Annotated in this window: 46 protein-coding genes and 1 pseudogene (1 of these 47 running past the window's edge); 26 read left to right on the forward strand and 21 right to left on the reverse strand. The window is 63.8% G+C overall.

Annotation, left to right across the window (positions count from 1 at the left end):
* Window positions 1-387 precede the first annotated feature (387 nt).
* The 7 genes from hutG to hutC all read right to left on the reverse strand — a co-directional run bounded on the left by hutG (window position 388) and on the right by hutC (window position 8,815).
* Window positions 388-1,188 carry an N-formylglutamate deformylase gene (gene hutG / locus L6D77_RS18415; protein ID WP_232882890.1) on the reverse strand — a complete coding sequence of 267 codons (801 nt, stop codon included), beginning with the start codon at window positions 1,186-1,188 and terminating at the stop codon, window positions 388-390.
* Between the two features lie 10 nt (window positions 1,189-1,198).
* Window positions 1,199-2,404 (reverse strand): imidazolonepropionase, encoded by a 1,206-nt coding sequence (gene hutI / locus L6D77_RS18420; RefSeq protein ID WP_232882891.1) that lies wholly within the window; start codon window positions 2,402-2,404, stop codon window positions 1,199-1,201.
* 15 nt (window positions 2,405-2,419) lie between these two features.
* Window positions 2,420-3,823 (reverse strand): amino acid permease, encoded by a 1,404-nt coding sequence (locus tag L6D77_RS18425; RefSeq protein ID WP_232882892.1) that lies wholly within the window; start codon window positions 3,821-3,823, stop codon window positions 2,420-2,422.
* 141 nt (window positions 3,824-3,964) lie between these two features.
* Complete coding sequence (gene hutH, locus L6D77_RS18430; protein ID WP_232882893.1) at window positions 3,965-5,497, reverse strand: histidine ammonia-lyase; 1,533 nt, start codon at window positions 5,495-5,497, stop codon at window positions 3,965-3,967.
* Window positions 5,498-5,605: 108 nt separating this feature from the next.
* On the reverse strand, window positions 5,606-7,279 hold the full coding sequence (gene hutU / locus L6D77_RS18435) for a urocanate hydratase (protein WP_153788951.1): 1,674 nt from the start codon (window positions 7,277-7,279) through the stop codon (window positions 5,606-5,608).
* A 256-nt stretch (window positions 7,280-7,535) separates the two neighbouring features.
* Window positions 7,536-8,108: a HutD/Ves family protein gene (locus tag L6D77_RS18440; RefSeq protein ID WP_232882894.1), complete on the reverse strand. Its 573-nt coding sequence runs from the start codon at window positions 8,106-8,108 to the stop codon at window positions 7,536-7,538.
* Window positions 8,105-8,815 carry a histidine utilization repressor gene (hutC, locus tag L6D77_RS18445; RefSeq protein ID WP_232883034.1) on the reverse strand — a complete coding sequence of 237 codons (711 nt, stop codon included), beginning with the start codon at window positions 8,813-8,815 and terminating at the stop codon, window positions 8,105-8,107. The genes L6D77_RS18440 and hutC overlap by 4 nt, the downstream gene beginning before the upstream one ends.
* 145 nt (window positions 8,816-8,960) lie before the next feature.
* Here hutC and L6D77_RS18450 point away from each other — a divergent pair, with 145 nt between their 5' ends.
* The gene (locus L6D77_RS18450; protein ID WP_232882895.1) at window positions 8,961-10,325 is read left to right on the forward strand and encodes a formimidoylglutamate deiminase; all 1,365 of its coding nucleotides are present in this window, start codon (window positions 8,961-8,963) and stop codon (window positions 10,323-10,325) included.
* 89 nt (window positions 10,326-10,414) lie between these two features.
* Here L6D77_RS18450 and L6D77_RS18455 read toward each other — a convergent pair whose 3' ends face one another.
* Both L6D77_RS18455 and bamE read right to left on the reverse strand, forming a co-directional pair.
* Window positions 10,415-10,987 carry a lipocalin family protein gene (locus L6D77_RS18455; RefSeq protein ID WP_232882896.1) on the reverse strand — a complete coding sequence of 191 codons (573 nt, stop codon included), beginning with the start codon at window positions 10,985-10,987 and terminating at the stop codon, window positions 10,415-10,417.
* Window positions 10,984-11,238 carry an outer membrane protein assembly factor BamE domain-containing protein gene (gene bamE, locus L6D77_RS18460; RefSeq protein WP_079230016.1) on the reverse strand — a complete coding sequence of 85 codons (255 nt, stop codon included), beginning with the start codon at window positions 11,236-11,238 and terminating at the stop codon, window positions 10,984-10,986. Before bamE ends, L6D77_RS18455 begins: the two co-directional genes overlap by 4 nt.
* Before the next feature lie 229 nt (window positions 11,239-11,467).
* On the opposite strand from bamE, the pseudogene L6D77_RS27525 reads away from it, so the two are divergent.
* Window positions 11,468-12,505 (forward strand): annotated as a pseudogene (locus tag L6D77_RS27525) (HAMP domain-containing protein); the annotation flags it as partial.
* 129 nt (window positions 12,506-12,634) lie between these two features.
* Window positions 12,635-13,360, forward strand: coding sequence for a methyl-accepting chemotaxis protein (locus L6D77_RS27530; RefSeq protein WP_371923757.1), 726 nt, complete (start codon window positions 12,635-12,637; stop codon window positions 13,358-13,360).
* Window positions 13,361-13,464: 104 nt separating this feature from the next.
* On the opposite strand, the gene L6D77_RS18470 is transcribed toward L6D77_RS27530, so the two are convergent.
* From L6D77_RS18470 to L6D77_RS18480, 3 genes are all read right to left on the reverse strand, one after another.
* Window positions 13,465-14,061, reverse strand: coding sequence for a DUF924 family protein (locus tag L6D77_RS18470; RefSeq protein WP_232882898.1), 597 nt, complete (start codon window positions 14,059-14,061; stop codon window positions 13,465-13,467).
* 3 nt (window positions 14,062-14,064) lie between these two features.
* Window positions 14,065-15,075, reverse strand: a complete 1,011-nt coding sequence (locus L6D77_RS18475; RefSeq protein WP_201203566.1) for a class 1 fructose-bisphosphatase — start codon at window positions 15,073-15,075, stop codon at window positions 14,065-14,067.
* 303 nt (window positions 15,076-15,378) lie between these two features.
* The gene (locus tag L6D77_RS18480) at window positions 15,379-17,844 is read right to left on the reverse strand and encodes a glycogen/starch/alpha-glucan phosphorylase (protein WP_232882899.1); all 2,466 of its coding nucleotides are present in this window, start codon (window positions 17,842-17,844) and stop codon (window positions 15,379-15,381) included.
* 185 nt (window positions 17,845-18,029) lie between these two features.
* On the opposite strand from L6D77_RS18480, the gene L6D77_RS18485 reads away from it, so the two are divergent.
* Window positions 18,030-18,434 (forward strand): YkgJ family cysteine cluster protein, encoded by a 405-nt coding sequence (locus L6D77_RS18485; RefSeq protein ID WP_016712459.1) that lies wholly within the window; start codon window positions 18,030-18,032, stop codon window positions 18,432-18,434.
* Between the two features lie 176 nt (window positions 18,435-18,610).
* Here the strand turns inward: L6D77_RS18485 and L6D77_RS18490 are convergent, their stop codons facing one another.
* The 3 genes from L6D77_RS18490 to thiI form a co-directional block, all read right to left on the reverse strand.
* On the reverse strand, window positions 18,611-19,210 hold the full coding sequence (locus L6D77_RS18490; RefSeq protein WP_232882900.1) for a hypothetical protein: 600 nt from the start codon (window positions 19,208-19,210) through the stop codon (window positions 18,611-18,613).
* Window positions 19,211-19,376: 166 nt separating this feature from the next.
* A complete protein-coding gene (typA, locus tag L6D77_RS18495; protein WP_236170105.1) occupies window positions 19,377-21,197 on the reverse strand; it encodes a translational GTPase TypA in 1,821 nt (606 codons plus the stop codon).
* 127 nt (window positions 21,198-21,324) lie between these two features.
* Window positions 21,325-22,779 carry a tRNA uracil 4-sulfurtransferase ThiI gene (gene thiI / locus L6D77_RS18500; protein ID WP_232882902.1) on the reverse strand — a complete coding sequence of 485 codons (1,455 nt, stop codon included), beginning with the start codon at window positions 22,777-22,779 and terminating at the stop codon, window positions 21,325-21,327.
* A 429-nt stretch (window positions 22,780-23,208) separates the two neighbouring features.
* Between thiI and glnA the strand changes: the two genes are divergently transcribed.
* The 4 genes from glnA (at window position 23,209) to ntrC (ending at window position 28,081) form a co-directional block, all read left to right on the forward strand.
* Window positions 23,209-24,615, forward strand: coding sequence for a type I glutamate--ammonia ligase (gene glnA, locus L6D77_RS18505; RefSeq protein WP_232882903.1), 1,407 nt, complete (start codon window positions 23,209-23,211; stop codon window positions 24,613-24,615).
* A 149-nt stretch (window positions 24,616-24,764) separates the two neighbouring features.
* Window positions 24,765-25,304 (forward strand): chorismate mutase, encoded by a 540-nt coding sequence (locus L6D77_RS18510; RefSeq protein WP_232882904.1) that lies wholly within the window; start codon window positions 24,765-24,767, stop codon window positions 25,302-25,304.
* Between the two features lie 258 nt (window positions 25,305-25,562).
* Window positions 25,563-26,648 carry a nitrogen regulation protein NR(II) gene (glnL, locus tag L6D77_RS18515; RefSeq protein WP_153788960.1) on the forward strand — a complete coding sequence of 362 codons (1,086 nt, stop codon included), beginning with the start codon at window positions 25,563-25,565 and terminating at the stop codon, window positions 26,646-26,648.
* The gene (ntrC, locus tag L6D77_RS18520) at window positions 26,645-28,081 is read left to right on the forward strand and encodes a nitrogen regulation protein NR(I) (protein ID WP_232882905.1); all 1,437 of its coding nucleotides are present in this window, start codon (window positions 26,645-26,647) and stop codon (window positions 28,079-28,081) included. Before glnL ends, ntrC begins: the two co-directional genes overlap by 4 nt.
* A gap of 385 nt (window positions 28,082-28,466) precedes the next feature.
* On the opposite strand, the gene L6D77_RS18525 is transcribed toward ntrC, so the two are convergent.
* Window positions 28,467-28,904, reverse strand: a complete 438-nt coding sequence (locus L6D77_RS18525) for a hypothetical protein (protein WP_232882906.1) — start codon at window positions 28,902-28,904, stop codon at window positions 28,467-28,469.
* Between L6D77_RS18525 and trmL the strand changes: the two genes are divergently transcribed.
* Complete coding sequence (gene trmL, locus L6D77_RS18530; RefSeq protein ID WP_232882907.1) at window positions 28,903-29,364, forward strand: tRNA (uridine(34)/cytosine(34)/5-carboxymethylaminomethyluridine(34)-2'-O)-methyltransferase TrmL; 462 nt, start codon at window positions 28,903-28,905, stop codon at window positions 29,362-29,364. The genes L6D77_RS18525 and trmL overlap by 2 nt on opposite strands.
* A 177-nt stretch (window positions 29,365-29,541) precedes the next feature.
* Here trmL and secB read toward each other — a convergent pair whose 3' ends face one another.
* Genes secB through L6D77_RS18545 form a run of 3 tightly spaced genes read right to left on the reverse strand, consistent with a single transcriptional unit; the run spans window position 29,542 to window position 30,734 of the window.
* Complete coding sequence (gene secB / locus L6D77_RS18535; RefSeq protein WP_232882908.1) at window positions 29,542-30,024, reverse strand: protein-export chaperone SecB; 483 nt, start codon at window positions 30,022-30,024, stop codon at window positions 29,542-29,544.
* Window positions 30,025-30,064: 40 nt separating this feature from the next.
* A complete protein-coding gene (grxC, locus tag L6D77_RS18540; RefSeq protein ID WP_110995319.1) occupies window positions 30,065-30,319 on the reverse strand; it encodes a glutaredoxin 3 in 255 nt (84 codons plus the stop codon).
* Window position 30,320: 1 nt separating this feature from the next.
* Window positions 30,321-30,734, reverse strand: a complete 414-nt coding sequence (locus L6D77_RS18545; protein WP_232882909.1) for a rhodanese-like domain-containing protein — start codon at window positions 30,732-30,734, stop codon at window positions 30,321-30,323.
* A 50-nt stretch (window positions 30,735-30,784) separates the two neighbouring features.
* On the opposite strand from L6D77_RS18545, the gene L6D77_RS18550 reads away from it, so the two are divergent.
* The 5 genes from L6D77_RS18550 (at window position 30,785) to L6D77_RS18570 (ending at window position 36,204) form a co-directional block, all read left to right on the forward strand.
* Window positions 30,785-30,931 (forward strand): hypothetical protein, encoded by a 147-nt coding sequence (locus L6D77_RS18550; protein WP_232882910.1) that lies wholly within the window; start codon window positions 30,785-30,787, stop codon window positions 30,929-30,931.
* A 9-nt stretch (window positions 30,932-30,940) separates the two neighbouring features.
* Window positions 30,941-32,476 (forward strand): 2,3-bisphosphoglycerate-independent phosphoglycerate mutase, encoded by a 1,536-nt coding sequence (gene gpmI, locus L6D77_RS18555; protein ID WP_232882911.1) that lies wholly within the window; start codon window positions 30,941-30,943, stop codon window positions 32,474-32,476.
* A gap of 226 nt (window positions 32,477-32,702) precedes the next feature.
* Window positions 32,703-34,007 (forward strand): murein hydrolase activator EnvC family protein, encoded by a 1,305-nt coding sequence (locus L6D77_RS18560; protein WP_232882912.1) that lies wholly within the window; start codon window positions 32,703-32,705, stop codon window positions 34,005-34,007.
* Window positions 34,008-34,095: 88 nt separating this feature from the next.
* A complete protein-coding gene (locus tag L6D77_RS18565) occupies window positions 34,096-35,430 on the forward strand; it encodes a S41 family peptidase (protein WP_110995323.1) in 1,335 nt (444 codons plus the stop codon).
* A 9-nt stretch (window positions 35,431-35,439) separates the two neighbouring features.
* On the forward strand, window positions 35,440-36,204 hold the full coding sequence (locus L6D77_RS18570) for a divergent polysaccharide deacetylase family protein (RefSeq protein ID WP_232882913.1): 765 nt from the start codon (window positions 35,440-35,442) through the stop codon (window positions 36,202-36,204).
* Window positions 36,205-36,342: 138 nt separating this feature from the next.
* Here the strand turns inward: L6D77_RS18570 and L6D77_RS18575 are convergent, their stop codons facing one another.
* Window positions 36,343-41,010, reverse strand: coding sequence for a dermonecrotic toxin domain-containing protein (locus tag L6D77_RS18575; protein WP_236170106.1), 4,668 nt, complete (start codon window positions 41,008-41,010; stop codon window positions 36,343-36,345).
* 172 nt (window positions 41,011-41,182) lie between these two features.
* Here L6D77_RS18575 and L6D77_RS18580 point away from each other — a divergent pair, with 172 nt between their 5' ends.
* Complete coding sequence (locus tag L6D77_RS18580; protein ID WP_232882915.1) at window positions 41,183-42,610, forward strand: trypsin-like serine peptidase; 1,428 nt, start codon at window positions 41,183-41,185, stop codon at window positions 42,608-42,610.
* Between the two features lie 55 nt (window positions 42,611-42,665).
* On the opposite strand, the gene L6D77_RS18585 is transcribed toward L6D77_RS18580, so the two are convergent.
* On the reverse strand, window positions 42,666-44,669 hold the full coding sequence (locus L6D77_RS18585; protein ID WP_269807472.1) for a BCCT family transporter: 2,004 nt from the start codon (window positions 44,667-44,669) through the stop codon (window positions 42,666-42,668).
* A 477-nt stretch (window positions 44,670-45,146) separates the two neighbouring features.
* On the opposite strand from L6D77_RS18585, the gene betI reads away from it, so the two are divergent.
* The 11 genes from betI to L6D77_RS18640 all read left to right on the forward strand — a co-directional run.
* Window positions 45,147-45,803, forward strand: coding sequence for a transcriptional regulator BetI (betI, locus tag L6D77_RS18590; protein WP_232882916.1), 657 nt, complete (start codon window positions 45,147-45,149; stop codon window positions 45,801-45,803).
* 38 nt (window positions 45,804-45,841) lie between these two features.
* Window positions 45,842-47,314: a betaine-aldehyde dehydrogenase gene (betB, locus tag L6D77_RS18595; protein WP_232882917.1), complete on the forward strand. Its 1,473-nt coding sequence runs from the start codon at window positions 45,842-45,844 to the stop codon at window positions 47,312-47,314.
* Window positions 47,315-47,392: 78 nt separating this feature from the next.
* Entirely contained in the window at window positions 47,393-49,090 is a 1,698-nt protein-coding gene (betA, locus tag L6D77_RS18600; protein ID WP_232882918.1) for a choline dehydrogenase, read from the forward strand.
* A gap of 414 nt (window positions 49,091-49,504) precedes the next feature.
* Entirely contained in the window at window positions 49,505-50,218 is a 714-nt protein-coding gene (locus tag L6D77_RS18605) for an autoinducer binding domain-containing protein (RefSeq protein WP_232882919.1), read from the forward strand.
* 125 nt (window positions 50,219-50,343) lie between these two features.
* A complete protein-coding gene (locus L6D77_RS18610; protein WP_232882920.1) occupies window positions 50,344-50,898 on the forward strand; it encodes an acyl-homoserine-lactone synthase in 555 nt (184 codons plus the stop codon).
* A gap of 50 nt (window positions 50,899-50,948) precedes the next feature.
* Window positions 50,949-51,887: a diiron oxygenase gene (locus L6D77_RS18615; protein ID WP_232882921.1), complete on the forward strand. Its 939-nt coding sequence runs from the start codon at window positions 50,949-50,951 to the stop codon at window positions 51,885-51,887.
* Window positions 51,888-51,903: 16 nt separating this feature from the next.
* The gene (locus L6D77_RS18620; RefSeq protein WP_232882922.1) at window positions 51,904-52,494 is read left to right on the forward strand and encodes an anthranilate synthase component II; all 591 of its coding nucleotides are present in this window, start codon (window positions 51,904-51,906) and stop codon (window positions 52,492-52,494) included.
* 31 nt (window positions 52,495-52,525) lie between these two features.
* A complete protein-coding gene (gene pabB / locus L6D77_RS18625; protein ID WP_232882923.1) occupies window positions 52,526-53,986 on the forward strand; it encodes an aminodeoxychorismate synthase component I in 1,461 nt (486 codons plus the stop codon).
* Window positions 53,983-55,236 (forward strand): chorismate mutase, encoded by a 1,254-nt coding sequence (locus tag L6D77_RS18630; protein WP_232882924.1) that lies wholly within the window; start codon window positions 53,983-53,985, stop codon window positions 55,234-55,236. Before pabB ends, L6D77_RS18630 begins: the two co-directional genes overlap by 4 nt.
* A gap of 2 nt (window positions 55,237-55,238) precedes the next feature.
* Window positions 55,239-56,561 carry a hypothetical protein gene (locus L6D77_RS18635; protein ID WP_232882925.1) on the forward strand — a complete coding sequence of 441 codons (1,323 nt, stop codon included), beginning with the start codon at window positions 55,239-55,241 and terminating at the stop codon, window positions 56,559-56,561.
* Window positions 56,558-57,671: the 5' portion of a thiamine pyrophosphate-dependent enzyme gene (locus L6D77_RS18640; RefSeq protein WP_232882926.1), read on the forward strand. It continues 593 nt past the right edge of the window; only the first 1,114 of its 1,707 coding nucleotides appear in the window; its start codon is at window positions 56,558-56,560; the stop codon falls past the right edge of the window. Before L6D77_RS18635 ends, L6D77_RS18640 begins: the two co-directional genes overlap by 4 nt.

Genomic DNA, 57,671 nt, shown 5'->3' on the forward strand with positions numbered 1-57,671 from the left:
GAAAGCTCAGCTTTCCCAGATCGATGGCGACGATGGCGACAGTGTTCATGGCGTTACACTCCGATAGGCACCCTGTGAAAGCTTAGAGGGCTGACACAGAGCGGGGCGGGGGTAGCCATTTCATTATTTGTTTCGGGCCAATTATGTCTGTGAGGGTAGCGCTGCACGCCTTGGCGCATGCCTCAAGACAAGCGAGGCGCCAGTGGCGCCTACATCAATACCGCGTCAAACCAACAGGGCGGACAGTGAAGACTTCGCAGGAGTAACTGGCCCGAAACAGATGTGGGAGCTGGCTTGCCAGCGATGCGCCGCGCGGGCGGCGCTCGATTTCACAGGCGCCGAAAGGGTCGTGGCAAGCACCTGCCAGCCGTGATGCGGTCGAACGCCCTACCGATAGCGCTCCTCCCCCCACGCCAGCACCGTTTCCAGCAAGCGCTTGAGCACCGCCTGCGTCGGCTTCGCCAAATCCTCGCGATAACCGAACGGCTCCACCTCATTCATATAAGTGCACTGCCCCAGCTCCAACTGCACCGCATGGATATGCTCGGCCGGATCCCCGTAATGGCGGGTGATATGCCCACCCTTGAAGCGCCCGTTAAGCACATGGCTGTAAGCCGGGAACTCGGCGCAAACACCCTGCAGCCGCTCAGCCAACACCGGATCGCAACTGGCGCCATTGAAAGTGCCGAGGTTGAAATCCGGCAACTTGCCGTCAAACAGATGCGGGATCACCGAACGAATCGAGTGCGCATCCCACAGCAACGCATAGCCAAATTCTTCGCGCATCCGCGCCAACTCGCGACGAATCGTGTCGTGGTACGGCCGCCAGATCTGCTCCAGGTACACGGCCCGCTGCTCAGGGCTGGGCGCCTTGCCCTCCTTGAACAACGGCTCCCCCTCGAACAGCGTCGCCGGATACAACCCGGTGGTAGCGCCGGCATACAGCGGCTTGTCGTCATCCGGCCGGTTCAGGTCGATGACGAACCGCGAGTACTCCGCCGCCACCACGCTGGCACCCAGCTCACGGGCAAAGTCGTACAGCTGCGGAATGTGCCAATCGGTGTCGGGCAGGCTGCGCGCCGCGTCGACCAGGCCATCACGCACGGCGTCGGTCAAGCCAAGCCCGGCATGGGGCATGCTGATCAACAGTGGCAGGCGGCCCTGGTGGAAACTCAATACCTTGTCCATGTCGCCTCGCTCAGTGGGTTATCTCGTGGCCCAGGCGCACCACGCGCTTGGGCAGGTCGCCGCCGAGCCAGTAGCTGAGGTCGGCGGGGCGTTCGATCTGCCAGGCGACGAAATCGGCCACCTTGCCGGCTTGCAGCGAGCCATGGCTGTCGCCCAGGCCCAGCGCCGTGGCGGCATGCACGGTGACGCCGGCCAGCGCCTCTTCCGGGGTCATGCGGAAACAGGTGCAGCCCATGTTGAGCATCAGGCGCAGCGACAGCCCTGGCGACGTGCCTGGGTTGAGGTCGCTGGCCAGGGCGATCTTCACCCCATGGCGGCGCAGGGCGTCCATGGGCGGCAACTGGGTTTCGCGCAGGAAGTAGAAGGCCCCCGGCAGCAGCACGGCAACGGTGCCGGCCTCGGCCATGGCGATGGCGTCTTCCTCGGTCATGAACTCCAGGTGGTCGGCCGACAGCGCCTGGTAACGCGCCGCCAGGCTCGAACCATGCAGCGACGACAACTGCTCGGCATGCAGCTTGACCGGCAACCCCAGCTCACGCGCCTTGATGAACAAGCGTTCGACCTGGGCCGGGGAGAACGCCAGGTGTTCGCAGAACGCATCCACCGCGTCCACCAGGCCCTCGGCCGCCAGCGCCGGGAGCATTTCGTCGCAGATGTGGGCGATGTAGTCGTCCGCCCTGCCCGCATACTCCGGCGGCAGCGCATGGGCCGCCAGGCAAGTGCTGCGCACGGTCAGTGGCAGCGCCTCGCCCAGGCGCCGGGCCACGCGCAGCATCTTGCGCTCGTTGGCCAGGTCCAGGCCGTAGCCGGACTTGATCTCCAGCGTGGTGACGCCATCGCGCATCAGCGCCAGCACCCGCTGCCGGGCGCTGGCGAACAGCTCGTCCTCGCTGGCCGCGCGGGTAGCCCGCACAGTGCTGGCGATACCGCCGCCCTGGGCGGCGATCTCGGCGTAGCTCACGCCCTGCAGGCGCTGTTCGAACTCACCGCTGCGGTTGCCACCGAACACCGCGTGGCTGTGGCAGTCGATCAAGCCGGGGGTAACCCAGGCGTTGCCCAGGTCCACCGTACGCTCGGCCGCAACCGGCGGCAGTTCACCCCGTGGGCCGATCCACTCGATCAGCCCGTCGTGGGTGACGATGGCCGCGTCCTCGATGATCGAGTAACGGCCCTCGGCCATGGTTGCTGCATGGCAGTGCTGCCAGAGGGTTCTCATTTGCAATCTCCTGAACTAGCGGTGCAGCTCGGCCGGTGCCTGGGCCGACCCGCCCTGCCCTGCGCGCGGCTTGCACCACAGCAGGTAGGACGCGACCAGGAACACCACCCAGATCACGCCGACGATCAAGGCCGCCTGGGTATCGGGGAAGTAACCGAGCACACCGAAGATGAACACCATGAAGGCGATGGCCAGGGCCGGGCCATAGGGCCAGAACGGTACCGGGAATTTCAGTTGTGCCACCTGCTCGCGGCTCATGCTGCGACGCATGGCCACCTGGGTGACCAGGATCATCAGCCAGACCCACACGGTGGCGAAGGTGGCGATGGAAGCGATCAGCAGGAACACGTTTTCCGGGATCAGGTAGTTGAGCAGCACACCGAGCAGCAGCGCGGCGCCCATGACTACCACGGTCATCCACGGCACGCCGTGCTTGGACAGCTTGCCAAAGCCACGTGGAGCCTGGCCGTGCTGGGACAGGCCGTACATCATGCGGCCAGCGCCGAAGATGTCGCTGTTGATCGCCGAAATGGCTGCCGAAATCACCACGACGTTGAGCACTGCCGCCGCCGAGCCGATCCCCAGGTTGCTGAAGATCTGCACGAACGGGCTGCCTTGGCTGCCGATCTGCGGCCAGGGGTACAGGCACATCAGCACGAACAGGGTCAGCACATAGAACAGCAGGATGCGCAGCGGCACGGCGTTGATCGCCTTGGGGATCACGCGTTGCGGGTCTTTCGCTTCACCGGCGGTAACGCCGATGATCTCGATGCCGCCGAAGGCGAACATCACCACGGCGAACGAGGCGATCAGGCCGCTGACGCCATTGGGCATGAAGCCGCCATGCTCGAACAGGTTGCTTACGCCCACAGCCTGGCCGCTGCCCACCTGGCTGAAACCGAAGGCCATGATGCCCAAGCCTGCGAGGATCATCGCAACGATGGCGCCGACCTTGAGCAGCGACAGCCAGAACTCCATCTCGCCGAACACCTTGACGTTGCACAGGTTCAGGCCGCCGATCAGGAACACGATGCCCAGCACCCAGATCCAGCGGGCGACTTCAGGGAACCAGAAGCCCATGTAGATACCGAAGGCGGTCACGTCGGCGATGGCGACGATGACCATCTCGAAGGCGTAGGTCCAACCGAGGATGAAGCCGGCCATGGGGCCGAGGTAGGTGGTGGCGTAGTGGCCGAAGGAGCCGGACACCGGGTTGTGCACGGCCATCTCGCCGAGGGCGCGCATCACCATGAATACAGCGGCGCCACCGATCAGGTAGGCCAGCAGCACGGCCGGGCCGGCCATCTGGATGGCCGAGGCGGAACCGTAGAAAAGCCCGGTACCGATTGCCGAACCGAGCGCCATGAAACGGATATGCCGGGCAGATAGCCCGCGGGTGAGGCCTTGAGCTTGTTGCATGTCACGTCCTTATTGTTGTTCTGGTCGTGATATCGGGATGGGGTCTGCTGCGCAGCCCAATCGCCGGCAAGCCGGCTCCCACACAAGCAGATGTGGGAGCCGGCTTGCCGGCGATGGGCCGCAAAGCGGCCCCCTGGGGCATTACAGGCTTGGCAGGACGCCAGCCGGCAGCAGGCCGGTCAGGGTGCCTTGGGCCAGCAGCGCGGCGGCGGCTTCGATATCCGGCGAGAAGAAGCGGTCGCGGTCATAGTGCGGCACTTCACGGCGCAGGGCATGACGCGCCTGCTCAAGCTTCGTGGAGGTCTTCAGCCCTTTGCGCAGGTCCAGGCCCTGGCAGGCGCCCAGCCATTCGATGGCCAGCACGCCACGGGTGTTCTCGGCCATTTCCCACAGACGCTTGCCGGCAGCCGGGGCCATCGACACGTGGTCTTCCTGGTTGGCCGAGGTCGGCAGGCTGTCGACGCTGTGCGGGTGCGACAGCGCCTTGTTCTCGCTGGCCAGCGCGGCGGCGGTGACCTGGGCGATCATGAAGCCGGAGTTGACCCCACCGTTCTCCACCAGGAACGGCGGCAGCTGGGACATGTGCTTGTCCATCATCAGCGAAATGCGACGCTCGCTCAGCGAGCCGATTTCGGCGATGGCCAGGGCCAGGTTGTCGGCGGCCATGGCCACGGGTTCTGCGTGGAAGTTGCCACCGGAAATCACGTCGCCTTCGGCGGCGAACACCAGCGGGTTGTCCGACACGGCGTTGGCTTCGATGCCCAGCACTTCGGCGGCCTGGCGGATCTGGGTCAGGCAGGCGCCCATGACCTGTGGCTGGCAACGCAGGGAGTACGGGTCCTGGACCTTGTCGCAGTTCTTGTGCGACAGCGACACTTCGCTGGAATCGCCCAGCAGGTCGCGGAAGCAGGCGGCGGTGTCGATCTGGCCACGCTGGCCACGCACTTCATGGATACGCGCGTCGAACGGCGAACGCGAACCCAGTGCCGCTTCAACGCTCAGGCCACCGCAGGCGATGGCTGCGGCGTACAGGTCTTCGGCCTGGAACAGGCCGCGCAGGGCGTAGGCGGTGGAGGCCTGGGTGCCGTTGAGCAGGGCCAGGCCCTCTTTGGCGGCCAGGGTCAGTGGCTCCAGGCCGGCAACGGCCAGGGCTTCGGTGGCGGGCAGCCACTGGCCCTTGTAGCGGGCCTTGCCTTCGCCCAGCAGCACCAGCGACATGTGCGCCAGCGGGGCCAGGTCGCCGGAAGCGCCCACCGAACCTTTGAGCGGGATGTGTGGGTAGACTTCGGCGTTGACCAGGCCGATCAGGGCATCGATGACTTTGCGGCGGATGCCGGAGAAACCACGGCTGAGGCTGTTGATCTTCAGCACCATGATCAGGCGCACCAGCGCGTCGTCCAGCGGCGCGCCGATACCGGCGGCGTGGGACAGCACCAGCGAGCGCTGCAGGTTTTCCAGGTCATGGCTGGCGATGCGGGTCGAGGCCAGCAGGCCGAAACCGGTGTTGATGCCGTAGGCGGTGCGGTCTTCGGCAATGATCTGCTCGACGCAGGCGACGCTGGCGTCGATGGCCGGGGCGGCGCTGGCATCCAGTTGCAGGCGCACGGGCGCGTCGTGGATGGCGCGCAGCTGGGCCAGGGTCAGGGTGCCAGGCTTGAGGGTCAGTTCGGTCACTTCGCTACTCCAATCGCTTGTGGCCGCAGGCCCTGTGTTCAGGGTGCCCGCGAGCCACTTCTTGTTGTTCAGTATCACCCTTGTGGGGTGCGATCCAAAGCGCGGCAATCAGCCGGTGATCATGGGCAGGTCGAGGCCCTGCTCCTTGGCGCAGTCGATGGCGATCTGGTAACCGGCATCGGCATGGCGCATCACGCCGGTGCCCGGGTCGTTGGTCAGTACGCGGGCGATGCGCTCGGCCGCCTCGTCGGTACCGTCACAGACGATGACCATGCCCGAGTGCTGGGAGAAGCCCATGCCCACGCCACCGCCGTGGTGCAGCGAAACCCAGGTGGCGCCGCCCGCGGTGTTGAGCAGGGCGTTGAGCAGTGGCCAGTCGGAGACCGCGTCGGAGCCGTCGCGCATGGCTTCGGTTTCACGGTTGGGGCTGGAGACCGAGCCGGAGTCCAGGTGGTCACGGCCGATGACGACCGGCGCCGACAGCTCGCCGCTGCGGACCATTTCGTTGAAGGCCAGGCCCAGCTTGGCGCGCAGGCCCAGGCCAACCCAGCAGATACGCGCCGGCAGGCCCTGGAAGCTGATGCGCTCGCGGGCCATGTCCAGCCAGCGGTGCAGGTGGGCGTCGTCAGGGATCAGTTCCTTGACCTTGGCGTCGGTCTTGTAGATGTCTTCGGCGTCACCGGACAGTGCCGCCCAGCGGAACGGGCCGACACCGCGGCAGAACAGCGGGCGGATATAGGCCGGGACGAAGCCTGGGAAGTCGAACGCGTTGGCCACGCCTTCTTCCTTGGCCATCTGGCGGATGTTGTTGCCGTAGTCGAAGGTCGGGATGCCCTGCTTCTGGAAGTCGAGCATGGCTTGCACGTGCACGGCCATCGATTGCTTGGCGGCCTTGACCACGCCAGCCGGGTCGGTCACGGCGCGGTCGCGGTACTCTTCCCAGGTCCAGCCGGCCGGCAGGTAGCCGTTGAGCGGGTCGTGGGCGCTGGTCTGGTCGGTGACCATGTCCGGGCGCACGCCACGCTTGACCAGCTCTGGCAGGATTTCGGCGGCGTTGCCGTGCAGGGCGATGGAGATGGCCTTGCCTTCGGCGGTGTACTTGGCGATGCGGGCCAGGGCGTCGTCGAGGTCGGCGGCCTGCTCATCGACGTAGCGGGTTTCCAGGCGGAAATCGATGCGGCTCTGCTGGCATTCGATGTTCAGCGAGCAGGCACCGGCCAGGGTGGCGGCCAGTGGCTGGGCACCGCCCATGCCGCCCAGGCCGGCGGTCAGTACCCACTTGCCTTTCAGGCTGCCGTTGTAGTGCTGGCGGCCGGCTTCGACGAAGGTTTCGTAGGTGCCCTGGACGATGCCCTGGCTGCCGATGTAGATCCAGCTGCCGGCGGTCATCTGGCCGTACATGGCCAGGCCCTTGGCATCCAGTTCGTTGAAGTGTTCCCAGTTGGCCCAGTGCGGCACCAGGTTGGAGTTGGCGATCAGCACGCGCGGGGCGTTGCTGTGGGTCTTGAACACGCCGACCGGCTTGCCCGACTGCACCAGCAGGGTTTCGTCGTCTTCCAGGCGGGTCAGGGTCTCGACGATCTTGTCGTAGCACTCCCAGTTGCGCGCGGCGCGGCCGATGCCGCCGTACACCACCAGCTCTTTCGGGTTTTCGGCAACCTGCGGGTCGAGGTTGTTCATCAGCATGCGCAGCGGCGCTTCGGTCAGCCAGCTCTTGGCGGTCAGCTTGTTGCCACGTGGGGCACGGATTTCAACGTCACGGTATTTGTTGTTGTCAGTCACGGGGATGTCCTCTGCGGTCATGCGACGGCGTGTGTTTGTGTCGTGGTGCTATACAAACACATCTTTACTTGTATGTACAAGCATGGACAACCAAAATAATCGGACCGTTCCTCGGAAGATTTCAGAAAGCAGAAGGGGCCGCTGCGCGGCCCTTTCGCGGCACAAGGCCGCTCCTACAGGGAATCGCATACCCCTGTAGGAGCGGCCTTGTGCCGCGAAAGGGCTGCGAAGCAGCCCCAATTCACCAGGCTCGAATTCAGCGCGGCATCAGCTCGATCAGGCAGAACCGCCCCTGCACATCCAGCGCCAGCAACCCGTCGTTGCCCTCCAGGCGCAAACAGTCATACCGACCCAGCTGCTGGGTCTCCTGCCCCGCCAGCCCGACTTCCACGTGGTTGCTCGCGGCAAACAGCAACACCGTCGACGCCGAGCTGAACAGCCGGCTGGTGCCATCGAACCACTGCAACCGCGCGTGATAGCGCTGCGGCGCGTAGATCAGGTTGAAATCCCGGATCGCCCCACCCAGCAGCTCGCAGCTGACCTGGCTCTCGCCGCTGAAGGCAAAGGCATCGAAGGGCAGCAGCGGCCGGCTGGCCTGGCCATCGACCAGCAGGCGCATGCCATCGCCCTGCAGCACGGTGATGATGCGCTGGTAACCGGCGAAGGTGGAAAAACCGCCGGACGCTTCAATGTCGGCGATCGACAGGCGCCAACCAAAGCCGTCCAGGCCGTCGCCGGCATCGCGGGTGATCTCTTCGGTGAAACCGCCACCGTTCTTCCAGGGCATGCGCGGGTAATCCTGCGCACGCAACAGCTGCAACGCACTCATTTACTGAATCGTCCTTCCAGGCGATGACGGGAACCGGGGTGGATCAGGCGCGCGGCGGTGACCGGCTGACGGCCCGACCAGGTACGGCGGCGGATCAGCAGGCAGGGCTCGCCGCGCTCGATCTGCAACAGCTCACACTCATCGGGCTCGGCAAGAATGGCCTCGACCACGTGCTCGCCTTCGGTGAGCGGTGCCACCTGCGACAGGTAGGCGTAGGGCGTCTGCCGGGTGAAGTCCTGCTTGAGGTAGTCCGGGGCGATGGCGGCGTTGACGTAGCGGTCCTCGATCTGCACCGGCACGCCGTTCTCGTAATGCACGATCAGCGAGTGGAACACCCGCTGGCCTTCACGCATGTCCAGGGCCAGGGCTCGCTCGGAACCGGCGGCCTCCTCGGCCAGGGTGATCACCTGGCAGCTGTGCTGGTGGCCACGGCCGGCGATCTCGTCGGCGATGTTGTTGACCTCGAACAACGCCGAGCGGCTCTTCGGCTCGGCGACGAAGGTGCCGACGCCCTGCATGCGCACCAGCAACCCTTCGGCGGTGAGTTCACGCAGGGCGCGGTTGATGGTCATGCGGCTGAACCCCAGCTCGCTGACCAGCTCGCTCTCCGACGGCACCCGGTGATGCGGCGGCCAGCTGCCGTTTTCGATCTGCTGGGCGATCATCTGCTTGACCCGGGCATACAGCGGCGCCGGCCCTTCGCCCATCTGGGCAACCAGCGCGGAGACAGGAGGTGTCGGCACGGCGTTGAATCCTTGTACGGTTGGAGTGAACGGTAGCTTGCCGGAGTTTACCCGGCAGGCAAACGGCTGTATATGTATATACAAGTTAAACAATAACAGGATTTCACCGATGTCCGCCTATTTCGCCGAACGCGCCCTGCTGCCCACGGGCTGGGCCCGCAATGTCCGCCTCGAAGTCGCCGCCGATGGCCGGCTGACGTCCATCGAGGCCGATGCCAGCGCCGAGGGCGCCGAGCGCCTGGCCGGCCCGCTGCTGCCGGGCATGCCCAACCTGCACTCGCACGCGTTCCAGCGGGCCATGGCGGGGCTGGCGGAAGTGGCCGGCAACCCCAACGACAGCTTCTGGACCTGGCGCGACCTGATGTACCGCCTGGTCGGGCGCATCACCCCGGGGCAGCTGCAGGTCATCGCCCGCCAGCTGTACATCGAGATGCTCAAGGCCGGCTACACCTCGGTGGCCGAATTCCACTATGTGCACCATGACCAGAACGGCCAGCGTTACGCCGACCCGGCCGAGCTGTCGCGGCGCATCAGCGCCGCAGCCGCAGCCAGCGGCATTGGCCTGACCCTGCTGCCGGTGCTCTACAGCCACTCGGGCTTCGGTGGGCAAGCGCCCAACGACGGGCAGCGGCGCTTCATCAACTCCACCGAGCAGTACCTGGCGCTGCAGCAGCAGCTGGCCCCGGTGCTGGCCGCGCAACCGGCGCAACAGCTGGGGCTGTGCTTCCACTCCCTGCGCGCGGTGACGCCCGGGCAGATCGCCGAGGTGCTGGGCGCCAGCGACAAACAATGCCCGATCCATATCCATATCGCCGAGCAGCAGAAGGAAGTCGACGACTGCCTGGCCTGGAGCGGCCTGCGCCCTCTGCAATGGCTCTACGAGCACGCCGAGGTCGATTCACGCTGGTGCCTGGTGCATGCCACCCACGCCGAGCCCGGCGAAGTCACCGCCATGGCCCGCAGCGGCGCCATCGCCGGCCTGTGCCTGACCACCGAGGCGAACCTGGGCGACGGTATTTTCCCGGCGGTGGACTACCTGGCCCAGGGCGGGCGCATGGGCATTGGCTCGGACAGCCATGTGTCGCTGAGCGTGGTCGAAGAGCTGCGCTGGCTGGAGTACGGCCAGCGCCTGCGCGACCAGCGCCGCAACCGCCTGTACCGCAACGATCAGCCGATGGTCGGGCGCACCTTGTACGACGCCGCGCTGGTGGGCGGTGCCCAGGCGCTGGGGCAACCTATCGGTGAGCTGGCCGTGGGCAAGCGCGCAGACTGGCTGGTGCTGGACGGGCAGGACCCTTACCTGGCGGTGGCGGACGGCGATGCCATCCTCAACCGCTGGCTGTTCGCAGGCGGTGATCGCCAGGTGCGCGATGTGATGGTCAACGGGCAGTGGGTGGTACGCCAGGGGCGGCATGGGCAGGAAGAGGAAAGCGCGGTAGCGTTCATCGAGGTATTGCGCCAGCTACTGGGCTGATTGGAGGACCATTCGCGGGTAAACCCGCTCCCACAGGGTCGTGCAAACCCTGTGGGAGCGGGTTTACCCGCGAAGCATGCAGCGCGACCTCAATGCCGTGCGACGATCTCTTTGTCCGGCGTGCGCCAGATCAAGCGGCGGGTGTCGTACCCCTGCTGGCGCGCCTTGGCCAGCAGGTTCTCGCGCTCCCACGCCGGCAACGACGGCGTGCGCGACAGAATCCACAGGTACTTGCGGTCCGGGCTGCCAACGATCGCGGTGCGGTAACGCTCGTCGACGAACAGAATCCAGTAGTCACCCTTGGCCACACCCGGCACCAGGCGGGTGAACCAGTTGTCGAACTCCACCCACAGCTTGTCGGTATGCCCGGGCTGCTGCGCGGTGGCATGGCCTTCGGCGCGCAACCACTCGTCACCCAGGGTACGGCAGCGGTTGAGCACGCCCACCGTGCCGTCGGGCTTGAGGTTGTAATGGGCCTCGGACTGGGCGCAGCCGTCCTGGTACTTCATCGGCAAGCGCGCCAGCTCGAACCATTTACCCTGATAACGCTTGAGGTCCACCGCACCTGCGGTCTTCGGTGCCAGCGGGTCGGTGGCCGACGTTGCACAGCCACCCAGCAACATCACCAGGCACACACTCAACAGCAGGTGCAGACGCCTCATTTGAGGCCCTGCCCGGAATACATCAGGACCTTGTCCGCGGCGTACTGCACGCTGATGAAGCTCTTCTCGTCACCCCAGGTGCAGCTGCTCATGCCCAGCGCGCCGGAGCACTCGGTGGGCGTGCCGAGCAGTTGCTCGACCTCGGCCTTGTTCATGCCGGCCTTGAGTTTGGAATAGTTTTCCTGGTTGATCTTGCTGCAGGCAGTCAGGACGACGCACAAGGACAACAGGGCGAGGGAACGCAACGACATGAAAGTGACACTCCTGGAGATGGATACACAGGTTCTGAGAGGCCTGCTGGGAGCTTAGAAGGGAAAAAGTGCCTGCGGTTCCCTGCCCTTCGAGGTTTTCGTCCTGCGCCGCCAGTCGGTAACTGCGCAAACGATTAATGTTTTTGCAGGCGCTGACGACACAGCTTCCGACGGTGTGGCTTTTCGCCGCACCTGCCCTCCTCCGTGCCCGTGCGCAGACTTTCTAAAAATGACCAAGAACCTCAAGTTCAGCCACAAGATCCTGCTGGCTGCCGCCCTGGTGGTGGCCGTTGCCTTCACCTGTTTCGTGCTGTTCAACGATTACCGACAACGCCAGTCCCTGCGCAGTGACACGGAGGCCACTCTGCAGGACCTGGGCAATCTCACCGCCGGTAATATCCGCAACTGGCTCGACAGCCGCATCCAGCTGCTCAACACCCTGGCCCAGCAGGTTGCTGTCGACGGCCCGGGCAAAGCCAGCCTGGACCGCAGCCTGGCGCTGCCGGTGTACGCCAACAACTTCATGCTCAGCTACTTCGGCGGCCAGGACGGCAGCATGCAGTCGGTGCCGGTGGGCAGCCGCGCCGCCGACTACGACCCGCGCGTGCGCGGCTGGTACAAGGCGGCCACGGCCGCCGGCCAGACCATCGTTACCGAGCCGTATATCTCGGCCTCGGCCGGCAAGCTGGTGATCACCCTGGCCACCCCGGTGCAGCAGGCCGGCCGCCTGATCGGCGTGAGTGGCGTCGACACCGACCTGCAGACCATCAGCAACCTGATCAACACCCTCGACTTCGACGGCCGTGGCCACGCCTTCATCGTCAACGGCGAAGGCAAGATCCTCATCCACCCCAAGGGCGAGCTGGCGCTCAAGGCACTGAGCGACGTCTACCCGGCCAACACCCCGCGCATCGGCAGCGGCCTGAAGGAAGTCGAGGTCGATGGCCGCAAGCAGTTCATCAGCTTTACCCATGTCGACGGCGTGCCGTCGGCCGACTGGTACGTGGCGCTGGTGCTGGACCAGGACGCGGCCTTCGCCATGCTTGGCGAACTGCGTACCTCGGCGGTGGTGGCGACCTTGATCGCCGTAGTGGTGATCATCGCCCTGCTCGGCCTGTTGATCCGCGTGCTGATGGAACCGCTGCACGTGATGGGCCGCGCCATGCATGACATCGCCGAAGGCGAAGGCGACCTGACCCGCCGCCTGAAGATTCACGCCCAGGACGAATTCGGCAGCCTGGCGCAGTCGTTCAACCGCTTCGTCGAGCGCATCCACGAATCGATCCGCGAAGTGGCCTCGGCCACCGGCCAGGTCAACAGCGTAGCGGGCCAGGTGGTCAGCGCCTCCAACGCCTCGATCCACAATGCCGACCAGCAGTCCAGCCGCACCAGCAGCGTGGCCGCGGCGATCAACCAGCTCGGCGCCGCCGCCCAGGAAATCGCCCAGAACGCCGCCCTGGCCTCGCAGCACTCCAGCGCCGCGCGTGGCCTGGCCGAGGAAGGCCAGCAGGTGGTCGGCGAGACCATCGAGGTGATGAACCAGCTGTCGGCGCGCATCAGCGACGCCAGCGGCAACATCGAGACGCTGAACAACCACACGGTGAACATCGGCCAGATCCTCGATGTGATCAGTGGCATCTCGCAGCAGACCAACCTGCTGGCGCTCAACGCCGCCATCGAAGCCGCCCGCGCGGGCGAGGCCGGGCGCGGCTTTGCCGTGGTGGCCGACGAGGTACGCAACCTGGCCCATCGCACCCAGGATTCGGCGCAGCAGGTGCAGCGCCTGATCGAGGAGCTGCAGGCCGGCGCGCAGATGGCCGTGAGCACCATGAACCAGAGCCAGCAGCACAGCGACCGCAGCGTGGGTATCGCCAACCAGGCCGGCGAGCGCCTGGGCAGCGTGACCCAGCGCATCGGCGAGATCGACGGCATGAACCAGTCGGTGGCCACCGCCACCGAAGAGCAGACGGCCGTGGTCGAGTCGATCAATGTCGACATCACCGAGATCAATACGCTGAATCAGGAAGGGGTGCACAACCTGCAGAGCACCTTGCGTGCCTGCACCGACCTGGAGCACCAGGTGGAGCGGTTGAAGCATCTGGTGGGCAGTTTCAGGATTTGAGATTGCCGGGGCCGCTTAGCGGCCCTTTCGCTGGCAAGCCAGCTCCCACAGGGCTTGTGGGAGCTGGCTTGCCAGCGAAAGGCCTGCACGGCAGGCCCAGCAGCTCAGAACCTGGACCCGGGCTCCAGCAAAAAGTCCATCTCTTCACTGGTACTCGGCCGCTCCAGCACCAGGTTGCGGTGCGGGAAGCGCCCGAACCGGGCAATCACCCGCTGGTGCTGCTCGGCATAGTCGAGAAAACCCTCGAACAACCGGCGATGCGCCTCCGGCTGTTCATCCAGCAAGGTCTGGTAGCGCTCCACACACAGGTTCTGCCAGTCCAGCACCTCGGCATGCTCCAGCACCAGCAGCACGAACACCCGCTGGATCGGCAGCAGCTGGTAGTCCCAGCCCTTCTGCAAACCCTGCATGGCCACCACCTGCGCCCGCCGGTCGCCCTCGAAGGCGCGCGGCGTGTCGCGGTGGATCATGCGCGGCAGCTGGTCCAAAAGGATCAGCAAACCGAGCCAGCCTTGTGGGCTCTGCTGCCAATCCTCGAGCCCGCCCGCCAGGGCGTGCTCCATCAGGTCGCCGAACAGCGCCTGGGCTTCGGCATCGTGATGCTTGCCGAACCACAGCGTGCTCTTCTCGTCAGCCACGGCCTGGGGACTGACGCCCCAACCGAACCACCACTCCAGCAACGGCTGCCAAGGTGCGAGCATGGTTTACTCCTTGTGGTACGCGGTGACGCGCTCGACCTCTTCTTTCGAGCCGAGGATCACCGACACGCGCTGGTGCAGGCCCTCTGGCTTGATGTCGAGGATGCGCTGATAACCATCAGTGGACACGCCGCCGGCCTGTTCGATGATGAACGACATCGGGTTGGCTTCGTACATCAGGCGCAGCTTGCCCGGCTTGCTTGGGTCGCGGGCGTCGCGCGGGTACATGAACAGGCCGCCACGGGTCAGGATGCGGTGCACGTCGGCCACCATCGAGGCGATCCAGCGCATGTTGTAGTTCTTCTTCAGCGGGCCGGTCTCACCAGCCAGCAGCTCGCCCACGTAGCGCTGAATCGGCGCTTCCCAGTGGCGCTGGTTGGACATGTTGATGGCGAACTCGGCGGTGCTTTCCGGTACGCGGATGTTCTCGTGGGTGAGCACGAAGCTGCCCAGCTCGCGATCCAGGGTGAAACCCTTGACGCCATTGCCCAGGGTGAGGATCAGCATGGTCTGCGGGCCATAGATGGCATAACCGGCGGCGACCTGCTGGGTGCCTGGCTGCAGGAAGGCGTTTTCGTTGAGGGTTTCGTTCTGGCTCAGGTACTCGTTGGGGCAACGCAGGACCGAGAAGATGGTGCCGACCGAAACGTTGACGTCGATGTTCGACGAACCGTCCAGCGGGTCGAAAACCAGCAGGTAGGCGCCTTTGGGGTACTTGCCCGGGATCTGGTAGGCGTTGTCCATCTCTTCGGAGGCCATGCCGGCCAGGTGGCCGCCCCACTCGTTGGCTTCGAGCAGGATGTCGTTGGAGATGACGTCGAGCTTCTTCTGCACTTCGCCCTGTACGTTTTCGGTGCCCATGCTGCCCAGAACACCACCCAGCGCGCCTTTGGAGACGTGATGGCTGATTTCCTTGCACGCACGCGCCACCACTTCGATCAGGAAGCGCAGATCGGCAGGGGTGTTGTTGCTGCGGGTCTGCTCAATCAGATAGCGACTCAGGGTAACGCGGGACATGTATGGCTCCGAAAAGGAAAGGGGGAGAAAAACCCCCGCAGTTTACAGGGAGAGTTGCGGGCTAGCGAGCAAAGAGACTCGCTGGGCTGTCAGACGGCACAATAGGTCGGTAGTTCAGCGCTTACCGGGGCCGGCCGTCCATTCGCAATACCTGTAGGAGCGGCCTCGTGCCGCGAAAGGGCTGCTCAGCAGCCCCAGGGGATTGTAGTGCTACCCAGGACCCTGGGGCCGCCTTGCGGCCCTTTCCGGCCGGTCCGGCGCCCCGGCAAGGCCGCTCCTGCAACGACCGCGCAACAGCCCGCTCTAGTCCAGGGCTTTCCAGATTTCCGTGGCGTACTCCCTGATCGTCCGGTCGGACGAGAACCAGCCCATCCGCGCGGTATTGAGCACCGCCATGCGCCACCACTCCTGCGGTGTATGCCACAGCTCGTCGACCCGCCGCTGGGCATCCCAGTAGGCGTCAAAGTCGGCGCACACCAGGAAGCGGTCATAGGCGATCAGGCCATCCACCAGCCCGGTATAACGTGACGGATCATCCGGCGAGAACACCCCGCTGCGAATCGCCTGCAGCACATCGCCCAAGCGGTGCGACGCGGCAATCGCCGCGCTGGCGCCAAAGTCGCCACTGCGCTTGCGCGCCTCCACCTGCTGGGCGGTCAGGCCGAAGATGAACATGTTCTCGGCCCCGACCTGCTCGCACATCTCGACGTTGGCGCCGTCCAGCGTGCCGATGGTCAACGCACCGTTGAGCCCGAACTTCATATTGCTGGTGCCGGAGGCCTCGTAACCGGCGGTGGAGATCTGCTCGGACAGGTCGGCCGCCGGGATGATGCTCTCGGCCAAACTGACGTTGTAGTTGGGCAGGAACACCACCTTGAGCAGGCCGCGCACGGTCGGGTCGTTGTTGACCACCCGGGCGATATCGTTGGCCAGCTTGATGATCAGCTTGGCCTGGTGATAGCTGGCGGCCGCCTTGCCGGCGAAGATCTTCACCCGTGGCACCCAGTCGGTGCCGGGGTCGTGGCGCATGGCCTGGTACAGCGCCACGGTGTGCAGCAGGTTGAGCAGTTGGCGCTTGTACTCGTGGATGCGCTTGACCTGCACGTCGAACAGCGCCTCGGGGTTGACCGTCACCCCCAGGCGGTCCTGGATGATGGCGGCCAGGGCACGCTTGCTGTGCAGGCGCTGGGCCGCGAACTGCTTGCGGAAATCGGCCTTGTCGGCAAAGGGCACCAGGGCCTTGAGCTTGCCTTCCGGATCGTCCAGCACCTCCGCGCCCAGCGCCTCGATCAGCATCGCCGTGAGCGGCGGGTTGGCCTGGTAGAGCCAGCGGCGGAAGGTGATGCCGTTGGTCTTGTTGTTGATCCGCTGCGGGTAGAGCTTGTGCAGCTCGGCAAACACCGTGCTTTTCATCAGCTTGCTGTGCAGCGCCGACACCCCGTTGACGCTGTGCGAGCCGAGGAACGCCAGGTTGCCCATGCGCACGCGGCGGCCATTGTCTTCCTCGATCAGCGACACCGCGCGCAGCACGTCGAAGTCGTGCAGGCCTTTGGCCCGCAGGCTATCGATATGGTAGGCGTTGATCAGGTAGATGATCTGCATGTGCCGCGGCAGCATGCGCTCCATCAATGCCACCGGCCAGGTTTCCAGGGCCTCGGGCAACAGCGTGTGGTTGGTGTAGGCCAGGGTGCCGACGGTCACCTGCCAGGCGGTGTCCCAGGGGATCTCGTGCTGGTCGACCAACAGCCGCATCAGCTCGGCCACGGCAATCGACGGGTGGGTGTCGTTGAGCTGGATCGCCGCCGCATCCGGCAGGTTGAGCAGGTTGTCATGCATGTTCAGGTGGCGGCGCAGCAGGTCCTGCAGCGAGGCGGAGACGAAGAAGTACTCCTGGCGCAGGCGCAGCTCCTGGCCGGCCTCGGTGCTGTCGGCCGGGTACAGCACCCGCGAAATGCTCTCGGCCCGGGCCACCTCGGCCACCGCACCCAGGTGATCGCCGGCGTTGAAGCGCTCCAGGTGCAGCTCTTCCAGCGCCCGGGCCCGCCACAGGCGCAAGGTGTTGACGCTGGAGCCACGCCAGCCGACCACTGGCGTGTCGTAGGCCACGGCCCGTACCGTTTCGCCCGGCCACCAGACCTGGCGCTGCTTGCCAGTGCCTTCCTGCACGGTTTCGACGCTGCCGCCAAAGCTGATCGGGTAGATCACCTCGGCGCGCTCGAACTCCCAGGGGTTGCCGAAGTCCAGCCAGTTTTCGGTCTGCTCCTGCTGCCAGCCATCGACCAGCGCCTGGCGAAACAGGCCGTGCTCATAGCGGATGCCATAGCCATGGGCGGCAATGCCCAGGGTCGACATGCTCTCCATGAAGCACGCCGCCAGGCGCCCGAGGCCGCCGTTGCCCAGCGCCGCATCCGGCTCGAGCAGGCGAATGCGCTCAAGGTCCACGTCCAGGCCCTGCAATGCCTCACGGGCGATTTCCAGGTAGCCCAGGTTGCTCAGGCTGTCGTACAGCAGCCGGCCGATCAGGAACTCGAGAGAGAGGTAATACACCCGCTTCTGGCTGCGTCGGTAAGCACGCCGGGTGTGGTCCATCCAGTGGTCGACCATGTGGTCGCGGGCCGCCAGGGCGATGGCCTCGAACCAGTCGTGATCGAACGCGTGTTCCGGGTCCTTGCCGACCGCGTAGGTCAGCTTGGCCAGCACGGCGGCGCGAAACTCCGCCACCTCCTCGTGATGAGCTTTGGCCTCACGGGCCTTGTTTTCCTGGGACATGCGGCATCCTCGGGCAAGTAGGCTAAAGCGCAGGGAAAGTGTTCAGCCTAGACGGTCTGACACAGAGCGACAGCAACGGTTCGCGGATTTCATGCGCGTGGCGGGAATCGGGCAAAAGGTTGTTCACAAATTGAACAACTCCGGTATGATCGCGCGCCCCAAGACCGTGATTCGCCCCCATAACGATGAAAACGACCCTGATCGCCGCCGCCGAAGTCGACCGCCTGGAGACTTGGCAGCGCTATGCCAGCCACATGTGCGGTGGCTGCCACTCGACCTGTTGCACCCTGCCGGTGGAGGTGAAGATCAAGGATCTGATCCGCATCGGTGTGGTGGACGAGTTCGAAAAAGACGAACCGCCGAAGAACGTGGCCAAGCGCCTGCAGAAGGAAGGCATCATCGAACGCTTCAACCAGAAGTCAGGGATCTTCACCCTGACCCGGATGAGCAACGATGACTGCATGTACCTGGACCGCAAGAGCCGGCTGTGCACCATCTACGACAAGCGCCCGGACACCTGCCGCAACCACCCCAAGGTCGGGCCTCGGCCGGGGTATTGTGCCTATAAGCCCAAGGTGGTTGGGCGTTGACGCTCTGCGGTCAACCCCATAGAATCTGATCCGTCTGGATATATACGGAGCTTTCCTTCGGGAAGGTGTCGAGACGCCGCCACCTGGTTCCGGCCGTGCCGGTTGAAGGGGTCAACCCCTAAGGGCATCCGCGATACGACCCCCTTCATTGGGGGTTTCGTATTTCTGGGGATCGCTCAATGGCGTATGGGCCTGCGAACGGGCTCGTTCCTCAGTTTCTTTAGCATCAGCAACCAGCCTTTGATCTTTTCATGTCGCTTGAAGCGGCTTTGGCTGCTCGCTGGATGGGCCGGATCCCGTACATAGGCACTCTCGACATGAACCCTGAGGCTACTCGCGGGCTCACGACGCAAATTGAAATACACCTCGTAACGGCTGCCTTCCGGGTAGCCGAACTGATTGCCCTCCAACGTCAGCCAGTTACTGTGCCCGGTAAACAGGCATTGGCGGTCGGCCAAACTGCACATGATGGCAGGCAGTTGCATCGACAGCCCATGCCGCGTCGGGCAGAACGCTCGGTAGATCCCTCGGTGATCTATTACCAACCTGTCCAGTCCGATACTGTCGAAATCCAGCGCTAACCCTTGCTGGGCCCCACGGCTCACACAATGGCTTGAATACTCAAGGTGCAGCGTCACCGCCATGGATGGCTGCACGTCCGAACCCGGCAGTAGCACTTCATGAGAATGCGCTCGCAGGTGCTGCAAGCACCATGGCTCACCCGCCACCTCGATTGCTCCCACCGACAGATGCTCACGCCATCCCTTGCCTTTCATGCTCCACCTCAACCACACACCGAGGCGTCAGGCTAATGCTCTGGCGAAACCCTGCCAAAACTGCTTCGTGAGCAAGTGCTTCAAGCGCAACATGCGGTAAAAGACAGGCAAACAAAAACGCCCCCGGCCTTTCGACCGGGGGCGTTTTCATTGCGCCTGAGCTAACTCAGTTCTTGGCTTTCTTGGCAGCGCGGGTACGCTCGCCTTCGTCCAGGATCTTCTTGCGCAGACGGATCGACTTCGGCGTGACTTCGCACAGCTCGTCGTCCTGGATGAACTCCAGGGCCTGTTCCAGGGTGTGGCGAACCGGCGGTACCAGGGCGATGACTTCGTCTTTGCCCGAAGCACGCATGTTGTCGAGCTTCTTGCCTTTGGTCGGGTTCACGCCCAGGTCGTTGTCACGGCTGTTCAGGCCGATGATCTGACCGTTGTAGATCTCCTGGCCGTGCTCGACGAACAGCTTGCCGCGCGCCTGCAGGGTTTCCAGCGAGTAGGTCAGTGCCTTGCCGGTCTCGACCGAAACCAGTACACCGTTCAGGCGGCCGGACATCTGGCCTGGCTTCATGGTGTCGTAGCGATCGAAGATCGAGGTCAGGATGCCTGCACCGTTGGTCAGGGTCAGGAACTGGTTACGGAAACCGATCAGACCGCGAGCAGGTACGTTGTACTCCAGACGTACACGGCCCTTGCCATCCGGCACCATGTTGGTCAGGTCGCCTTTACGCAGGCCCATCTCTTCCATGACCTTGCCCTGGGATTCTTCAGGGATGTCGATGGTGACGTTCTCGAACGGCTCCTGCTTGACGCCGTCGACTTCGCGGATGATCACTTCAGGACGGCCTACGGCCATCTCGAAGCCTTCACGACGCATGGTTTCGATCAGAACCGACAGGTGCAGCTCACCACGGCCCGAGACCTTGAACTTGTCTGGGGAATCGGTTTCCTGAACGCGCAGGGCAACGTTGTACAGCAGCTCTTTGTCCAGACGGTCCTTGATGTTACGGCTGGTGACGAACTTGCCTTCCTTACCGCAGAACGGCGAGTCGTTGACCTGGAAGGTCATCGAAACGGTCGGCTCGTCGACGGTCAGCGGCTTCATCGCTTCTACCGCGTCCGGGGCGCACAGGGTGTCGGAGATGAACAGCTCGTCGAAACCGCTGATGCAGACGATGTCGCCAGCCTGGGCTTCTTCGACGTCGACGCGGTGCAGGCCGTGGTGGCCCATCAGCTTCAGGATACGGCCGTTGCGCTTCTTGCCGTTGGTGTCGATGGCGACAACCGGGGTGTTCGGCTTGACGCGACCACGGGCGATACGGCCAACACCGATAACGCCGAGGAAGCTGTTGTAGTCCAGTGCCGAGATCTGCATCTGGAACGAACCGTCACGGTCAACATTCGGCGCCGGTACGTTGTCGACGATCGACTGGTACAGCGCGGTCATGTCTTCGCCCATTTCGGTGTGGTCCAGACCGGCGATGCCGTTCAGGGCCGAGGCGTAGACGACTTTGAAGTCCAGCTGTTCGTCGGTGGCACCGAGGTTGTCGAACAGGTCGAAGATCTGGTCCAGAACCCAGTCAGGACGCGCGCCCGGACGGTCGACCTTGTTGATCACGACGATGGGCTTCAGGCCAGCTTCGAAGGCTTTCTTGGTTACGAAGCGGGTTTGCGGCATCGGGCCGTCCTGGGCGTCGACCAGCAGCAGCACCGAGTCGACCATCGACATTACACGCTCAACTTCGCCACCGAAGTCGGCGTGGCCGGGGGTGTCGACGATGTTGATGTGGTAGCCGTTCCAGTTGATGGAGGTGTTCTTCGCCAGAATGGTAATGCCGCGCTCTTTTTCCTGGTCGTTGGAGTCCATGACGCGCTCGTCGTTGAGCTCGTTACGCTCCAGGGTGCCGGACTGGCGCAGGAGTTTGTCGACCAGGGTGGTTTTACCATGGTCAACGTGGGCGATGATGGCGATGTTACGCAGATTTTCGATCACAACTGTATCTCGATCAGAGGATTCGGTTGCCGCCAGTGTAGGCGGCGAATATGTACGGTTTGAGGCTCAGCGGGCCCGATGGTCGGGAGGGCGATGGCGGATGCTGCCGCCATACAGCCCTGGCGTCTTATGTCGGACGATAAACACGCACATTGGCATGTCCCTCACTGAGCAGGTGGTGTGCGTGCAGGCGACTCATCACACCCTTGTCGCAATACAGCAGGTACTGGCGGTTGCCATCGAGCTGCTTGAACTTGCTGTTGATCGCGTAGAACGGCATGGCCTGGACTTCGACGCCCTCGATCAGCAGAGGTTCGTCTTCCTGGGCGTCGGGGTGACGAATGTCGATGACGATCTGGCCAGGCAGCGCCTCGCTGACTTCTTCGACTTCGATGTCCTTGCCCAGCTCGTCGATCACGTGGTCGATGGAGATGAACTTGGCGCGTTCCAGGGCGCGCTCCAGCACGGCCATGTCGAACTGCTTCTCTTCATGCTCCATGCGGTGGCGCTTGGCATGGGTGGTCGGGTTCACCGAAATCACGCCGCAGTACTCAGGCATGTGCTTGGCGAAGTCGGCGGTGCCGATTTCGTTGGCCTGGTCGATGATGTCCTGCTTGTGGCTGGCCAGCAGCGGGCGCAGCACCAGCTTGTCGGTGGCCGAGTCGATGATCGACAGGTTCGGCAGGGTCTGGCTGGATACCTGGGAAATCGCCTCGCCGGTGACCAGCGCGTCGATCTGCAGGCGGTCGGCCATGTGCGCGGCGCCCCGCAGCATCATGCGCTTGAGGGTCACGCCCATGTAGCTGTTGTCGACCTTGTTGAGGATCTCGCCGACCACTTCCTCGAACGGCACGCTGATGAACAGCACGCGCTGGCTGCTGCCGTACTTCTTCCACAGGTAGTGGGCCACTTCCATCACACCCAGCTCGTGGGCACGGCCGCCGAGGTTGAAGAAGCAGAAGTGGGTCATCAGGCCGCGGCGCATCATCTGGTAGGCCGCCACGGTGGAGTCGAAGCCACCGGACATCAACACCAGGGTCTGCTCCAGGGCACCCAGCGGGTAGCCGCCGATGCCGTTGTGCTGGTTGTGGATCACGTACAGGCGCTGGTCGCGGATCTCGATGCGCACCAGCACTTCAGGCTTCTTCAGCTCGATGCCGGCCGCGCCGCATTGCTGGCGCAGCTGGCTGCCGACGTAACGGTCGACGTCCATCGAGGTGAAGTCGTGGTGGCCGCCACGCTTGCAGCGCACAGCGAAGTACTTGCCAGCCAGCAGGTGACCGAAGTGCTGCTTGCACTTCTCGACGATGTCGTCGAAGTCGCCCAGCGGGTACTCCTGCACCTGCAGGAAGTGGGTGATGCCCGGGGTGCAGCGCAGGCGCTCGATCATTTCGCGCTGGATCTTCTCGTCCTCGATGCGGGTGACCACTTCGAGGTTGTCCCAGACGCCATCGACCGCGAGCTCAGGATCGAGGTCCTTGAGCACGTTGCGGATGTTCTTGCTGAGCTGACGGATGAAGCGCTTGCGCACCGGCCGGCTCTTGATGGTGATCTCTGGGAAGACTTTGACGATAAGTTTCATTGGTTTAACAGCGCGCGCGAGGCCTGCCGAAAATGAGGGGCGCGAATTATATCGGAAATTGCTCAGGTTTTGAGCAACTTTTGATCAGAAGGTTTCAGATTAATGCAGGAGGTAGGTTTTGCGGTGCCTGTACCGGCCCTTTCGCGGGTTTACCCGCGAAAAGGCCCTCGAAGAAAGCACACCCCTCATATTGCGCACCAATTTGGTGCTCTGTGCCCAATTATTGCTTCCTAAGGGTGCATATTTTAGCGCTCCAGGGCCGACAATTACCCGCAAACGCCCCCTTTTATCCCGCCCTCGCCATTTTCGGGCACTGGCATGCAATTTGCTCTCTTGTGAGGCAGGTACGCTTGGCCGACTATCCGCGCCTGGCAACACCCCTTTTCCAGGGCAGCGGCCCACCGCGCCCTAGACCATCCGGAGGACAACATGTCGAAGTCGGTTCAACTCATCAAAGATCATGACGTCAAGTGGATTGATCTGCGTTTCACGGACACCAAAGGCATTCAGCATCACGTGACCATGCCGGCGCGTGATGGCCTGGACGAAGACTTCTTCGAAGTCGGCAAGATGTTCGACGGTTCCTCCATCGCTGGCTGGAAAGGCATCGAAGCATCCGACATGATCCTGATGCCGGTCGACGACACCGCCGTGCTGGACCCGTTTACCGAAGAACCGACCCTGATCATCACCTGCGACATCGTCGACCCGTCGAGCATGCAGGGCTACGATCGCGACCCACGCGCCATCGCCAAGCGCGCCGAAGAGTACCTCAAGAGCACCGGCATCGGTGACACCGTATTCGCCGGCCCCGAGCCTGAGTTCTTCATCTTCGACGAAGTGAAGTTCCAGTCGGACATCTCCGGTTCGATGTTCAAGATCTTCTCCGAGCAAGGCTCGTGGATGACCGGCGCTGACGTGGAAGGCGGCAACAAAGGCCACCGTCCAGGCGTCAAAGGCGGCTATTTCCCGGTTCCGCCGTTCGACCACGACCACGAAATCCGTACTGCCATGTGCAACGCACTGGAAGAAATGGGCCAGACCGTCGAAGTTCACCACCACGAAGTGGCGACTGCCGGCCAGAACGAAATCGGCGTCAAGTTCAACACCCTGGTGAAGAAAGCTGACGAAGTACAGGCCCTGAAGTACGTCGTGCACAACGTTGCCGACGCCTACGGCCGTACCGCCACCTTCATGCCCAAGCCACTGTACGGCGACAACGGCTCGGGCATGCACGTGCACATGTCGATCTGGAAAGAAGGCAAGAACACCTTCTCCGGCGAAGGCTATGCCGGCCTGTCCGATACCGCCCTGTACTTCATCGGCGGCATCATCAAGCACGGTAAGGCCCTGAACGGCTTCACCAACCCGTCGACCAACTCCTACAAGCGTCTGGTCCCAGGCTTTGAAGCCCCGGTGATGCTGGCCTACTCGGCGCGCAACCGTTCCGCCTCGATCCGTATTCCTTACGTCGGCAGCCCGAAAGCCCGCCGTATCGAAGCACGCTTCCCGGATCCATCGGCCAACCCGTACCTGGCCTTCGCGGCCCTGCTGATGGCTGGCCTGGACGGCATCCAGAACAAGATCCACCCAGGCGATGCTGCCGACAAGAACCTGTACGACCTGCCACCAGAAGAAGCCAAGGATATCCCGCAGGTTTGCGGCAGCCTGAAAGAGGCCCTGGAAGAGCTGGACAAAGGCCGTGCGTTCCTGACCAAGGGCGGCGTGTTCTCCGACGACTTCATCGATGCCTTCATCGAGCTGAAATCGGAAGAAGAGATCAAGGTCCGTACCTTCGTGCACCCGCTGGAATACGAGCTGTACTACAGCTGCTGATCTGACCGGCGCCTCGCGTCGATGACATGATCAGGACGGCCTCCTTCGGGAGGCCGTTTTCATTTCTACGCCAGCATCATCGGACAAGCCTTACAGCCCTATCTGCTGACACTGCGACACTCGACGCTCCATCAACCCAGGAGTCCGTCATGCGTACTGCCCACCTTGCCCTGACCTGTTGCCTTGCGCTGTTCGGCTGCAGCACACCACCCCCTCCTGCGTCAGGCCTCGACACCCTGCTCGACGCCATCGAGCAGCGCCTTGACCTGGCCGAAGCGGTCGCCTTGCATAAATGGGACAGCAGGCAACCGGTGCAGGCCGTGGCGCGCGAACGACAGGTGCTGGCCAGCGCACGCCAGGCCGCCACCGCCTACCCACTGGACCCGGCACGCGCCGAAGCCTTCTTCGCCGACCAGATCGAAGCCAACAAACTGCTTCAATACCACCTGCTGGACACCTGGCACCGCGCGCGGCAAGCACCCGCCCTGCCCCGGCGTGACCTTGCCCAGGATGTACGCCCCGCACTGGACCGCCTGCAGGCGCAACTGCTCGCCGCCCTTGCCCGCTTCGACCAGACGGCCCCGGCAGACTGCCCCGGCCAACTGGCCGATGCCCTGCAACGGCGCACGCGCGAGCCCGTGCGCCACCTTGCCCTGGTCCGCGCCAGCAGCCAGCTGTGCAAAAGCTGACGCGCGCCCTATGCTCCATATTGGTGCACCGCTTCGCCTGACGCCCCAGCATGCACCCCACTTTGGGTCACATGAATCGGTTAACCAGGGCTTTATGTCCTGAATTAGCGCGAATACAGGCATTTATCCGCCATTTCCGCTTCTTTTCAGAGCCTTGGTTTGGTTCTTGCATTTTCACCGCATCCAGCACGTCATCCGTGCGCGCCCCAGGCCTGGCCGGGGCGCCAAAAGAGTGCCAACAGAGGTCAACGACGCCTTATGACCATCAGCGATGCACAGCACCGTCTGCTCCTGGACAACCTGACCACGGCCACGCTCCTGCTCAACGCCGAGCTGCGCCTTGAGTACATGAACCCGGCCGCGGAAATGCTCCTGGCCGTCAGTGGCCAGCGCAGCCATGGGCAGTTCATCAGCGAGCTGTTCACCGAATCGGCCGAGGCACTCAACTCGCTGCGCCAGGCGGTGGAGCAGGCGCATCCGTTCACCAAGCGCGAAGCCCAGCTGACCTCGCTGACCGGCCAGAGCATCACCGTCGACTATGCCGTCACACCGATCCTGCACCAGGGCAATACCTTGCTGCTGCTCGAAGTGCACCCGCGTGACCGCCTGCTGCGCATCACCAAGGAAGAGGCCCAGCTGAGCAAGCAGGAAACCACCAAGATGCTGGTGCGCGGCCTGGCCCACGAGATCAAGAACCCGCTGGGCGGCATTCGCGGCGCGGCGCAGCTGCTGGCCCGCGAGCTGCCCAACGACGGCCTGCGCGACTACACCAACGTGATCATCGAAGAGGCCGACCGCCTGCGTAACCTGGTCGACCGCATGCTCGGCTCGAACAAGCTGCCGTCGCTGTCGATGACCAACATCCACGAAGTGCTGGAGCGCGTGTGCAGCCTGGTGGAGGCGGAAAGCCAGGGCGGCATCACCCTGGTGCGCGACTACGACCCGAGCCTGCCGGACGTGCTGATCGACCGCGAGCAGATGATCCAGGCCGTGCTCAACATCGTGCGCAATGCCATGCAGGCCATCGGCGGGCAGAACGAACTGCGCCTGGGCCGCATCACCCTGCGCAGCCGCGCCGTGCGCCAGTTCACCATCGCCCACGTGCGTCATCGCCTGGTGGCCCGGGTCGAGATCGTCGACAACGGCCCGGGCATCCCTGCGGAGCTGCAGGACACCCTCTTCTACCCCATGGTCAGCGGCCGCCCGGACGGTACCGGGCTGGGCCTGGCCATCACCCAGAACATCATCAGCCAGCACCAGGGCCTGATCGAGTGTGAAAGCCACCCCGGCCACACCGCCTTCTCGATCTACCTGCCCCTGGAACAAGGAGCCACCGCCTCATGAGCCGAAGTGAAACCGTCTGGATCGTCGATGATGATCGCTCCATCCGCTGGGTCCTGGAGAAGGCCCTGCAGCAGGAAGGCATGACCACCCAGAGCTTCGACAGCGCCGACGGCGTGATGGGCCGCCTGGCACGCCAGCAGCCGGACGTGATCATTTCCGATATCCGCATGCCCGGTGCCAGCGGCCTCGACCTGCTGGCACAGATTCGCGACCAGCACCCGGGCCTGCCGGTCATCATCATGACCGCGCATTCCGACCTGGACAGTGCCGTGGCCTCGTACCAGGGCGGTGCTTTCGAGTACCTGCCCAAGCCGTTCGACGTCGACGAGGCGGTGTCACTGGTCAAGCGCGCCAACCAGCACGCTCAGGAACAGCAGGCGCTGGAGGTGCCCCAGGCACTGGCCCGCACCCCCGAGATCATCGGTGAAGCACCGGCGATGCAGGAGGTGTTCCGCGCCATCGGCCGCCTCAGCCACTCCAACATCACCGTGCTGATCAACGGTGAGTCGGGTACCGGCAAGGAGCTGGTGGCCCACGCCCTGCACCGCCACAGCCCGCGCGCGGCCGCGCCGTTCATCGCCCTGAACATGGCGGCGATCCCCAAGGACCTGATGGAGTCCGAGCTGTTCGGCCATGAAAAAGGCGCGTTCACCGGCGCTGCCAACCTGCGCCGCGGCCGCTTCGAACAGGCCGACGGCGGCACGCTGTTCCTCGACGAGATCGGCGACATGCCCGCCGACACCCAGACCCGCCTGCTGCGCGTACTGGCCGACGGCGAGTTCTACCGGGTCGGCGGCCACGTGCCGGTGAAGGTCGATGTGCGCATCATCGCCGCCACCCACCAGAACCTGGAAACCCTGGTGCAGGCCGGCAAGTTCCGCGAAGACCTGTTCCACCGCCTCAACGTGATCCGGATCCATATCCCGCGCCTGTCCGACCGGCGCGAAGACATCCCGACCCTGGCCCGCCACTTCCTCGGCCGCGCCGCCCAGGAGCTGGCGGTCGAGCCCAAGCTGCTCAAGCCGGAAACCGAGGAGTTCATCCGCAACCTGCCGTGGCCGGGCAACGTGCGCCAGCTGGAGAACACCTGCCGCTGGATCACCGTGATGGCCTCCAGCCGCGAGGTGCTGATCGGCGACCTGCCGCCGGAGCTGCTGAACCTGCCGCAGGACGCCGCGCCGGTGACCAACTGGGAGCAGGCCCTGCGCCAGTGGGCCGACCAGGCCCTGGCCCGCGGCCAGTCGAGCCTGCTGGACAGCGCCGTGCCGAGCTTCGAGCGGATCATGATCGAGACCGCGCTCAAGCACACCGCCGGGCGGCGCCGTGATGCAGCCGTGCTGCTGGGCTGGGGGCGCAATACCCTGACGCGCAAGATCAAGGAGTTGGGGATGAAGGTCGATGGCGGGGATGACGATGAGGGTGAAGAGCACTGATTTTTCAGGTCACCTTTTAGATTTCTGGGGCTGCTGCGCAGCCCTTTCGCGGCACTAGGCCGCTCCTACAAGAGATCGCGTTCCCTTGTAGGAGCGGCCTAGTGCCGCGAAAGGGCCGCAAAGCGGCCCCAGCTATTTCAGCCCTGATGCACCGATCCTGTGCCCCACGCACTCGATGAAGGCACAAATCCCCTCGAAACCCGGCCAAATAACCCTAAAACCCCAGTATTCCCGGGCATTTCAAAACTGGCACGCCCCCTGCAATAGTCATTGCAACTCCAGTTTCGGGGACCCTGGTACAGGCAGGCCGGGAAATCCCCCTTTTATTCGCCACAGCAACCCGCTTTGGGGACCTCGGTACAGGCAGGCCGGGACATCCCCTCTTTTATTCGTGCAGCCTCACCTGCACCTTCCAGCGCCCGTCGTCCTCTGCACCCGACCATTCCCCTTGCAGGGGGCGCGCGGCAATCAGCGTCAGCAACAAGCCTTCCTTGCCCTTCTGTACCCGCCAGCCCACCGGCTTGCCCTGCAACAGCAACTGGCCGCGCTGGGCCTTGCCCTCGGCCTGGAACACCAGCGCCACGGTCCCTTCGACGTTCTCGCCATGCAGCTGGGGTTCTTCGTTGAACCACAGGTCCAGGCCATCCTGTACCACTTCGACCTGCTCCAGCACCCGCTCTTCTGGCGTGGTCAGGCGGCCGATCATCAGCCCCACCATCAAGCCGACAATGGCCAGGGACAGGATCATCCGCGGGAAGGCTTTCGAACGCGGGTCCGGTTCGGGGGTAGAATGCCCGTCATCTTCACGCTTGGAGCCGTGCATGTTTCACGTCATCCTTTTTCAACCAGAAATTCCGCCGAATACCGGCAATATCATCCGCCTGTGCGCCAACAGCGGCTGCGCCCTGCACCTGATCGAACCGATCAGCTTCGAACTGGACGACAAGCGCCTGCGCCGGGCGGGGCTGGACTACCACGAGTATGCCACGCTCAAGCGCCATCAAAGCCTGGCCGAATGCCTGGAAAGCCTCGGCCAGCCTCGGCTGTTCGCCTTCACCACCAAGGGCTCGCAGCCGTTCCATGAAGTCGCGTACCAGCCGGGGGACGCCTTCCTGTTCGGTCCTGAAAGCCGTGGCTTGCCCGCCGAGGTGTTGGACAGCCTGCCCGCAGAACAACGCTTGCGCCTGCCGATGCGGCCGGGGTGCCGCAGCCTGAACCTGTCCAATACCGTGGCGGTGACGGTTTATGAAGCTTGGCGGCAGAACGGGTTTGCCGGGAGCTGATCTTTAGCCTGGGCAGGCCTCTTCGCGGGTAAACCCGCTCCCACAGGTCTAACGCTGCCCTCGGGTTCAGCGCTGTTCCTGTGGGAGTGGCGGTTCGCCGCTGCGACTTGCCCGCGAAGAGGCCGGCACAGGCAACAAAAAAGCGCCCCGAGAGGCGCTTTTCCATTACCGGCAGTCTTACTGCACAGTCGGCACTTCACCCGCTTCCTGCATGCGCTGCATTTCTTGCGCGTACAGGGCGTCGAAGTTGACCGGCGACAGCATCAGCGCCGGGAACGAGCCACGGGTCACCAGGCTGTCCAGGGTTTCACGGGCGTACGGGAACAGGATGTTCGGGCAGAACGCGCCGAGGGTGTGGCTCATCGAAGCCCCGTCGAGGCCCGAGATCAGGAAGATACCGGCCTGTTGCACTTCGGCGATGAACGCCACTTCGTCACCGTTCTTGACGGTGACCGACAGGGTCAGCACCACTTCATGGAAGTCGCCTTCCAGGGCTTTCTGGCGGGTGTTCAGGTCCAGCGAGACACTCGGCTCCCACTGCTGGCGGAAGATCTGCGGGCTTTTCGGGGCCTCGAACGACAGATCGCGCACGTAGATGCGCTGCAGGGAGAACTGTGGGCTGTTGTCTGCAGCCGCGCCGTTGGTCTGTTGGTCAGTCATGGCAGATCCTTATCCTAATGTTTTCGAATGCAGTGCAAAGTCAGGCCGCCAGCAGCGCGTCGAGCTTGCCCGCGCGCTCCAGGGCGTAGAGGTCATCGCATCCACCGACGTGCGTGCTGCCGATCCAGATCTGCGGCACCGAAGTACGGCCGGCCTTCTGGCTCATTTCGGCGCGCAGCTGCGGTTTGCCGTCGACCTTGATCTCCTCGAACGCCACGCCCTTGCTCTCGAGCAGGTACTTGGCGCGCATGCAGTAGGGGCAGTAGTCGCTGGAATAGACGATGACGGGCTTCATATCACTTCACCAGGGGCAGGTTATCGGCTTTCCAGCTGGACACGCCACCGCTGAGCTTGGCCGCGGTGTAACCAGCCTTGAGCAGCTCGCGGCAGATGGTGCCGGACTGCTGGCCCATCGCGTCGACGACGATCAGGGTCTTCTCTTTATGTTTTTCCAGCTCAGACATGCGGTTGACCAGCTTGTCCTGCGGGATGTTCACCGCACCGACGATGTGCCCGGCGGAATACTCCTTGGCAGGGCGAATATCGATGACCAGCGCCTTGTCGGCGTTGACCAGCGCGGTCAGCTGGCCGTTGCTCAGGCTCTGGCCACCACGACGCACTTCGTTGATCAGCAGCAGGACCAGCAGAACGACGAAGATCGCCACCAGAATGAAGTGATCTGTCGCGAATTGAATCAGGTGAGCAACCATCGGGGGTGTTCCAGGCGATTGAAAATGGCGGCCAGTATACACAGCCCCCCATGACCACCAAAGCCCGGCGGGCCACCGGCAAAACCGGCTTCATGCTGCATGTCCGGCAGCGCCGGTCGGACAAGGGGAGGAATATTCGCCGTCGATGGCGGATTTGCCCTAAAATGCGTGTCTTTATCATCTTTGAACAACCGTGAGTTTGATTGATGACGAGTACGCCTAAACCCCTGGTCCTGATTATCCTGGATGGCTTCGGACACAGCGAAAGCCCCGAATACAACGCCATCTACGCCGCCAACACACCGGTCTACGACCGCCTGCGCGCCACCCAGCCGCATGGCTTGATCTCCGGTTCTGGCATGGACGTGGGGCTGCCCGACGGGCAGATGGGCAACTCGGAAGTCGGTCACATGAACCTCGGCGCCGGCCGTGTGGTGTACCAGGACTTCACCCGGGTCACCAAGGCGATCCGCGACGGTGAATTCTTCACCAACCCGGTACTGACCGGCGCGGTGGACAAGGCCGCCGGTGCCGGCAAGGCCGTGCACATCCTCGGCCTGCTCTCCGACGGCGGCGTGCACAGCCACCAGGACCACCTGGTGGCCATGGCCGAGCTGGCTGCCCAGCGCGGCGCCGAGAAGATCTACCTGCACGCCTTCCTCGACGGCCGTGACACCCCGCCACGCAGCGCCCAGTCGTCCATCGAACTGCTCGACGCCACCTTCGCCAAGCTGGGCAAGGGCCGCATCGCCAGCCTGATCGGCCGCTATTACGCGATGGACCGCGACAACCGCTGGGATCGCGTACAAGCCGCCTACGACCTGATCGTCGACAGCACCGCCCAGTACACCGCCAACAGTGCCGTGGCCGGCCTCGAAGCCGCCTACGCCCGCGATGAGAGCGACGAGTTCGTCAAGGCCACGCGCATCGGCGAAGCGGTCAAGGTCGAAGACGGCGACGCGGTGATCTTCATGAACTTCCGCGCCGACCGTGCCCGCGAGCTGTCGCGGGTGTTCGTCGAGCCGGACTTCAACGAATTCCCACGTGCCCGCCTGCCAAAACTGGCCGCCTACATCGGCCTGACCCAGTACTCGGCGAAAATCCCGGCGCCAGCGGCCTTTGCGCCGTCCAGCCTGAACAATGTGCTCGGCGAATACCTGGCGAAGAACGGCAAGACCCAGCTGCGCATCGCCGAAACCGAGAAGTACGCCCACGTCACCTTCTTCTTCTCCGGTGGCCGTGAAGAACCGTTCGAAGGCGAAGAGCGCATCCTGATCCCGTCGCCCAAGGTCGCCACCTACGACCTGCAGCCGGAAATGAACGCCCCCGAGGTGACCGACCGCATCGTCGAGGCCATCGAGCAGCAGCGTTTTGACGTGATCGTGGTCAACTATGCCAACGGCGACATGGTCGGCCACACCGGCGTGTTCGAGGCGGCGGTCAAGGCGGTCGAGGCCCTGGACACCTGCGTCGGGCGCATCGTCGAGGCACTGGAAAAGGTCGACGGCGAAGCGCTGATCACCGCCGACCACGGTAACGTCGAGCAGATGGAAGACGCCTGCACCGGCCAGGCGCACACCGCCCATACCAGCGAGCCAGTGCCGTTCATCTATGTCGGCAAGCGCAAGGTCAAGGTGCGTGACGGCGGCGTGCTGGCCGACGTGGCGCCGACCATGCTCAAGCTGCTGGGGCTGGAACAGCCTGCCGAGATGACCGGGACGTCGATTCTGCTCGACGACTGATCGGTGTTCATGGGGCCGCTTTGCGGCCCTTTCGCGGCACAAGGCCGCTCCTACAGGAGATCGCGTACCTCTGCAGGAGCGGCCTTGTGCCGCGAAAGGCCTGCGCAGCAGGCCCAGAACACATGAATTCCAGACAAACGCCTCGCTGCACACGCCGCGAGGCGTTTTTTTTGCGGCGATGCGCGGGCATACTAGGCCAGTCTCCATCCCTGGTACGCCCAACCCCATGCTCCGCGCCCTGTTCATACTCGCCCTGTCATGCCTGCTCGCCCCGGCCTTCGCCGACGAGCGCGCACAGACCCAGCAACAGCTGGACGCCACCCGCCAGGACATCGCCGAGCTGAAAAAGATGCTGGGCAAGCTCCAGGAGGAGAAGTCCGGCGTGCAGAAAGACCTCAAGTCCACCGAGACCGACATCGGCAACCTGGAAAAACAGGTGGAGGCACTGCAGCAAGAACTAAAAAAGACCGAGGGCGAGCTGGAGCGCCTTGATCACGAGAAAAAAAAACTCCAGAGCGCCCGCGTTGAACAACAACGCCTGATTGCCGTGCAGGCCCGTTCGGCCTACCAGAACAACGGCCGCGAGGAATACCTCAAGCTGCTGCTCAACCAGCAGAACCCCGAGAAATTCGCCCGCACCCTCACCTACTACGACTACCTGAGCAAGGCGCGCACCGAGCAGTTGCGCACCTTCAACGAGACCTTGCGCCAGCTGGCCAATGTCGAGCAGGACATCGGCCGCCAGCAGGAACAACTGCTCACCCAGCGCGCCGACCTCGACAGCCGCCGCCAGGCGCTGGTGGGCGAACGCGACAAGCGCCAGCAGGTGCTGGCCAAGCTCAACAGCGACATGAAAGAGCGCGACCAGAAGCTGCAGTCCCGCGAGCAGGACCAGGCCGACCTGGGCAAGGTGCTCAAGACCATCGAGGAAACCCTCGCCCGCCAGGCCCGCGAAGCCGAAGAAGCCCGCCAGCGCGCGCTGCTCGCCAAGCAGGAAGAAGAAAAGCGCCGCAAGGAGCAGGCCCTGGCCGCCGCGGCCCGCACCCAGCAAGCGGAACCGGAAGAGCCCCCGAAAAAGGCCCGTACCACCCTTGGCCCGGTGGTTTCCAGCGACGGCGCCAGCTACGGCGGTGCATTTTCCGCAGCCCGGGGAAAACTTCCATGGCCAGTCAATGGTCGACTACTGGCACGCTTCGGTGACATGCGCGGCAGCGATGCCCGGGCCAAGTGGGACGGCGTGATGATCAGCGCCAGCGCCGGTACCCAGGTGCACGCCGTACACGGCGGGCGCGTGGTGTTCGCCGACTGGTTGCGTGGCGCCGGGCTTCTGGTCATTCTCGACCACGGCAATGGTTACCTGAGCCTGTATGGCCATAACCAGAGCCTGCTCAAGAGCGCCGGCGACATCGTCAAGGCCGGCGAAGCCATCTCCACCGTCGGCGACAGCGGCGGCCAGGACAGCGCCGGTTTGTACTTCGCGATTCGCCAGCAGGGCCGGCCCACCGACCCTGCGCAATGGTGCCGAGGCTAAGCACCGACTACTTTTACGGCGCGGCGCGTGAAAACGCCGGGCCGATGCTCCCGCAAGGGGCGCCTACAGGATCAGGAGTTCGTTCGACATGCTGCACTCGCCTCGCCTCACCCAGCTGGCCCTGACCATTGCCCTGGTCATCGGCGCGCCCCTGGCTCTCGCCGCCGAGCCGGCCAAGCCTGCCGCTGCCGCCAAGCCGGCCACGGTGCCAGCCACCGAGGTGACCGCCAAGGCGCCACTGCCGCTGGAAGAGCTGCGCACCTTCGCCGAGGTCATGGACCGCATCAAGGCCGCGTATGTCGAGCCCGTCGACGACAAGACCCTGCTGGAGAACGCCATCAAGGGCATGCTCAGCAACCTCGACCCGCACTCGGCCTACCTCGGCCCTGAAGACTTCCAGGAGCTGCAGGAAAGCACCAGTGGCGAATTCGGTGGCCTGGGGATCGAAGTCGGCCAGGAAGACGGCTTCATCAAAGTCGTTTCGCCGATCGACGACACCCCGGCCTCCCGCGCTGGCGTGCAGGCCGGCGACCTGATCGTCAAGATCAACGGCGCCCCGACCCGTGGCCAGACCATGACCGAAGCGGTCGACAAGATGCGCGGCAAGGTCGGTGAGAAGATCGTCCTCACGCTGGTGCGCGACGGCGGCACGCCGTTCGACGTGACCCTCACCCGCGCGGTGATCCAGGTCAAGAGCGTGAAGAGCCAGCTGCTGGAGAACGACTACGGCTATATCCGCATCACCCAGTTCCAGGTCAAGACCGGCGAAGAAGTGGGCAAGGCCCTGGCCAAGCTGCGCAAGGACAACGGCAAGAAGCTGCGCGGCGTGGTGCTCGACCTGCGCAACAACCCAGGCGGCGTGCTGCAGGCCGCGGTGGAAGTGGCCGACCACTTCCTCACCAAGGGCCTGATCGTCTACACCAAGGGCCGCATCGCCAACTCCGAACTGCGCTTCTCTGCCGACCCGGCCGACGCCAGCGAAGGCGTACCGCTGGTGGTACTGATCAACGGCGGCAGCGCCTCGGCGTCGGAGATCGTCGCCGGCGCCCTGCAGGACCAGAAACGCGCCGTGCTGATGGGCACCGACAGCTTCGGCAAGGGCTCGGTGCAAACCGTGCTGCCGCTGGCCAACGACCGTGCGCTCAAGCTCACCACCGCGCTGTACTTCACCCCCAACGGCCGCTCGATCCAGGCCCAGGGCATCGTCCCGGACATCGAAGTGCGCCCGGCCAAGCTCACCGCCGAAACCGACACCGAGAACTTCAAGGAAGCCGACCTGCAGGGCCACCTGGGCAACGGCAACGGCGGCGCCGACCGCCCGACCGGCAGCGCCAAGCGCAAGGAGCGCCCGCAGGACAACGACTTCCAGCTCAGCCAGGCCCTCAGCCTGCTCAAGGGCCTGAACATCACCAAGGGCGAATAAGCACACCCCATGCGTTACCTGCTGTCCCTGCTGTTCTGCCTGCTGGCCGGCGCCGCACACGCGGCCCCGGCCAAGGCCTACCTGAGCATCATCATCGACGACCTCGGCCAGAGCGATGTGCGCGACCAGCGCACCCTCGCCCTGCCCGGCCCGATCACGATGGCGATCATGCCCGATACCCCTCACGCCACCGAGTTTGCCCGCCAGGCGCACAAGGCTGGCAAGACGGTGATCCTGCACATGCCCATGGACCCGGCCACCGGCCCTTATGCCTGGCACCCCGGCACGCCGCTAGCGGAACTGGCGCAGCGCCTGGACGCGGCCTTGGCCAAGGTGCCCTTTGCTGCCGGCATCAACAACCACATGGGCAGCCGCATGACATCACAACCCGAGCCCATGGCCTGGTTGATGGGCGAACTGCAACGCCGTCACCTGTTCTTCGTCGACAGCCGTACCAGCGCCGCCACCGTGGCGGCGGCCAAAGCCCAGGCGATCGACCTGGCCCACGTATCGCGTGATGTGTTCCTGGACGACGAGCGCACCGTCGATGCGATCAGCGCCCAACTGCAGCAGGGCATCGCCCTGGCCCGCAAGCAGGGTTCCGCGGTACTGATTGGCCACCCCTACCCACAAACGCTGCAAGTGCTGGAAAGCGAACTGCCCCGGCTCAAGGCCCAGGGCATCGAGCTGATCCCGATCCGCCAGATGATCGCCGAGCGCAGCAACCAGGCCATGCCTGCCCATGGCAGCCATGGCCTGTACCGCAACCGTTGAAACACCTCCATCGAAGGGGAAGCTTGCTTGAGGGTGCTGGATCAGGGGATTGCGTCTTCCATGAGTCGAGTCTCCGGGTAATGAGACTCGAGCCCAGAACCTGGCCTGCAATACCAGGCACTGCACAAGGCTGGGCACTCAATCGAAAGGAATCAGGCCCTCGGCCTGCTCTAGGCGAAGATCGCCGCGATAAATGGCCAAAAGCAGGCCCTGGCTGCTGGCAGCGTCGAGCTGGGCCTTACGGCCAAGGCTGCGCTGCGACCAGAGTTTCAGGTGCCCCTTGCTGAACGAGCGGCCGGGCGTATCCGCGGCACCATAGTGGAAATGCGCCTCCCACAGGCCAGCGCCCTGTGCCCTGCCTGCCGCCGGTTTACGCCGTACCTCGTAAACATCCAGGTAATCGTTCGCCGCCAGCAACTTGCGCGGCCCGGCACGTGACACAACCACCTTATCCTGTTCGACGAGGAACCTGAGGCTGGCCGCAGTCGGGTGGCTGGTGGTGAGGTATAGGCTGGTCAACAGGTCGATGCGCGCCGCCTCCAGGCGCTCTATCGCCTCCTGCAACTTTCCGAGCAAGGGTTGCTCCTTCTCGGTGCGCGGCAGCCTTGCCAGGCTTTCCCTAAGACCTTCAACATGGCCTTCGATCACACTGGAAAGCCCGATCGGTTCATCCTTCTGCAGGTACTGCCGACCCAGCGCAATCACCGATTCGACCTTGTCCAGCAGCCGCTGGGCATTGACGCGCTCCTTGCCAAGGTCGAACTGCAGCGTTTTCTCCCGCGCGACCGGCGCCTCCTCGACCCAACCCTTACCCTGTTTGCGGAAGGTTTTCAGCACGCTCGCCTGGTTGGCGCTGCGCTGCTCCACCACCGTGTTGCCGTCACGCTGTGTTTCCACCCCGACGACACTGCGCCCGCGCGAGGTCCTGACCACGAAGCGCTTGCCGCCCCGCGCACCATAGAGCGATATGCGCGCAACGCGGACCTTCTGCTGCTCCTTTTCCTCGACGCAACCTGCCAGCTCTTTCTCCGCCGCCTTGACCAGGCGCGCAAGTATCTTGCGGTACTGGATCAGGACGTCCGAATGGATGATGTCGCCCCCGGTCTCTGTCAGCAGCACCGCGGCGGCCTCGGCCTCGGCGTAGGCATCCAGCACGCCGTTGAGCACATCGATGCGTTCGTCGAGGCCCAACTCGCCCCTGGCCAGCTCCCCGTGAGCCGCGCCGGCGCTGCGCAGCTCTTCATTCATCAGGTCGTGGTCGTACCGGCTGAGGGTCCGTTCGTCGGTGTCGGCCACCCGATTAAGGCACAGCTCCCCAAGGTCGGCGAGCAGGTAGAACTCCAGGTCGATCGCAGTCGAACTCCTCTGCCTGATCAGGTTCTTGAGCCAGGCGTCCTTGTTGATCCGTGTGCCATCGTCACGGGTGAACACCAGTTCGTCATCCTTGAAGCATTCGTCCAGCACCTCATCGAAGGGCCAGGCCAGCTCGACCAACTGCTCTTCCCACCTGGCCACACGCTCCAGGCTGCCCCTGAAGGACGCATAGGCCGCCTTCTCCCCATCGCTGCGCGGATTGATGAGGATATCCCTCGCCTGCGCCCCCACACCCTCGGTATTGATCAGGTCAGTCAGGTGGTTGTAGCGGGCAAAATAGTATTCGATCAGCTGGTGCTGGGTAGTGTTGCGCTGAACCTTGATTGCTTCGGTCATCTGCACAGAGGGATTGATGGCTTTGAGCTCGGCGAGCAGCCTGTTGTGCGCCCGGTAATTTTCGATCACCGCGGCCAAGTCGTCGGCAACCTTCTGCTTGAGCAGCTTGACCATGGTTTGCGCCGAATCGAGCTCGCTCTGTTTCGCCTGATCGAGCGGTTTGACGGCCTCCAGCTGCTCGACGACCTGCAAATTGCTCATCAACAGTTCATTGTGCTTGCTCAGCACCTTGCCCAACTCAACAGCGGCGATGGTAAGTTCGGCATCCTGCTGCTTGGCCCGCTGTTCCCGGGCCTCTTTTTCCTCTCTGAGTTGCTGGATACGGCTTTTCGGCATGCCGCCGCGCAAGCGCAGGCCGGCATCGATGCGCCATGCCTTGCCCTCGGCGAGGAGCCATGGGCCTGCCTGCCCTTGGCTATCGACAATGCGCACGCCTGCTGTGCCGACCAGCACCGGATAGATATCGCTGCCCAGCGTCACGTAGTGCTGGCCATCGAGCAGGTACAGGCCGGTGGCATCAGGCTCCAGGCCATGCAGGCTGACCGACGAGCGCATGGCTTGCAGCTGTTGGCGCTGCACAGGCGCCAGGACAGTGTTGCCCGAAGCCCCCCGCCAGCTGAAATCAAGCGACACCCCCTCATGCATGGCCACAGGCCCCGGCAGGCTGACGCTGCCCAGGCCAATGCTCGGCGATGGCGCATCAGGCGCCGGGCGCGCTGCAAAAAGCCCACCGAAGCCGGCCAACGCCGCCATGTCGTTTGCCGCAGGCGGTTCGATACGCGGCAAACGGGCATGCATCAGGACCATGGCGAAGTTCAACAACAAGTCGACCACCGCGGCGCTACGCTCGAACTCATCGCCTTCCTTGAACGCCTGCAGATCCTGCGAAACCGCCGCCACGCCCTGCACCAGCCAAGCCACCGAGGCCACCGGCCCCCGCAACACCACGGTCAAGGCCTGGAACAGCAGCCAGGCCCCCTCCTTGAGAATCGCCCAGCGGCTCTGGGTGGTGGAAGTCGACTCACGGTTCGCCAATTCGACCAGCAGATCACGGTTGGCCAGGTACATCTGCTCATCGACATCGGTGCGCCAGAAGCTCGCGGCGAACGCAGGCGGCCTCACCGGCTCTGGCAGGATCAAGGTGTCCAGAATGGGTCGACCCAGGTGCGGCTCGATGAAGCCACCGTTGCCGTAGACCTTGCGCGCATCGGGTGTGAGCCACGTCAGGATGCTGTCCTGCAGGGATTGCTGCGTGCGAATGGCGGCCATCATCGCGTCCAGGTTGGCGTACTCCAGCAACGCGGCGCCCGGGTACAACGGGCGGTAGAGCAACACCGTCTCACGTACCGCGGCGAACAGGACATACATGCCCATCACCTGGTCGTGCAACTTGGTTCCCGGCTCGCGGGCAAACGCCAGCGGCATCCAGACAATTTCCGAAGCTTCGCTGCCCACCAGGCCCCGGCAATAGTCGACCACGCACTGCAAGCCATTCTCGCTCAAGCTGCCATCGAGCTTTGCGTCGATCGCGGTGAACAACAGCGCGCAGCGCCATTCGCGAGCGAAGCGCAGGCAGCGCTCGCTGCGGGTCGCCGGCGCATCGAGCAGGGTTTTCACATAGCCCGGGTAGTGGCCACCGATGTCGACGCGCCCCACCAGGCCCTGCACGTAGTCGGGCGTCATCCAGTCCATGATCAGCTGCCCGCTGCCGTGGCTGATCGACGTCAGGGTCCAGCCGGCCAGCGAGGCGAGGTTGCCGATGGCGAACTCGGTCAAGGTCATCTGCCGGGTCTGCGTCACACCGCCACCGGTGCCGCTACCCGCACCACCGGGCACCCCCAACGAGCGGGTCAGTGTGAGGTCGAGCTCATCGGCGAAGTAATTGGCCTCGATGGGATAGTCCTCCAGCATCTGTTTGCGCAACCGCTCGCGGGTGAAACTGCGCAGGTCCTCGACCTGCTCCAACGACGACAGCCCTTGCGATTGCGCCTGGGCCAAAGCCAGTTCGAACAGCGCGCCTTGAACGGCAAAGCTGTCCGCCGGCTGCGCCTGCCGCTGCGCCAAGGGCACGTTCAAGCTGGCCGTCGGCGTAAGCAGGTAGCCATCGATGAACCACCGTGCGGGGTCGCTCAATCCTGCGAACATGCGCTCCAACGCCACCACATCGGGGCATTGCCAGAAGGGTGCGCGAATCACTTCGTCCAACAGATACTCCAGCAGCGCGGCAACCTGCTGGGCGAACACATCGCCCTCCAGCGCCTGGCGACTCCAGGTCAGGCTGTCGAAGCTGAACCGATAGCCCAGCTCCTCCTGGAGCGCCTGGGCGAAGCTGGCATCGCTGTCGAACACCCGGACCACACTCGACGGCGAGCACCACAGCAGAAAGTCACGTTCATCAAGCGATGCCTGCACCAGCAGCTTTGGCAGCAGCCGCGTGACGGCGCTGTCTCCTCGCACAAGGCGCACTTGCACAAGGCTCACCGCCGGCTGCCTGGCACCGCCCTGCAGCAAGCCGTGCACGCAGTCCACCTGCTGTGCATCCAACCCTTGCATCGGCAGGTTCTGCAGCAGGGCCTGTTTCAACAACTGCTGCAACCAGCGGTCGCGGCTTACCCCCAAGCTACCCATCGCCGACCAGTATTCGACCTGCGCCTGGCAGAAGTACTGTGCCAGCGCGGTCAACAGTGACTCGAGCTCATCGAGCACGGCCTGGATGGACTCCGTGCCATCGAGCACGGGCGCGCCTCTGCCATCGGTAAAGGTATAGGGCAGCGCCAGCGCAACCTTGAACTCGCCACCCGCATCGCCCAGCGAGCGCAGGGTCGCGCTCTGTCGCAAGGCATCGAGCATCACCTCGAGCATCGGTCGCTGCGACCAGCCCCTGTGGGGCGAAGCAGGATTCTGCTGGGTACTGTCGGGAACCAGCAGATACAGGGGCTCGGCGTCGGGCAGCCTGAGCCGTCGAAACCGGCGTGAATGGGTGTTGAGCAGCTGCAGGATGCCCGTGCTCAACGTTTGGCGCAGCGTTGGGCGGCTGGCGAACTCGCTGGCGACGGCTTGCCTGAAATCCCTGGCGGGCACGGTATGGGTACTCATGCTGGTCTCCTCGTGAAATGAGCGAAGAGCCTGGGGCCAGGCGCGCCGGCAGCGGCGGCAAATAAGTCTGCACTGCGCGAATCGGCTCGTTGCGCCCCTGCACTACCCCGTTACCGCCTTGCACCCCACCCGCAACACCACAGTGCGTGCTCCAACCTCGAGGAGACGCAACATGAAAGCACTACACGCCCCCTTGCTGGGGCTTGCCCTGTGCAGCGCGTCAGCGCTTTGCCTGGCAACGGACCTTGGCCAAGGCATGATCACGCCTTCCGGGCCGAAGGTACTGAGCAACAGTCACGGAGAAAGCAATCACTGGAGCGGTATTGGGCGGCTGCGAAGGGAAGACGGCGAGCAGTGCATCGGTTCGCTGATCGATACCCGCGACGCAGAGCCTGCGAGCCCCGGCCCGGCCTACGTGGTCACTGCCGGGCACTGCGTGAGCCGGCACAACGGCGTTATCGTTCAGGACCAGCCCCTCAAGGCACAGATCAGCTTCAACTACTTCGGTGATACGGCGGCAGACCATCGCGTGTTCAACACCCGCCGGGCAATCTGGAGCAGTATCCAGGGCAACGACCTGGCGCTGCTGGAGCTGGACGCCACGTTGCAGGAGGTGATGGCGCGGGGTATTGAGCCGATGAAACTGGGCGCACCCGTCGCTGCAGGCAGCGAGGTGCTGATGGTCGGCGAGCCCGCCGGCGCAGGCACCGGGCTGCGCCTTTCAGCCTGTACCGAGCACGACCTGCCAAGCCTCAGGGAAGGGCTCTGGCTCTGGCGCAACCTCAAGCGTAACGACTGCCCCGGCGTTGCCGACGGGGCCTCCGGCAGCCCGATGATCGACCGTGCCAGCAACCGCATCGTCAGTGTGGTCAACAGCCTGACCCAGGATGCAGTGGCCGCCATCCCCGTCCAGCGCCTGCTCGGCTGCTTCGCCCAGGGCCATGCCAACCTCGACCCGCGACACTGCCAGTTGCTGCCGGGCTTCCAGTTCCGCCTCGCCTCGCCGCTGCACTTCAGCCAGTTCCGCAAGATCACCGTCGATGCCGAAGGCCACCTCCAGCCACCTACCTGGGGCGTCGCCTTCACCCTGGACACCCCCCGCTACCGCTACAAGGTCACGCGTGATCCGCTGGCCTGCGAAGGGCCGGAAGGCTACAGCGGTACATTCCCCAGCAGCGGCGGGCTGATCGACGACCCTATCGCGGCCGAAGCAGGCTGGCATTACCTGTGCCTGGTCGGCGTCACGTCGGCCGATGCGCTGTCCTGGCCCGGGCTGATGGCCAACGCGCTGAGCCTGCCCGTGCGCGTGCTGGAAGCCGGTGCGGTAGCGCTGCCGAAGGTGACCGCAGAACGCCAGGCCAACGGCGATGTGAAACTGAGCTGGCAACTGCAGCCTCCGCAGATCACCCGCTACCGGGTGAAGCGCGGCCCAGCCACCACCACCGACTGCGAAGACGCCAAGGGTTACGGCAGGCTGACGTACCAGAGCTACGTGTTCAAGGCCGACACCTTCCCCCTGAAGGTCTGCACCATCGCCATCGATGGCACCAAGGAAAGCTCGGCACCCCACACCGACCTGCTGCTGGCCGAAGACGCCTGAAACGACAAGGGCCCGGTTCTTGCGAACCGGGCCCTTGCTTCACATCAGCTCAACATCAGCTGTACACACGCCCCAGCAACTGGCGGTGGCTTTCGAACTGATCCAGCACGTCACGCACGATCTGCTCGCGGGTGAAGCCCATCAGGTCGTACTCCTGGCTGCCGTCGTGCAGGTACACCTCGGCGCGGTAGAAGCGCTGCTGCACTTCCGGCTCGCCTTCGACCGGCGCCTCGCTCGGCGCGGCCAGGTAACCGTCCAGGCTGGCTTCGTAGACGAAGGGGTTACCCTCTTCCATCATCACCCGCAGGCCCATCATGTTGCGCGATTGGCCAACACGGGTCTCCACTTCGAAGCCCAAGGTGCGCAGTTGCTCGGCGGCTTCTTTGAGCGCCGGGCTGACCTGCTTGTCCATGAAGCGCTGTACCACGGCCTGGGTCGGCTGCAGGTCCAGCTGGCTCAGGCGCTCGCTGAAGCCGCGACGGCCGCGGGCGGCCAGCTCGGCGCGCTCGCTCTCGACGGCGACGTCCTGCTTCATCGCCTTCATCAGGCCGAACATGAACAGCACCAGCACCACCGAGAACGGCAGGCCGGCCAGCACCACCATGGTCTGCATGGCCTCGAAGTTACCGGCGAACAGCAGGCCGATGGTCACCAGGGTGATCACGACCGACCAGAACACCACCATCCAGTGCGGGGCGTCTTCGTCGACCTTGCCGCCTTTGCACGACAGGTTGGCCATCATCACCGCGCCGGAGTCGGCCGGGGTGAGGAACAGCACGAAGCCGACGAACACTGCCACACCGATGACGATTTTCGACGCCGGGAAGTATTCGAGTAACTGGTAGATCGACATTGATGGCTGTTCGAGCGCGGTCTTGCCGAGCTCCACGGCGCCCTGGTTGATCACCAGGTCCAGCGCGGTGTTGCCGAAGATCGACAGCCAGGCCAGGGTGAAGCCCAGCGGGATCAGCAGCACGCCGCTGACCAGTTGGCGCACGGTGCGGCCCTTGGAGATACGGGCAATGAACATACCCACGAACGGGCCCCAGGAGATCCACCAGGCCCAGTAGAACACGGTCCACAGGCCCAGCCAGCGCTCGGACTTGTCACCCGCGCCTTCATACACATAAAGGTCGAAGGTCTTCAGCACGATACCGTTGAGGTAGTCGCCGATGTTCTGCACGAAGCCGTTGAACAGGTGCAGGGTGTTGCCGGCCAGCAGCACGAAGATCAGCAGGCCGCTGAACAGCAGGATGTTCAGGTTGGACAGGCGGCGAATGCCGTTTTCCACGCCCGAGACTGCAGCGATGGTAGCCACGCCGGCCATGGTCAGGATCACCGCCAGCAGGTTGGTCTTGCTGTGGTCCATGCCGAACAGGTACTCGAGGCCCGAGGCCACCTGCATCGAGCCGATGCCCAGGTTGGTCACCAGGCCCAGCAGGGTGACGAACATGCCGAAGATGTCCACGGCATGACCGGCACCGCCCTTGACCCAACGCTCACCGACCAGCGGGTACAGCGCCGAGCGCAGGGCCAGCGGCTGGTTGTGGCGGTAGGCGAAGTAACCCACGGCCAGGCCCACCAGGGCGTAGATCGCCCAGCCATGCAGGCCCCAGTGCAGGAAGGTCAGTTGCAGGCCCTGGCGCGCGGCCTCGAGGCTGGCAGGCGTGCCTTCCGGCGGATTGAAATAGTGGTCCAGCGGCTCGGACGCGCCGAAGTACAGCAGCGAGATACCGATACCGGAGGAGAACAGCATGCCGGCCCAGGCGCCGTAGCTGAAATCGGGGGTGTCATCCTTGCCGCCCAGCTTGAGCTTGCCGTAGTCGGAGAAGGCCAGGTAAACGACGAACAGCAGGTAACCGCAGATCACCAGCATGTAGTACCAGCCGAAGGTACGGGTCAGCCATTTCTGGGCGACACCGAGCACCTGGCCGGCGGTTTCGGGTACAGCGATCAGCAAGGCGGTCAGAACGAGGATCAGCAGCGCCGAGGTGTAGAACACCACGCGGTTGACCCGTACCCGCTCGGCAGGGGGGTTGGTTAGGGAGGCAGAACTCATTGCACGAATGCTCCGGGCAGTGCGGCAGTGGAGGCTAATCAGTCTTTTCCCGAGCAATTGGTGCAATAGCCCCACTGCGTCAGGTGTTATAAAAGGCACCCTGGAAACCGTGATCCCGATCAGAAGCGTTGCAAGAAAACAGACGGGTGACCTGTCGCCGATGCGCCTATCCCTCTAGGGAGTGCGCGCATTCGCCACAGCCACCAGGCCCGCTCCAAGGGCCGACCGCGCAGCCTGTGGCCGCTCGGCAGAATCTGTCTTTGCATCGCTCATGCCCGTCAACGCCTTGTATTCCGGGGGGTGCGCGATTTCCTGGGGTGTCAATCCGTGTCCCGTTGAGCGCTTGAAAAGTGTCAATGGCACAAATTGTCGCAGAGCTTATTCTTTATTGATTGAACGTTCAATCAAAACAAAATAGACTGGCCTTCGCCGAGTCAGCCGCCCGTCGTCTGCTCGCAGGCCTGAGGAGATAGCAAGATGCCCAAGGTCGGTATGCAACCCATCCGCCGCCAGCAGTTGATCGAAGCCACCCTGCAGGCGGTCGATCAGGTCGGACTGGGTGACGCCAGCATTGCGCTGATTGCCCGTTTGGCCGGCGTGTCGAACGGCATCATCAGTCACTACTTTCAGGACAAGAACGGCCTGATCGCAGCGACGATGGGCTACATCATGAGCATGCTCAACGAGGGCGTGGCCGCGCGTCGCCAGGCCCTGACAGACGACAGCCCGCGCGCTCACCTGAAGGTGATCATCGAAGGCAACTTCGATGCGAGCCAGGTGAATGGCCCGGCAATGAAAACCTGGCTGGCCTTCTGGGCCTCCAGCATGCACCAGCCGTCTTTGCACAGGTTGCAGCGGATCAACGATCACCGCCTGTATTCCAACCTGTGCTGCCAGTTCCGCCGCGCCCTGCCGCTCTACCATGCGCGCAAGGCTGCCCGCGGGCTGGCGGCCCTGATCGACGGCCTCTGGTTGCGTGGCGCCTTGTCGGGTGACGCATTCGACACCGACCAGGCGATACGGATTGCTTACGAATACATGGATCTACAACTGGCTAAACAGCACACCCTGGGCACTAACGACCAGGCCGCTGAACCACCGCGCACAGCCACTGGCCAACCGGCAGGAGCGTGACGCGGCAGCCAACCACACACTGCACTTGCGAGGACACTATGGCCCGTTTCGGAACGCAAAAACTCTACATTGATGGCGCTTACGTCGACGCTGGCAGCGATGCCACCTTCGAAGCCATCAACCCGGCCACCGGCGAAGTCCTCGCCCACGTGCAGCGCGCCACCCAGGCCGACGTCGAAAAGGCCGTCGAAAGCGCCGAGCGCGGCCAGAAAATCTGGGCCGCCATGACCGCCATGCAGCGTTCGCGCATCCTGCGCCGCGCCGTCGACATCCTGCGCGAGCGCAACGATGAGCTGGCCCAGCTGGAAACCCTGGACACCGGCAAGTCGTACTCCGAAACCCGCTACGTCGACATCGTCACCGGCGCCGACGTGCTGGAATACTACGCCGGCCTGGTACCGGCCATCGAAGGCGAGCAGATCCCGCTGCGCGAATCGTCCTTCGTCTACACCCGCCGCGAGCCGCTGGGCGTGACCGCCGGTATCGGCGCGTGGAACTACCCGATCCAGATCGCCCTGTGGAAATCCGCCCCGGCCCTGGCCGCCGGCAACGCGATGATCTTCAAGCCATCGGAAGTCACCTCGCTGACCACCCTGAAACTGGCCGAGATCTACACCGAAGCCGGCCTGCCGAACGGTGTGTTCAACGTCCTGACCGGCAGCGGCCGTGAAGTCGGCACCTGGCTGACCGAACACCCACGCATCGAGAAAGTCTCGTTCACCGGCGGCACCACCACCGGCAAGAAAGTCATGGCCAGCGCTTCGAGCTCGACGCTCAAGGAAGTCACCATGGAACTGGGCGGCAAGTCGCCGCTGATCATCTGCGCCGACGCCGACCTGGACAAGGCCGCCGACATCGCCATGATGGCCAACTTCTACAGCTCCGGTCAGGTCTGCACCAACGGCACCCGCGTGTTCATCCCAGCCTCGATGAAAGCCGCCTTCGAAGCCAAGATCGCCGAGCGCGTTGCCCGCATCCGCGTTGGCAACCCGGAAGACGAGAACACCAACTTCGGCCCGCTGGTCAGCTTCGCCCACATGGAAAGCGTGCTGGGCTACATCGCCAAGGGCAAGGAAGAAGGTGCCCGCGTGCTGTGCGGCGGCGAGCGTCTGACCGAGGGTGATTTCGCCAAGGGCGCCTTCGTGGCCCCGACCGTGTTCACCGACTGCACCGACGACATGACCATCGTCAAGGAAGAGATCTTCGGCCCAGTGATGAGCATCCTCAGCTACGAGACCGAGGAAGAAGTCATCCGTCGTGCCAACGACACCGAATACGGCCTGGCCGCCGGCGTGTGCACCAACGACATCAGCCGCGCCCACCGCATCATCCACCAGCTGGAAGCCGGCATCTGCTGGATCAACGCCTGGGGCGAGTCGCCGGCCGAAATGCCGGTTGGCGGCTACAAGCAGTCGGGCGTCGGCCGTGAGAACGGTGTCAGCTCGCTGGCTCAATACACTCGCATCAAGTCGGTCCAGGTCGAGCTGGGCGGCTACAACTCGGTCTTCTAAGGCCCTGTCCCGCCACGCCCGTGCCCTTGCGCACGGGCGTTCCCGCTCCCTGATCACCGCCAACACGAGGGTACTTTCATGTCCCATGAATTCGATTACATCATCGTCGGTGCCGGTTCGGCCGGTAATACCCTGGCTACTCGCCTGACCGAAGACGCCAGCGTCACCGTCCTGCTGCTGGAAGCCGGCGGCCCCGACTACCGCTTCGACTTCCGCACCCAGATGCCAGCCGCCCTGGCCTTCCCGCTGCAGGGTCGCCGCTACAACTGGGCCTACGAGACCGACCCGGAGCCGCACATGGACGGCCGCCGCATGGAATGTGGCCGTGGCAAGGGCCTGGGCGGTTCTTCGCTGATCAACGGCATGTGCTACATCCGCGGCAACGCCATGGACTTCGACGGCTGGGCTGAACTGCCAGGCCTGGAAGACTGGACCTACCTGGACTGCCTGCCGTACTTCCGCAAAGCGGAAACCCGCGACATCGGCCCCAACGACTACCACGGCGGCGAAGGCCCGGTCAGCGTTGCCACGCCTAAAGCCGGCAACAACCCGCTGTTCCACGCCATGGTCGAAGCCGGCGTGCAAGCCGGCTACCCGCGCACCGAAGACCTGAACGGCTACCAGCAGGAAGGCTTCGGCCCGATGGACCGTTCGGTGACCAAGAACGGCCGCCGCTCCAGCACCGCACGCGGCTACCTGGACCAGGCCAAGAAGCGCCCGAACCTGACCATCGTCACCCACGCCCTGAGCGACCGCGTGCTGTTCGACGGCAAGCGCGCCGTTGGCGTGACCTACCTGGTGGGTGACAGCGAAGAGCGCGTGGAAGCCCGTGCGCGCAAAGAAGTCATCGTCAGCTCCGGCGCCATCGCTTCGCCGCAACTGCTGCAGCGCTCCGGCGTCGGCCCGCGCGCCCTGCTGGAAAGCCTCGACATCCCGGTGGTCCACGACCTGCCGGGCGTCGGCGAGAACCTGCAGGACCACCTGGAGCTGTACCTGCAGTACGCCTGCACCCAGCCGGTGTCACTGTACCCGTCGCTGCTGTGGTGGAACCAGCCGGCCATTGGCGCCGAGTGGATGTTCAACGGCACCGGCATCGGCGCCAGCAACCAGTTCGAGGCCGGTGGTTTCATCCGTACCCGCCCTGAGTTCAAGTGGCCGAACATTCAGTACCACTTCCTGCCGGTCGCGATTAACTACAACGGCTCGAACGGCGTTAAAGAGCACGGCTTCCAGGCGCACATGGGCTCCATGCGCTCGCCTGCACGTGGTCGTATCCAGGCCAAGTCGAAGAACCCGCGCCAGCACCCGAGCATCCTTTTCAACTACATGGCCACCGAGCAGGACTGGCAGGAATTCCGCGACGGCATCCGCCTGACCCGCGAAATCATGGCCCAGCCGGCGCTGGACCCGTACCGTGGCCGCGAGATCAGCCCAGGCGCCCACGTGCAAACCGATGAAGAGCTGGACAAGTTCATCCGCGAGCACGCCGAAACCGCCTTCCACCCGTCCTGCTCGTGCAAGATGGGCACCGACGACATGGCGGTAGTGGATGGCGAAGGCCGCGTGCATGGCATGCAGGGCCTGCGTGTGGTCGACGCGTCGATCATGCCGCTGATCATCACTGGCAACCTCAACGCCACCACGATCATGATCGCCGAGAAAATCTCCGACAAGATCCGTGGCCGCAAGCCTCTGGCGCGCAGCACCGCCAAGTACTACGTGGCGGGCGATGCACCGGTGAAGGGCAAGCCGATGCGTGAGGTTAAGCAGGCCTGACCCCCTGCTACCACCTCGGTTGGACTGGCCGGCCTTGTCGCCGGCCGGTCTGGCCAACCCAAGTGTCAGCGCAGCTACCTGCCCCGGCAGATGCTGCTGCCAACCCGCCCACAATACGTTCCCAGGCAACCCTGCCCTCTGCGCCTTCCTTGGCCAAGATCATGCCCGAGAGGCAACTGATCCCCCCGCCACCCAGCAAGCAGCCTCGCTTGTGCCCGCCTCTGCCACACAGATCTCAACCCGCCGATTCTCCACTGCGCAGCCAAGAGCGCCGGTTGGACGTTGATCGGATTTTCGGGACCGATGAAACATCTGTCATTAATTGGATCCAAAATCAGGAATGCCATATCCTTCGTTTCCCAAGAGACCCGCGCAGCTCTAGTGGCACCCTACACAGCGACAATGAGAACAATCATGGACGGTTGGCAAATTGAGCTTTTACATGCACTGGAAGGTGCTGTTGACGAGAACGTCATCTTCGCATTGATTCTGGAGGCCAGCGCCGCGCTGGAATTCAACTTCTGTGCCTATGGCCAGCAGATCCCGTACCCGCTTTCGAGCCCCAAGGCGATCATGCTGAACAACTACCCTGTCCCCTGGCAGGAGCGCTACAGCACGGCCAGGTACATGGAGAGCGATCCCACCATCCTCCTTGGTCGCCAGTCGGAGCGACCCATCATCTGGAGCGACCAACTCTACGCACAGACGCCCGAGTTGTGGGAGGAAGCCCGCGCGCATGGCTTGCGCAAGGGACTGTCGCAATCAATGCTCAACGCTGGCGGTAGCTGCGCCATGCTCACGGTGGCCCGCAGCGACTCGCAAATCAGCGAACGCGAACTGCACGAAAAAGGCGACAAGCTACGTTGGTTGGCCAGCACTTCTCACGCCTCGCTCAGCTCGATCCTGAACAGACGACACAGGAACGCCGAAGCCCCCGAGCTCACCGAACGTGAGCGAGAAGTGCTCAAGTGGACCGCAGATGGCAAATCAGCCAGTGAGATCGCCGACCTGCTGACGCTGTCCAAGAACACGGTCGACTTCCACATCAAAAATGCCGTGCGCAAGCTCAAGACCGCCAACAAGACCGCTGCGGTAGTGCGCGCAGCCATGCTCGGCTTACTGTTCTGACGCCCCTGCCCATGGCTGCAACATGACAACTGTATGACTGCCAACCTACTCTTTTTAGTAGCTTACACATCTGGTTACTGATGTATCTAATAGCTCCGCCCTTGAGAGTCTGCGGAGCCCGAGAAATGGAATTCATCACTGGAAAGCTGGAAACACTGGACGCCAGCATACGCTCGGCAATGGCGCACTATCGGTATCAGGTATTTGTCCGAAAACTGGGATGGGATCTGGATTGCGAAGAAGATTCCGAGTTTGATCAGTTTGATAGAGACGACACGGTTTATATTCTTGCCAGGGACAGCCAGAAACAAGTGGTCGGTGTGGCGCGCTTATTGAGTACTGCCACACCTTATTTGCTCAGTGAAGTATTTCCGGACTTGCTGGCCGGCCAGCCACTGCCGGCCAGCGAGCAGGTCTGGGAGTTGTCGCGCTTCGCCGCCGCCGACACCAGCGCCTCGTCAGACTGCCTCGAACGGCAGATTTCCTCACCCAATGCAATTGCCCTGATGCAGGCGACCTTGCGCTGCGCAGCGGAACACGGGGCACGCAAGCTGATCACCGTGTCACCGCCAGGTATTGAACGGCTGTTGCGCAAGGTGGGCATAGACGCCTCCCGTGCCGGCGAAGTCTGCAGCAAATACGGCCAACCCTTGTATGCCTCCTGGATCACTGTGAACTGAGCGGCGAACCGTTCGCCCATCGTTCCCTCCCCACCTGATTGGAAATAACCATGAGCCTCGACCAGATCAACGATCATTGGTACGCGAAAGCGACTGTGCGCAGTACACCGCGAATTATTGTGCCGGACTATGACGGCGAACAACTGATCTATCCCGTCTCGCGTTGCGCAATGTGTGAGCACCCGATCATTCAAGCGCATGGCAAGCGCATAAAAAATTATGTATTGACCCAGGCGGCCTATCAGTTTCTCTATAACGTCGGGCTATTAGAAACAAAGTTCATTATCCAGTGTTGCCTGGACATGCTGCATGACAAGTTCCCCGGTATCGGCGAGGTGGAAAAACTACAGGCCCTCACGGTAATCATCGACGAGGGCTACCACGCCCATGTGGCACTCGACTATCTGACCCAGATGAATGAAAAAAGCGGTATCGAGGCCATCGAGGTGCCACATACCAACCAGAAGCTGGATGCGACCGCCCGAGCCTACGCGCAATTGCCAGAATCGCTGCGTACCGAATTCCAGCTGCTGGCCGTGACCATCGCCGAGAACGTGCTGACCGACGAAGTGGCCAATCTGGGGCGCGAGCGTGAACTGAGCCAGTCGTTCACCACACTCATGGTCGACCATGTCCGTGATGAGGGGCGACATTCGCGGTTCTTCGCCGACGTGATGAAAAAACGCTGGCCGACCCTGCCGCAAAGCACCCGCGAACGCTTCGGCATGATGCTACCCGCCTATCTCGACGATTTCCTGAATGTCGATCCTGAACGACGCTTCGAGCGCCGCATGCTGGCCCACTGCGGGCTGAGCCCCGAGCAAGCCGAACAGGTGATCCACGAGTCCGATCCGACCTTCCATGCCGATCACGCGCGCATGAAGAAATCGATCCTCCAGCGTCTGTACCGCCTGCTGCGGCAAATGGGCATTCTCGACCTCCCGCAGGTCAGGGAAGCATTTGCCGACCGCGACTACGTCAGCGCCTGAGTGGAGGGCAACTGCCGTGAAAACCCTGATCGTCGATAACTTCGATTCATTTACCTACAACCTTTTCCAGTTCATGGGCCAGGTTTGCGGTGAGGAACCTGATGTCTTCACCAACGACGTCTCGCCAGCGGACATCGATCTCGACCGTTACGCCGCCATCATCATTTCCCCCGGCCCAGGCACCCCAGCGCGCAAGGCCGACATCGGCCTGAGCGAGGACGTCATACGCGATGCCCGCGTGCCGGTACTGGGCGTTTGCCTGGGGCACCAGTGCATGGCCCACCTGCACGGAATGGACGTGGTGCATGCCCCCGAACCGATGCACGGGCGCCTGAGCCGCATCAGCCATGACGGCCAAGGCGTGTTTTCCGGGCTGCCTGCCGAACTGACCGTGGTGCGCTATCACTCGCTGATGGTGCGCCAGATCAGATCGCCGTTCGTCGTCAGTGCCTGGGACCAGAACGGCATGATCCATGGCATCCGCCACAAGGATCGGCCACTGCACGGCATCCAGTTCCACCCCGAATCCATCTGCACCGAGGCAGGCCTGCAAATGCTAGGCAATTTCCGTGACCTCGCACACCAGCACCGCAGCACCTGTTGCTGACAGCCCGCGCCAGCCTTTCCGGAGATTCCAGATGAGTGACAACCGTGTCGAATTCCGGGCCCTTGATCATGTGCCCGACACCCTGGCGGCCTTCGAGCAAGAGTTCGCCCAGTCCCCGGCTTCTTTCCTGCTGGAAAGCAGTGTGGTGATTGAAGGGTTCTCTCGCTTTACCTTCATGGGTGACTCGCAAGGCCGTTGGGCCGAAGTACTGCGCTACCAGCAGCAGAGCGCCAGCGTCGAAGTGCGCCGACTCGAGGGCACGCAGCACGAGCCGGCAGAGGACTTCCTTGACTGGCTCAGCGCACGCCTGGCTGCCCAGTACACCCCCTGCCCTGCCGAACTGCCGTTCGACTTCAACCTCGGCTATGTCGGGGTCCTGGGCTACGACCTGAAAGTAGCCAACCTGGGTGACCCGGCCTGGTCGTCGCCAACCCCTGATGCCACCTTCTTGCTCGCCACACGCATGCTGGTGATCGACCATCAGGAAAAACGCAGCTACCTGTTGCACCTGGTCAAGGACGAATACGACCAACCGACGGCCAACGCCTGGCTCGACCACGCCAGCGCACGCCTGCAGGCACTGCCCGCCGCCCAACCCCTGACCCGGCGCCCCCGGCGCATGTCGCTTGAGCAGGTCGAACAGTGGATCGCGGCCCATGCCAACGCCCGGCACGCGAAAGCGGACTACATCGAGAAAATCCTGGAGGCCCAGCGCCAGATCGTCGACGGCGAAACCTATGAAGTCTGCCTGACCAACCTGGTGGAACTACCTTTCGAGCATTGCGCCTACGCCCTCTACCGGATCATGCGCGAACTCAGCCCCGCGCCCCACGCTGCGTACTACGCCATTCCCGGTTTCGAAATGGCCAGCTCCTCCCCCGAGCGCTTCCTCAAGGTCGACCGCCTGGGGCAGGTTGAAGCCAAGCCGATCAAGGGCACCCGACCACGCAGCAACGACCCCCGGGAGGATCAGCGCCAACTCGACGATTTGCGCCAGGACGAAAAAGACCTTGCCGAAAACCTGATGATCGTCGACCTGCTGCGCAACGACCTGGGCCGGGTGTGCCAGATCGGCTCAGTGAAAGTACCCGGTCTGTTCGTGGTGGAGAGTTACTCCCATGCTCACCAACTCGTGTCGACTATCCAGGGCCAGCTCAAGCCCGGCATGCAGGCCCTCGACTGCGTCAAAGCCAGCTTCCCCGGGGGTTCGATGACCGGCGCCCCGAAAAAGCGCACCATGCAGATCATCGGCGCGCTGGAGCAAGGCGCCCGGGGGGCTTACTCCGGTTCGCTGGGCTGGCTGTCGCTCAGCGGCGCCTGCGACCTGAGCATTCTCATCCGCAGCGTGGCGGTGCACGATGCACTGGCACGATTCGGTGTCGGCGGCGCCATCACCGCACTTTCCGACCCTGAGAGCGAATACGTCGAGACCGTGGTCAAGGCTAGCGGCGTGGTGGAAGCGATCGCCCTGCTTGACGAGGTGAGCGCATGAGCCTGCCCCGCCACGAGAACCACAGGCAAGCGATAGTGGTCGGCGCCGCCGGCTCGATCGGGCGCATGCTCTGCGAACAGCTGGGCGCAACCGGCCTGAAGGTGCTGGGCGTCGACCTGGAGCCGACGCAGGCGCCTGCAGGCTGCGAAGTCATCCAAGGCGACATCCGCGCCCCAGGCACGGCACTGTGCCAGCAACTGGCGAATGCACACATGCTGGTGCTGGCGGTCTCGGAGAACGTGCTGTTGCAGGCGCTTCCCGCCCTGCTGCCGCACCTGGCGCTGGACTGCCTGCTGGTCGAAACACTGTCCATCAAGAACGCCTTCGCCACGCTGGTTCGCGATGTCTCGCTGCCGCAGACGGTAGTGGGCCTGAACCCGATGTTCTCGGGTGACCTGGCACCCGAGGGCAGGCCGGTGGTGGTAGTGCCCTACCAGGCTGGAGCGGCAATCGATGACCTGCGCGAACGCCTGACAAGCCGTGGCATGCGCCTGTACACGCTGACGGCGCAGCAACATGACCAGACCATGGCGCTTTTGCAGACCGTCGGCCACTCCATGGTGCTCGCCTTTGGCCACACCCTGGCAGCCAGCGACGTGCCCTTGGCGCAATTGATCGAGCTGGCGCCACCGCCATTCAAGGTCATGCTTGCCCTGCTGGCCCGCATGATGACCAACCACCCGGACGTGTACTGGGAAATCCAGGCCGGCAACCCGGCCTCCGGAGCCACCCGCGAGCAGGCCATTGGCTACCTGCAACACCTGGATGGACACGCCCGCAACGACGCCCATGTCGAATTCCTGGCTGCCATGGCCAGCCTGCGCAATTACCTGCAGGAGGCCCAGCCTCAACTGGCGACCAGCTGCAGACAGCTGTTCGAGGTGGTGCAGGCGCACACGCCCGACGCCGTGGCAAAAAGCCCGGTGCTGGGCACTCACCGTGAACGCATCGACCGCATCGACGATCAGCTCGTCGACCTGATCGCGCAGCGGCTGGAAATCATTCGTGAGGTTGCCGACAGCAAGCGCGACAGCAACACCGCCGTGATGCAGCCCGAACGGGTTCGCCAGGTGCTCGCCCGCTGCACGGCGCGAGGGCGCACGCTCAATGTGCCGGCGCAACTGATCGAGCAGCTCTACCACGCCATCATCGAGCAGTCCTGCCAGATCGAATACGACGTCATCGGCGGCCCTCGCCAGACACTGCTTGCCGTCACACCGGAAGTGTTTTCACAGACAGGAGTCCGCTGAACATGAACCAGCACAAGCACAACGCCGGCCCGCTCATCGAGTGGCTGGCCCAGACCCTCGACCAGGACTACCAGTACCGTCAGGACACCCTCAGCCTGACCGCCAACGAGAACTACCCGAGCGAACTGGTACGCCTCACCTCCGGCAGCACCGCCGGGGCGTTCTACCACTGCTCCTTCCCCTTCCCGGTACCCATGGGCGAGTGGCACTTCCCTGAACCAGGGCAGATGAACGAGATCGCCGACGACCTGCGCGGGCTGGCCCGGCGCATGCTCGGGGCACAGGCATTCGACTGGCGGCCCAATGGCGGGTCGCCCGCCGAACAGGCGCTGATGCTGGCGGCCTGCAAGCCAGGCGAAGGTTTCGTCCACTTCGCCCATCGCGACGGCGGGCACTTCGCGCTGGAACAGCTGGCGAGCAAGATGGGCATCGAAATATTCCATCTGCCGGTCGACCCGAGCAGCCTGCTGATCGATGTTGCCAGGCTCGATGATCTGGTGCGCCGCAACCCGCACATCCGCATCGTCATCCTCGACCAGTCGTTCAAACTGCGCTGGCAGCCACTGGCAGAGATTCGCGCGGTACTGCCCGAGTCCTGCACCTTGACCTACGACATGAGCCATGACGGCGGCCTGATACTCGGCGGCGTATTCGATTCGCCCCTGGCCTGCGGCGCCGACGTGGTCCATGGCAATACCCACAAGACCATCCCCGGCCCGCAAAAAGGCTACATCGCCTTCAAGTCCGCCCAGCACCCGTTGCTGGTCGATACGTCGATGTGGGTTTGCCCGCACTTGCAGAGCAACTGCCACGCCGAGTTGCTGCCATCGATGTGGGCGGCCTTCAAGGAAATGGAAGTATTCGGCATGGCCTACGCCCAGCAGATGGTGCGCAACGCCAAGGCCCTGGCCAACCAACTGCACGAGCTTGGCCTGGAGGTTTCCGGGGAGTCGTTCGGCTTCACCGAAACCCACCAGGTGCACTTCGCCGTCGGTACGCTGCAACAAGCCTTGGCCATGTGCGTGGACAGCCTGCATGCCGGCGGCATTCGCTCGACCAATATCGAGATCCCCGGCAAGCCGGGCGTTCACGGCATTCGCCTGGGCGTGCAGGCCATGACCCGTCGCGGCATGCGCGAGGACGATTTCCGCCAGGTGGCCGGGCTGGTGGCGGACCTGTACTTCAAACGTACCGAACCCGCGCGCGTAGCGGCCAGGGTCAAGGAGCTGCTGGCTGGCTTCCCATTGGCACCGCTGGCGTTCTCCTTCGACGGGCACATCGACGAGGCATGTCGCCACCTCATCGAGCGGGGTATTCAGCGATGAACGTACTGACCCGGTTGTTCACCGGCTCCCGGGAACTGACCCTGGGACAACTCGTGGGCCATGTACTGGTTGAAAGCGACATCAGCGACCTGTTCTGCATTCCCGGCGACTTCACGATGCAGCTTTCGCGGGAAATGCTCGGCACGCCCGGCCTGACCTTGCGCACCATGTCCCACGAATACAGCACCACCCTGACCGCCCTGGGGTACGCCTTGGGCGGTCAAGCCCCCGGCGCGGTGTGTTTCACCTACGGCGTGGGCGCCCTGAACGCCATCAACGGCATTGCCCAGGCCTATGTGGAGCGCCTGCCACTGGTGGTGATCTCCGGCTCGCCCGGGCACAAGGAGCGGCAAGGTTCGATGTTCGCTCACCACACCATCGTCGACCACGGCACGCAACTGCGCCTGATGCAGGAAGTCACCGTGCACCAGGCATGCATCGAAGACCCGCACCAGGCCCAGGAACAGCTGCGTGAGGCGATCGCCATCGCCCTGCATGAATCGCGACCGGTGTACATCGAGATCCCCCGCGACCTGTTCCTGCACAAGGTGCGCCACACACCTCGGCGCACGCCCCTCGGGCGTCAACCGGCGTTGTTCGACCAACAGGCGCTGAGCGCCGCCGAACAGGCATTGAAACTGCTCGACCAGGCCAGCCAGCCGGTGCTGGTGCCTGGCCTGGACATCAAGCGCTGGCACCTCGGCGTCGAAGCCTTGGCGCTTAGCGAGGCGCTCGGCCTGCCTTGGGTCGAAACCCCCATGTCCCGGGGCGGCCTACCGACAGCGCATGCCAATTACCGAGGCATTTATGCAGGCCCGGCCTCGCCTTCTCGCCTCACCCAGACGCTGGTCGACAGTTGCGACGTACTGATGCTGCTGGGCGAGCCTAACTCCGACGTCAACATGGGCATCGTCAGCCAGATCGCCGGGGGCCGGCTGATTCACGCCAACGACGGCGTGGTGATGGTCGGCCGTCAGCGCTTCGAGCTGAGCACCGAGGCTTTCCTGCGAGCCCTGCTTGGTCTGGCCACGACTGCCCGCCGGCATGGCCAGGCCTTGGCACCGCTGGATACGAACCAGGCCACGTTCATTCAAAAGGCGACCCCAGAAG

It is taken from the genome of Pseudomonas parasichuanensis (assembly GCF_021601385.1).
GTDB classification, from domain to species: Bacteria; Pseudomonadota; Gammaproteobacteria; order Pseudomonadales; family Pseudomonadaceae; genus Aquipseudomonas; species Aquipseudomonas parasichuanensis.

What these genes read in the sequence shown, in the direction of transcription:
- hutG (WP_232882890.1), bottom strand. Translation starts at nt 1,188, where the DNA reads ATGGACAAGGTATTGAGTTTCCACCAGGGCCGCCTGCCACTGTTGATC.
- hutI (WP_232882891.1), bottom strand. Translation starts at nt 2,404, where the DNA reads ATGAGAACCCTCTGGCAGCACTGCCATGCAGCAACCATGGCCGAGGGC.
- L6D77_RS18425 (WP_232882892.1), bottom strand. Translation starts at nt 3,823, where the DNA reads ATGCAACAAGCTCAAGGCCTCACCCGCGGGCTATCTGCCCGGCATATC.
- L6D77_RS18440 (WP_232882894.1), bottom strand. Translation starts at nt 8,108, where the DNA reads ATGAGTGCGTTGCAGCTGTTGCGTGCGCAGGATTACCCGCGCATGCCC.
- hutC (WP_232883034.1), bottom strand. Translation starts at nt 8,815, where the DNA reads ATGGGCGAAGGGCCGGCGCCGCTGTATGCCCGGGTCAAGCAGATGATC.
- L6D77_RS18450 (WP_232882895.1), top strand. Translation starts at nt 8,961, where the DNA reads ATGTCCGCCTATTTCGCCGAACGCGCCCTGCTGCCCACGGGCTGGGCC.
- L6D77_RS18455 (WP_232882896.1), bottom strand. Translation starts at nt 10,987, where the DNA reads ATGAGGCGTCTGCACCTGCTGTTGAGTGTGTGCCTGGTGATGTTGCTG.
- bamE (WP_079230016.1), bottom strand. Translation starts at nt 11,238, where the DNA reads ATGTCGTTGCGTTCCCTCGCCCTGTTGTCCTTGTGCGTCGTCCTGACT.
- L6D77_RS18470 (WP_232882898.1), bottom strand. Translation starts at nt 14,061, where the DNA reads ATGCTCGCACCTTGGCAGCCGTTGCTGGAGTGGTGGTTCGGTTGGGGC.
- L6D77_RS18475 (WP_201203566.1), bottom strand. Translation starts at nt 15,075, where the DNA reads ATGTCCCGCGTTACCCTGAGTCGCTATCTGATTGAGCAGACCCGCAGC.
- L6D77_RS18480 (WP_232882899.1), bottom strand. Translation starts at nt 17,844, where the DNA reads ATGTCCCAGGAAAACAAGGCCCGTGAGGCCAAAGCTCATCACGAGGAG.
- L6D77_RS18485 (WP_016712459.1), top strand. Translation starts at nt 18,030, where the DNA reads ATGAAAACGACCCTGATCGCCGCCGCCGAAGTCGACCGCCTGGAGACT.
- L6D77_RS18490 (WP_232882900.1), bottom strand. Translation starts at nt 19,210, where the DNA reads ATGAAAGGCAAGGGATGGCGTGAGCATCTGTCGGTGGGAGCAATCGAG.
- thiI (WP_232882902.1), bottom strand. Translation starts at nt 22,779, where the DNA reads ATGAAACTTATCGTCAAAGTCTTCCCAGAGATCACCATCAAGAGCCGG.
- glnA (WP_232882903.1), top strand. Translation starts at nt 23,209, where the DNA reads ATGTCGAAGTCGGTTCAACTCATCAAAGATCATGACGTCAAGTGGATT.
- L6D77_RS18510 (WP_232882904.1), top strand. Translation starts at nt 24,765, where the DNA reads ATGCGTACTGCCCACCTTGCCCTGACCTGTTGCCTTGCGCTGTTCGGC.
- glnL (WP_153788960.1), top strand. Translation starts at nt 25,563, where the DNA reads ATGACCATCAGCGATGCACAGCACCGTCTGCTCCTGGACAACCTGACC.
- ntrC (WP_232882905.1), top strand. Translation starts at nt 26,645, where the DNA reads ATGAGCCGAAGTGAAACCGTCTGGATCGTCGATGATGATCGCTCCATC.
- trmL (WP_232882907.1), top strand. Translation starts at nt 28,903, where the DNA reads ATGTTTCACGTCATCCTTTTTCAACCAGAAATTCCGCCGAATACCGGC.
- L6D77_RS18525 (WP_232882906.1), bottom strand. Translation starts at nt 28,904, where the DNA reads ATGCACGGCTCCAAGCGTGAAGATGACGGGCATTCTACCCCCGAACCG.
- secB (WP_232882908.1), bottom strand. Translation starts at nt 30,024, where the DNA reads ATGACTGACCAACAGACCAACGGCGCGGCTGCAGACAACAGCCCACAG.
- grxC (WP_110995319.1), bottom strand. Translation starts at nt 30,319, where the DNA reads ATGAAGCCCGTCATCGTCTATTCCAGCGACTACTGCCCCTACTGCATG.
- L6D77_RS18545 (WP_232882909.1), bottom strand. Translation starts at nt 30,734, where the DNA reads ATGGTTGCTCACCTGATTCAATTCGCGACAGATCACTTCATTCTGGTG.
- L6D77_RS18550 (WP_232882910.1), top strand. Translation starts at nt 30,785, where the DNA reads ATGACCACCAAAGCCCGGCGGGCCACCGGCAAAACCGGCTTCATGCTG.
- gpmI (WP_232882911.1), top strand. Translation starts at nt 30,941, where the DNA reads ATGACGAGTACGCCTAAACCCCTGGTCCTGATTATCCTGGATGGCTTC.
- L6D77_RS18560 (WP_232882912.1), top strand. Translation starts at nt 32,703, where the DNA reads ATGCTCCGCGCCCTGTTCATACTCGCCCTGTCATGCCTGCTCGCCCCG.
- L6D77_RS18565 (WP_110995323.1), top strand. Translation starts at nt 34,096, where the DNA reads ATGCTGCACTCGCCTCGCCTCACCCAGCTGGCCCTGACCATTGCCCTG.
- L6D77_RS18570 (WP_232882913.1), top strand. Translation starts at nt 35,440, where the DNA reads ATGCGTTACCTGCTGTCCCTGCTGTTCTGCCTGCTGGCCGGCGCCGCA.
- L6D77_RS18575 (WP_236170106.1), bottom strand. Translation starts at nt 41,010, where the DNA reads ATGAGTACCCATACCGTGCCCGCCAGGGATTTCAGGCAAGCCGTCGCC.
- L6D77_RS18580 (WP_232882915.1), top strand. Translation starts at nt 41,183, where the DNA reads ATGAAAGCACTACACGCCCCCTTGCTGGGGCTTGCCCTGTGCAGCGCG.
- L6D77_RS18585 (WP_269807472.1), bottom strand. Translation starts at nt 44,669, where the DNA reads ATGAGTTCTGCCTCCCTAACCAACCCCCCTGCCGAGCGGGTACGGGTC.
- betI (WP_232882916.1), top strand. Translation starts at nt 45,147, where the DNA reads ATGCCCAAGGTCGGTATGCAACCCATCCGCCGCCAGCAGTTGATCGAA.
- betB (WP_232882917.1), top strand. Translation starts at nt 45,842, where the DNA reads ATGGCCCGTTTCGGAACGCAAAAACTCTACATTGATGGCGCTTACGTC.
- betA (WP_232882918.1), top strand. Translation starts at nt 47,393, where the DNA reads ATGTCCCATGAATTCGATTACATCATCGTCGGTGCCGGTTCGGCCGGT.
- L6D77_RS18605 (WP_232882919.1), top strand. Translation starts at nt 49,505, where the DNA reads ATGGACGGTTGGCAAATTGAGCTTTTACATGCACTGGAAGGTGCTGTT.
- L6D77_RS18610 (WP_232882920.1), top strand. Translation starts at nt 50,344, where the DNA reads ATGGAATTCATCACTGGAAAGCTGGAAACACTGGACGCCAGCATACGC.
- L6D77_RS18615 (WP_232882921.1), top strand. Translation starts at nt 50,949, where the DNA reads ATGAGCCTCGACCAGATCAACGATCATTGGTACGCGAAAGCGACTGTG.
- pabB (WP_232882923.1), top strand. Translation starts at nt 52,526, where the DNA reads ATGAGTGACAACCGTGTCGAATTCCGGGCCCTTGATCATGTGCCCGAC.
- L6D77_RS18630 (WP_232882924.1), top strand. Translation starts at nt 53,983, where the DNA reads ATGAGCCTGCCCCGCCACGAGAACCACAGGCAAGCGATAGTGGTCGGC.
- L6D77_RS18635 (WP_232882925.1), top strand. Translation starts at nt 55,239, where the DNA reads ATGAACCAGCACAAGCACAACGCCGGCCCGCTCATCGAGTGGCTGGCC.